54 protein-coding genes and 2 tRNA genes (1 of these 56 running past the window's edge) are annotated in these 56,150 nt (G+C 60.8%); 35 read left to right on the top strand and 21 right to left on the bottom strand.

Annotation, left to right across the window (positions count from 1 at the left end):
- The 7 genes from pntA to G5287_RS07525 all read left to right on the top strand — a co-directional run.
- Positions 1-188, top strand: partial view of a Re/Si-specific NAD(P)(+) transhydrogenase subunit alpha gene (pntA, locus tag G5287_RS07555; RefSeq protein ID WP_040070064.1) — the end only. 1,339 nt of this gene lie to the left of the window's left edge; the window shows 188 of its 1,527 coding nt (coding positions 1,340-1,527); its start codon lies off the left edge, out of view; its stop codon occupies positions 186-188.
- An 11-nt stretch (positions 189-199) separates the two neighbouring features.
- Positions 200-1,684, top strand: a complete 1,485-nt coding sequence (gene pntB / locus G5287_RS07550; RefSeq protein ID WP_069526987.1) for a Re/Si-specific NAD(P)(+) transhydrogenase subunit beta — start codon at positions 200-202, stop codon at positions 1,682-1,684.
- A gap of 98 nt (positions 1,685-1,782) precedes the next feature.
- Entirely contained in the window at positions 1,783-2,562 is a 780-nt protein-coding gene (locus tag G5287_RS07545; protein ID WP_421231110.1) for a substrate-binding periplasmic protein, read from the top strand.
- A 147-nt stretch (positions 2,563-2,709) separates the two neighbouring features.
- Positions 2,710-3,378 (top strand): helix-turn-helix transcriptional regulator, encoded by a 669-nt coding sequence (locus tag G5287_RS07540; protein WP_421231109.1) that lies wholly within the window; start codon positions 2,710-2,712, stop codon positions 3,376-3,378.
- 21 nt (positions 3,379-3,399) lie between these two features.
- A complete protein-coding gene (locus G5287_RS07535) occupies positions 3,400-4,701 on the top strand; it encodes a serine dehydratase subunit alpha family protein (protein WP_421231108.1) in 1,302 nt (433 codons plus the stop codon).
- Positions 4,702-4,834: 133 nt separating this feature from the next.
- A complete protein-coding gene (locus G5287_RS07530; protein WP_421231107.1) occupies positions 4,835-6,235 on the top strand; it encodes an L-cystine transporter in 1,401 nt (466 codons plus the stop codon).
- Positions 6,236-6,333: 98 nt separating this feature from the next.
- On the top strand, positions 6,334-7,662 hold the full coding sequence (locus G5287_RS07525) for a CoA-disulfide reductase (RefSeq protein WP_227341778.1): 1,329 nt from the start codon (positions 6,334-6,336) through the stop codon (positions 7,660-7,662).
- Positions 7,663-7,734: 72 nt separating this feature from the next.
- On the opposite strand, the gene arnF is transcribed toward G5287_RS07525, so the two are convergent.
- The 7 genes from arnF to arnB are packed head-to-tail and all read right to left on the bottom strand — an operon-like array spanning position 7,735 to position 15,161.
- The gene (gene arnF, locus G5287_RS07520; protein ID WP_216952260.1) at positions 7,735-8,142 is read right to left on the bottom strand and encodes a 4-amino-4-deoxy-L-arabinose-phosphoundecaprenol flippase subunit ArnF; all 408 of its coding nucleotides are present in this window, start codon (positions 8,140-8,142) and stop codon (positions 7,735-7,737) included.
- Positions 8,139-8,483, bottom strand: coding sequence for an EamA family transporter (locus tag G5287_RS07515; RefSeq protein WP_216952259.1), 345 nt, complete (start codon positions 8,481-8,483; stop codon positions 8,139-8,141). Before G5287_RS07515 ends, arnF begins: the two co-directional genes overlap by 4 nt.
- Positions 8,483-10,126 (bottom strand): lipid IV(A) 4-amino-4-deoxy-L-arabinosyltransferase, encoded by a 1,644-nt coding sequence (gene arnT, locus G5287_RS07510; protein ID WP_421231106.1) that lies wholly within the window; start codon positions 10,124-10,126, stop codon positions 8,483-8,485. Before arnT ends, G5287_RS07515 begins: the two co-directional genes overlap by 1 nt.
- 31 nt (positions 10,127-10,157) lie before the next feature.
- Positions 10,158-11,057, bottom strand: a complete 900-nt coding sequence (gene arnD / locus G5287_RS07505; RefSeq protein ID WP_227341780.1) for a 4-deoxy-4-formamido-L-arabinose-phosphoundecaprenol deformylase — start codon at positions 11,055-11,057, stop codon at positions 10,158-10,160.
- Positions 11,050-13,041 carry a bifunctional UDP-4-amino-4-deoxy-L-arabinose formyltransferase/UDP-glucuronic acid oxidase ArnA gene (arnA, locus tag G5287_RS07500; protein WP_421172617.1) on the bottom strand — a complete coding sequence of 664 codons (1,992 nt, stop codon included), beginning with the start codon at positions 13,039-13,041 and terminating at the stop codon, positions 11,050-11,052. Before arnA ends, arnD begins: the two co-directional genes overlap by 8 nt.
- Complete coding sequence (gene arnC, locus G5287_RS07495) at positions 13,038-14,018, bottom strand: undecaprenyl-phosphate 4-deoxy-4-formamido-L-arabinose transferase (protein WP_421172616.1); 981 nt, start codon at positions 14,016-14,018, stop codon at positions 13,038-13,040. Before arnC ends, arnA begins: the two co-directional genes overlap by 4 nt.
- A 6-nt stretch (positions 14,019-14,024) precedes the next feature.
- Positions 14,025-15,161, bottom strand: a complete 1,137-nt coding sequence (gene arnB / locus G5287_RS07490; protein WP_227341783.1) for a UDP-4-amino-4-deoxy-L-arabinose aminotransferase — start codon at positions 15,159-15,161, stop codon at positions 14,025-14,027.
- Between the two features lie 401 nt (positions 15,162-15,562).
- Between arnB and G5287_RS07485 the strand changes: the two genes are divergently transcribed.
- Complete coding sequence (locus tag G5287_RS07485; protein ID WP_227341784.1) at positions 15,563-16,930, top strand: UDP-glucose dehydrogenase family protein; 1,368 nt, start codon at positions 15,563-15,565, stop codon at positions 16,928-16,930.
- Positions 16,917-18,599, top strand: coding sequence for an ArnT family glycosyltransferase (locus tag G5287_RS07480; protein WP_421231105.1), 1,683 nt, complete (start codon positions 16,917-16,919; stop codon positions 18,597-18,599). The genes G5287_RS07485 and G5287_RS07480 overlap by 14 nt, the downstream gene beginning before the upstream one ends.
- A 290-nt stretch (positions 18,600-18,889) precedes the next feature.
- Here G5287_RS07480 and G5287_RS07475 read toward each other — a convergent pair whose 3' ends face one another.
- Entirely contained in the window at positions 18,890-19,645 is a 756-nt protein-coding gene (locus G5287_RS07475; RefSeq protein ID WP_005339769.1) for an outer membrane protein assembly factor BamD, read from the bottom strand.
- A gap of 117 nt (positions 19,646-19,762) precedes the next feature.
- On the opposite strand from G5287_RS07475, the gene rluD reads away from it, so the two are divergent.
- The 4 genes from rluD (at position 19,763) to G5287_RS07455 (ending at position 25,355) form a co-directional block, all read left to right on the top strand.
- A complete protein-coding gene (gene rluD / locus G5287_RS07470; protein ID WP_227341786.1) occupies positions 19,763-20,743 on the top strand; it encodes a 23S rRNA pseudouridine(1911/1915/1917) synthase RluD in 981 nt (326 codons plus the stop codon).
- 213 nt (positions 20,744-20,956) lie between these two features.
- A complete protein-coding gene (pgeF, locus tag G5287_RS07465) occupies positions 20,957-21,694 on the top strand; it encodes a peptidoglycan editing factor PgeF (protein WP_421231104.1) in 738 nt (245 codons plus the stop codon).
- 202 nt (positions 21,695-21,896) lie between these two features.
- Entirely contained in the window at positions 21,897-24,470 is a 2,574-nt protein-coding gene (gene clpB, locus G5287_RS07460) for an ATP-dependent chaperone ClpB (RefSeq protein ID WP_421231103.1), read from the top strand.
- A gap of 60 nt (positions 24,471-24,530) precedes the next feature.
- A complete protein-coding gene (locus tag G5287_RS07455; protein WP_421231102.1) occupies positions 24,531-25,355 on the top strand; it encodes an MBL fold metallo-hydrolase in 825 nt (274 codons plus the stop codon).
- 210 nt (positions 25,356-25,565) lie between these two features.
- Here the strand turns inward: G5287_RS07455 and asnA are convergent, their stop codons facing one another.
- A complete protein-coding gene (asnA, locus tag G5287_RS07450) occupies positions 25,566-26,558 on the bottom strand; it encodes an aspartate--ammonia ligase (protein WP_263084926.1) in 993 nt (330 codons plus the stop codon).
- 154 nt (positions 26,559-26,712) lie between these two features.
- On the opposite strand from asnA, the gene asnC reads away from it, so the two are divergent.
- Positions 26,713-27,174, top strand: a complete 462-nt coding sequence (asnC, locus tag G5287_RS07445) for a transcriptional regulator AsnC (protein WP_005339783.1) — start codon at positions 26,713-26,715, stop codon at positions 27,172-27,174.
- Between the two features lie 8 nt (positions 27,175-27,182).
- Here asnC and G5287_RS07440 read toward each other — a convergent pair whose 3' ends face one another.
- The gene (locus G5287_RS07440) at positions 27,183-27,947 is read right to left on the bottom strand and encodes a substrate-binding periplasmic protein (RefSeq protein WP_421231101.1); all 765 of its coding nucleotides are present in this window, start codon (positions 27,945-27,947) and stop codon (positions 27,183-27,185) included.
- An 87-nt stretch (positions 27,948-28,034) separates the two neighbouring features.
- Here G5287_RS07440 and G5287_RS07435 point away from each other — a divergent pair, with 87 nt between their 5' ends.
- Positions 28,035-28,571, top strand: a complete 537-nt coding sequence (locus G5287_RS07435; RefSeq protein ID WP_213388076.1) for a DUF2301 domain-containing membrane protein — start codon at positions 28,035-28,037, stop codon at positions 28,569-28,571.
- Here the strand turns inward: G5287_RS07435 and G5287_RS07430 are convergent.
- Positions 28,568-28,972 carry a CBS domain-containing protein gene (locus tag G5287_RS07430; protein ID WP_005356342.1) on the bottom strand — a complete coding sequence of 135 codons (405 nt, stop codon included), beginning with the start codon at positions 28,970-28,972 and terminating at the stop codon, positions 28,568-28,570. The genes G5287_RS07435 and G5287_RS07430 overlap by 4 nt on opposite strands.
- Before the next feature lie 162 nt (positions 28,973-29,134).
- Here G5287_RS07430 and G5287_RS07425 point away from each other — a divergent pair, with 162 nt between their 5' ends.
- Positions 29,135-29,839, top strand: coding sequence for an SDR family oxidoreductase (locus tag G5287_RS07425; RefSeq protein WP_421231100.1), 705 nt, complete (start codon positions 29,135-29,137; stop codon positions 29,837-29,839).
- Here G5287_RS07425 and G5287_RS07420 read toward each other — a convergent pair.
- A complete protein-coding gene (locus G5287_RS07420) occupies positions 29,765-30,340 on the bottom strand; it encodes a 2-amino-4-hydroxy-6-hydroxymethyldihydropteridine diphosphokinase (protein ID WP_227341793.1) in 576 nt (191 codons plus the stop codon). The two genes, G5287_RS07425 and G5287_RS07420, sit on opposite strands and share 75 nt — an antisense overlap.
- Before the next feature lie 124 nt (positions 30,341-30,464).
- Between G5287_RS07420 and G5287_RS07415 the strand changes: the two genes are divergently transcribed.
- From G5287_RS07415 to G5287_RS07400, 4 genes are all read left to right on the top strand, one after another.
- Positions 30,465-30,557: a YnhF family membrane protein gene (locus tag G5287_RS07415; RefSeq protein WP_216952243.1), complete on the top strand. Its 93-nt coding sequence runs from the start codon at positions 30,465-30,467 to the stop codon at positions 30,555-30,557.
- A gap of 103 nt (positions 30,558-30,660) precedes the next feature.
- Positions 30,661-32,070, top strand: a complete 1,410-nt coding sequence (locus G5287_RS07410; RefSeq protein ID WP_227342967.1) for a sensor histidine kinase — start codon at positions 30,661-30,663, stop codon at positions 32,068-32,070.
- Positions 32,067-32,585 carry a hypothetical protein gene (locus tag G5287_RS07405; RefSeq protein ID WP_227341794.1) on the top strand — a complete coding sequence of 173 codons (519 nt, stop codon included), beginning with the start codon at positions 32,067-32,069 and terminating at the stop codon, positions 32,583-32,585. Before G5287_RS07410 ends, G5287_RS07405 begins: the two co-directional genes overlap by 4 nt.
- The gene (locus G5287_RS07400; protein ID WP_216952241.1) at positions 32,582-33,862 is read left to right on the top strand and encodes a sigma 54-interacting transcriptional regulator; all 1,281 of its coding nucleotides are present in this window, start codon (positions 32,582-32,584) and stop codon (positions 33,860-33,862) included. Before G5287_RS07405 ends, G5287_RS07400 begins: the two co-directional genes overlap by 4 nt.
- Position 33,863: 1 nt before the next feature.
- Here G5287_RS07400 and G5287_RS07395 read toward each other — a convergent pair whose 3' ends face one another.
- Positions 33,864-34,346 (bottom strand): DUF1097 domain-containing protein, encoded by a 483-nt coding sequence (locus tag G5287_RS07395; RefSeq protein WP_201937441.1) that lies wholly within the window; start codon positions 34,344-34,346, stop codon positions 33,864-33,866.
- 368 nt (positions 34,347-34,714) lie between these two features.
- Here G5287_RS07395 and msrP point away from each other — a divergent pair, with 368 nt between their 5' ends.
- Both msrP and msrQ read left to right on the top strand, forming a co-directional pair.
- Complete coding sequence (msrP, locus tag G5287_RS07390; RefSeq protein WP_421231099.1) at positions 34,715-35,716, top strand: protein-methionine-sulfoxide reductase catalytic subunit MsrP; 1,002 nt, start codon at positions 34,715-34,717, stop codon at positions 35,714-35,716.
- Positions 35,707-36,333 (top strand): protein-methionine-sulfoxide reductase heme-binding subunit MsrQ, encoded by a 627-nt coding sequence (msrQ, locus tag G5287_RS07385; protein ID WP_227341796.1) that lies wholly within the window; start codon positions 35,707-35,709, stop codon positions 36,331-36,333. The genes msrP and msrQ overlap by 10 nt, the downstream gene beginning before the upstream one ends.
- Here the strand turns inward: msrQ and G5287_RS07380 are convergent.
- Positions 36,330-36,578, bottom strand: coding sequence for a PepSY domain-containing protein (locus G5287_RS07380; protein WP_041202391.1), 249 nt, complete (start codon positions 36,576-36,578; stop codon positions 36,330-36,332). The two genes, msrQ and G5287_RS07380, sit on opposite strands and share 4 nt — an antisense overlap.
- Before the next feature lie 63 nt (positions 36,579-36,641).
- Here G5287_RS07380 and G5287_RS07375 point away from each other — a divergent pair, with 63 nt between their 5' ends.
- The 4 genes from G5287_RS07375 to G5287_RS07360 are packed head-to-tail and all read left to right on the top strand — an operon-like array spanning position 36,642 to position 39,507.
- Complete coding sequence (locus G5287_RS07375) at positions 36,642-36,980, top strand: PepSY domain-containing protein (protein WP_227341797.1); 339 nt, start codon at positions 36,642-36,644, stop codon at positions 36,978-36,980.
- Positions 36,981-37,001: 21 nt separating this feature from the next.
- A complete protein-coding gene (locus G5287_RS07370; protein ID WP_005341873.1) occupies positions 37,002-37,658 on the top strand; it encodes a response regulator transcription factor in 657 nt (218 codons plus the stop codon).
- On the top strand, positions 37,655-39,004 hold the full coding sequence (locus G5287_RS07365; RefSeq protein WP_216952239.1) for a sensor histidine kinase: 1,350 nt from the start codon (positions 37,655-37,657) through the stop codon (positions 39,002-39,004). Before G5287_RS07370 ends, G5287_RS07365 begins: the two co-directional genes overlap by 4 nt.
- A gap of 41 nt (positions 39,005-39,045) precedes the next feature.
- Positions 39,046-39,507: a hypothetical protein gene (locus tag G5287_RS07360; protein WP_216952238.1), complete on the top strand. Its 462-nt coding sequence runs from the start codon at positions 39,046-39,048 to the stop codon at positions 39,505-39,507.
- Positions 39,508-39,592: 85 nt separating this feature from the next.
- Here G5287_RS07360 and torA read toward each other — a convergent pair whose 3' ends face one another.
- Together torA and G5287_RS07350 are read right to left on the bottom strand one after the other, a co-directional pair.
- Positions 39,593-42,073, bottom strand: coding sequence for a trimethylamine-N-oxide reductase TorA (gene torA, locus G5287_RS07355; RefSeq protein WP_421231098.1), 2,481 nt, complete (start codon positions 42,071-42,073; stop codon positions 39,593-39,595).
- Positions 42,074-42,096: 23 nt separating this feature from the next.
- Positions 42,097-43,227 (bottom strand): NapC/NirT family cytochrome c, encoded by a 1,131-nt coding sequence (locus tag G5287_RS07350; protein ID WP_005339847.1) that lies wholly within the window; start codon positions 43,225-43,227, stop codon positions 42,097-42,099.
- Between the two features lie 276 nt (positions 43,228-43,503).
- Here G5287_RS07350 and G5287_RS07345 point away from each other — a divergent pair, with 276 nt between their 5' ends.
- The 3 genes from G5287_RS07345 (at position 43,504) to G5287_RS07335 (ending at position 48,047) form a co-directional block, all read left to right on the top strand.
- Entirely contained in the window at positions 43,504-45,471 is a 1,968-nt protein-coding gene (locus G5287_RS07345) for an ATP-binding protein (RefSeq protein ID WP_421231097.1), read from the top strand.
- Positions 45,472-45,526: 55 nt separating this feature from the next.
- The gene (locus tag G5287_RS07340) at positions 45,527-46,024 is read left to right on the top strand and encodes a response regulator (protein WP_227341800.1); all 498 of its coding nucleotides are present in this window, start codon (positions 45,527-45,529) and stop codon (positions 46,022-46,024) included.
- A 67-nt stretch (positions 46,025-46,091) separates the two neighbouring features.
- On the top strand, positions 46,092-48,047 hold the full coding sequence (locus G5287_RS07335) for a DNA topoisomerase III (RefSeq protein ID WP_227341801.1): 1,956 nt from the start codon (positions 46,092-46,094) through the stop codon (positions 48,045-48,047).
- A gap of 40 nt (positions 48,048-48,087) precedes the next feature.
- Here the strand turns inward: G5287_RS07335 and G5287_RS07330 are convergent, their stop codons facing one another.
- Together G5287_RS07330 and G5287_RS07325 are read right to left on the bottom strand one after the other, a co-directional pair.
- Positions 48,088-48,528, bottom strand: coding sequence for a DUF417 family protein (locus G5287_RS07330; RefSeq protein WP_005357613.1), 441 nt, complete (start codon positions 48,526-48,528; stop codon positions 48,088-48,090).
- Between the two features lie 13 nt (positions 48,529-48,541).
- Positions 48,542-49,075 (bottom strand): carboxymuconolactone decarboxylase family protein, encoded by a 534-nt coding sequence (locus G5287_RS07325; protein WP_139412137.1) that lies wholly within the window; start codon positions 49,073-49,075, stop codon positions 48,542-48,544.
- Between the two features lie 101 nt (positions 49,076-49,176).
- Here G5287_RS07325 and G5287_RS07320 point away from each other — a divergent pair, with 101 nt between their 5' ends.
- Positions 49,177-50,007, top strand: coding sequence for an AraC family transcriptional regulator (locus tag G5287_RS07320; RefSeq protein ID WP_227341802.1), 831 nt, complete (start codon positions 49,177-49,179; stop codon positions 50,005-50,007).
- A gap of 41 nt (positions 50,008-50,048) precedes the next feature.
- Here the strand turns inward: G5287_RS07320 and G5287_RS07315 are convergent, their stop codons facing one another.
- Both G5287_RS07315 and G5287_RS07310 read right to left on the bottom strand, forming a co-directional pair.
- Positions 50,049-51,404, bottom strand: a complete 1,356-nt coding sequence (locus tag G5287_RS07315; protein WP_421231096.1) for a TrkH family potassium uptake protein — start codon at positions 51,402-51,404, stop codon at positions 50,049-50,051.
- The gene (locus tag G5287_RS07310) at positions 51,401-52,054 is read right to left on the bottom strand and encodes a potassium channel family protein (protein WP_005339863.1); all 654 of its coding nucleotides are present in this window, start codon (positions 52,052-52,054) and stop codon (positions 51,401-51,403) included. The genes G5287_RS07315 and G5287_RS07310 overlap by 4 nt, the downstream gene beginning before the upstream one ends.
- Before the next feature lie 127 nt (positions 52,055-52,181).
- Here G5287_RS07310 and murB point away from each other — a divergent pair, with 127 nt between their 5' ends.
- Positions 52,182-53,219 (top strand): UDP-N-acetylmuramate dehydrogenase, encoded by a 1,038-nt coding sequence (gene murB, locus G5287_RS07305; protein ID WP_159164501.1) that lies wholly within the window; start codon positions 52,182-52,184, stop codon positions 53,217-53,219.
- Entirely contained in the window at positions 53,216-54,181 is a 966-nt protein-coding gene (gene birA, locus G5287_RS07300) for a bifunctional biotin--[acetyl-CoA-carboxylase] ligase/biotin operon repressor BirA (RefSeq protein WP_227341803.1), read from the top strand. Before murB ends, birA begins: the two co-directional genes overlap by 4 nt.
- 81 nt (positions 54,182-54,262) lie before the next feature.
- Here the strand turns inward: birA and coaA are convergent, their stop codons facing one another.
- Positions 54,263-55,201 (bottom strand): type I pantothenate kinase, encoded by a 939-nt coding sequence (gene coaA, locus G5287_RS07295; protein WP_005339877.1) that lies wholly within the window; start codon positions 55,199-55,201, stop codon positions 54,263-54,265.
- Between the two features lie 263 nt (positions 55,202-55,464).
- On the opposite strand from coaA, the gene G5287_RS07290 reads away from it, so the two are divergent.
- The 3 genes from G5287_RS07290 to G5287_RS07280 all read left to right on the top strand — a co-directional run.
- Positions 55,465-55,549: transfer RNA gene (locus G5287_RS07290), tRNA-Tyr, on the top strand.
- Positions 55,550-55,587: 38 nt separating this feature from the next.
- Positions 55,588-55,662, top strand: a tRNA-Gly gene (locus G5287_RS07285).
- A gap of 168 nt (positions 55,663-55,830) precedes the next feature.
- Positions 55,831-56,150, top strand: a 320-nt coding sequence (locus G5287_RS07280; RefSeq protein ID WP_021139867.1) for a GTP-binding protein, incomplete at its 3' end; no start/stop codon positions are given.

Here is a 56,150-nt window from a genome sequence, read left to right as displayed (position 1 = left end):
ACACGCCGCTGATGTCGGTCACCAATGCCATCTCCGGCATTATCGTGGTCGGTGCCCTGCTGCAGATCGGGCAAGGGTCGACCCTGGTCACCGCGCTGGCGTTCATCGCCGTGCTGATTGCCAGTATCAACATCTTCGGCGGTTTCACCGTCACTCAGCGCATGCTGAAGATGTTCCGTAAGGATTAAGGGGGTTTAACGTGTCTCAAGGACTGGTAACAGCATCCTATATCGTTGCCGCCGTGCTCTTCATCCTCAGTCTCGCGGGACTGTCGAAGCAAGAAACGGCCAAGCATGGCAACCTGTTCGGTATCGCGGGTATGGCTATCGCCCTGCTCGCCACCGTATTCAACCCGGAGACCAGTGGCGTTCACTGGATCATTCTGGCCATGGTGATCGGCGGTGCCATCGGCGTGCGTCTGGCGCTCAAGGTCGAAATGACCGAGATGCCCGAGCTGGTGGCCGTGCTGCACAGCTTCGTGGGTATGGCGGCAGTGCTGGTGGGCTTCAACAGCTTCATCGATCTGCACCCCTCTGCACCTGCTGAGGTCGTCGTCTCCGTCGGTTCCAATCTGGATGCCACCCTGGCAGCCGCCCGTGCGGCGTTCGAGCAGGCCAACAGCGTTGCTCAGGTCGAGCACCTGACCGGCGCCATGCTGAACATCCATCTGGTCGAGATCTTCCTGGGCGTCTTCATCGGTGCCGTAACCTTTACCGGTTCCGTGGTTGCCTTCGGCAAACTGCGCGGTCTGATCTCCTCCAAGCCGCTGATGCTGCCGCACCGCCACAAGCTGAACCTGCTGGCCGTGGTCGCCTCTTTGGCCCTGATGGTCTACTTCGTCAACGCCGGTGGCTCCACCTTCGCTCTGCTGGTGATGACCCTGATCGCCTTCGCCTTCGGCTGGCATCTGGTTGCCTCCATCGGTGGTGCCGACATGCCGGTCGTGGTCTCCATGCTGAACTCCTACTCCGGTTGGGCAGCAGCAGCGGCGGGCTTCATGCTCTCCAATGACCTGCTGATCGTCACCGGTGCTCTGGTGGGTTCCTCCGGTGCCATCCTCTCTTACATCATGTGCAAGGCGATGAACCGCTCCTTCATCTCCGTGATCGCCGGTGGCTTCGGCTCCGATGGCGTGGCCTCCACGGCTGATCAGGAGATGGGCGAATACCGCGAAACCAGCGCCGAGGAAGTGGCTGACCTGCTGAAGAACTCCAGCTCCGTCATCATCACCCCGGGCTACGGTATGGCGGTGGCACAGGCTCAGTATCCGGTTGCCGAGATCACCCAGAAGCTGCGTGACCGCGGCGTCAAGGTGCGCTTCGGTATCCACCCGGTTGCCGGTCGTCTGCCTGGCCACATGAACGTGCTGCTGGCGGAAGCGAAAGTCCCGTATGACATCGTGCTGGAAATGGACGAGATCAACGAGGACTTCGCCGATACCGACACCGTGCTGGTGATCGGTGCCAACGACACCGTCAACCCGGCCGCGATGGAAGATCCGGGCAGCCCGATCGCCGGTATGCCGGTGCTGGAAGTGTGGAAAGCGCAGAATGTCATCGGCTTCAAGCGCTCCATGAACACTGGCTACGCCGGTGTCCAGAACCCGCTGTTCTTCAAGGAAAATACCCAGATGCTGTTTGGCGATGCCAAGGCCAGCGTCGAGGCAATCCTGAAAGCACTGTAAGTGCCATTCAGAGAGTGGATATCAAGGAGGCTTCGGCCTCCTTTTTTATTGCCCATCCCTTGTATATCCTCAATCCATACGGACCATGAGGGATCTCCATGATGTGGTGTCAGGGTTGGCGAAGGATCGGGTGGTACGGCTGGCTGCTGGCCTCCCTGTTTGGTACTGGTTCGGCCGTGGCGACGAACGAGCCGCCGACTCTGACGCTGCTGACCGAGCTGTGGCCCCCTTATGTGATGCGTGGTGACAATGGCGAGCTGGCTGGCGCCGATCTCGATCTGGCCTGTACCGTGTTGCGCCAGATGGGTTATCGCACTGAAATCAGGGTGCTGCCCTGGAAGCGGGTTCTGCAGCAGGCCCGTCTCAAGCAGGGGGATGCGGTAGTCGACGTCTTCTTTGAACCTTCCCGCCAGCACTGGCTCCACTACCCCGAAGAGCCGCTCTCTTACAGCGGTGAAGTGCTCTTCTATCCATCGGCTCGTCCGGTGGATTTCAGGCAGCTCTCCGACCTCAAGGGGCTGCGGATAGGTATTCAGGAAGATTATGCCTACAGCCCCGATTTTCTGACCGATCCCGGGGTGATCCGGATGCCGATGACGGGGGAGGGGAATGCCATCAAACAGCTGCATCTGATGATGGCCGGTCGGCTGGACGGGGTGGTGCTCAACGAGCGGGTCGGTCGCTACTTGCTGCATACCCAGGGGCTGCAGGATCAGGTGAGCTATGGCTCGCGCCTGCTGACCGACGACAACCGCAACTTCCTCGCGTTTACCCACAAGCCCGGCCACGACCAGCTGGCTATCCGCTTCTCCTCTGCCCTCAAGGCGTTCAAACAGACTCCCGCCTACAAGCAGCTGCTGGCCCGCTATCACCTCTGAGTTGCCGCCCTGCTGTGCGCCGCTTCACAATTTGTCGCACTTTGTTAAAAGGTGGGCATAATGGCGAACAAAAAGGGGATGCCGCTCAACATTAGTTGATCTTGTTGATAGTAGAATCAACTGCGGTTTACTCAAAGTTACTCATATATGTCCACAGCAGCCATCACTGACCAGATCAATTCGTTAACGGATGAAGAACGTCATCTGATCGCCAGTTTCGAGCCCGCGGTCGAGGCGCTGGCCGCGCTGTTTGGCGCAGGGTGCGAGGTGGTGTTGCATGCGTTCGATATGCTGGATGCATCGGTCATCAAGATTGCCAATGGCCATGTCACCGGTCGTCGGGAGGGGGCGCCGGTCACCGACTTTGCCCTCAACCGCTTGCAGGGGGAGGCGGGCAGCCAGTGGAGCAGCTACTTCAGCCGTACCCGCGACGGGACGCTGATGAAGTCCTCCTCCATCACTATCAGCAACCGGCAGGGCAAGCCCATCGGCATGCTCTGCGTGAACTTCAGTCTGGATACCTCCCTTGGCTGCCTGCTCGATACCTTTGCGCTGCCAGCGGCACCGGCGCCGCTCAACAACGAGACCTTTGCCAGCTCGGTGGACGATCTGGTGACCCAGGTGATTGAGAAGGTGGATCGGGACGATTCGCTCTCCTGCACGGTGCGCAACAAGGAGATAGTGACCCGGCTCTTCGACATGGGGATCTTCGAGATCAAGGAGGCGGCCCAGCTGGTTGCCCGGATGCTCGGCATCTCCCGTCATACTGTTTATCTGCATATCCGCAATCACAAGGCGGATCTGAACAAGCCATAACTGCCTGCGGGCACCCTGAACATGAGAAACACTGCGATGAAAGCACAATGGACCGACTTTATTACCCTGCTCAAGCGTGAAGTGGTGCCGGCACTGGGCTGTACCGAGCCGATGTCGGTGGCGCTGGCAGCGGCCAACTGCCGCAAGCTGCTGGGGGAGACCCCGACCCGCATCAGCGTCTGGGTCAGTGGCAATCTGTTCAAGAACGGCATGGGGGTCGGGGTGCCGGGTACCGGCATGATCGGTTTGCCGGTGGCCGCTGCGGTCGGCATCACCGGCGGCAATCCCGATGCCGGGCTGGAGGTGCTCAAGACCCTCACACCAGAACAGGTGGAAGCGGCCAAGGCATTGCTGCCGGTCATCAAGGTGGATGTGAAGGATGTGCCTGACGTGCTCTACGCCGAGGTGCTGGCCGAAGTGGAGGGCCATAGCACCCGGGTGGTGATCTGTACCGACCACACCCGCATCATCCTGATGGAGAAGGATGGCGAGGTTCTGATGGAGCAGGCCAGTGCCCCCGGCGTGCAGATCCAGCCAGCCAAATCCGCCAAACCGGCCATGACCCTGCGGGAGATCGTCGATTTTGCATTGGAAGTGCCGCTGGCGGAGATCGACTTTATCCGCGAGGCCGCCACCATGAATCAGGCGCTGGCGGACGAAGGGTTGCAGGGTTACGGCCTGAAGATCGGCAAGATCCTCACCGAGCAGGTGGAGCGCAAGCTGCTCTCCGATGACCTGATGACCCTGGCGATGCGCCTCTCCTCCGCTGCCTCCGATGCGCGGATGGATGGTGCCATGCTGCCCGCCATGTCCAACTCCGGTTCCGGCAATCAGGGCATTGCCGCCACCATGCCTGTGGTCGCGGCTGCCCGCTTCCTCAAGGCGAGCGACGAGCAGCTGACCCGGGCACTGGTGATGAGCCATCTGGTGGCCATCTACATCAAGACCTATCAGAACAAGCTGTCGGCCCTCTGTGCCGCCAGTACCGCCGCCATGGGGGCCGGTGCCGCCATCACCTGGCTGCTGGGCGGCCAGTATCAGCAGATCAGCCACTGCATCAACAACATGATTGGCGATGTCTCCGGCATCATCTGTGACGGCGCCGGCAGCGCCTGCTCCATGAAGGTCTCTACCTCCACCTCGGCGGCGGTGAAATCCTCCCTGATGGCCATCAACAATCTGCATGTGCCCCAGATCGAGGGGATCGTCTCCGACGATGTGGACCAGACCATCGCCAATCTGGGCCGCCTCTCCAAAGAGGGGATGCTGGATACCGACATCGAAATCATCAACATCATGCGAGCGAAACAGCAGAAGCAGTGAATCTGTGACAAGGGGGCGATAGACCCCCTTGTTCTTGTCACGACGGCGCAGACCGTCTGACACGGTTGCCAGGGCAAGCATGGCGCTTGCTCTTGTTTCTCGGGCGCAAGCCCGCTTTTTGGGGAGTCATACCATGACATTTAGCGTTATCGGCAATCTGGCCATCGCCGCCATCTTGCTGTTCTTTCTCTACCGGTTACAGGAAAAACATGTGAGCTTCACCCGCCGGGTATTTGCCGGTCTGGGGCTCGGTATTCTGTTCGGCGCCGCGTTGCAACTGCTTTACGGTGCAGGTTCGCCCGTCATTGTTCAGACCATCGACTATCTGGATATCGTGGGTAGCGGCTATGTGAAGCTGCTGCAGATGATCATCATCCCGCTCATCATGGTCTCCATCATCAGCGCTATCTTGAAGCTCAATGGTGGCACTGCGCTGGGCAAGATCAGCGCCATGACCATAGGCGTGCTAATCTTCACCACCGCCATCGCCGCCGGGGCGGGCATCCTGATGTCCAACCTGTTTGGCCTGACTGCTGAAGGGCTCACCTCCGGTGCCGCCGAGAGCGCCCGGGGCGCCGCGCTGCAGACCACCCTCGGCAGCGTCGAGAGCATGTCTTTCGCCAAGATGATGCTGGAGTTCATTCCCGCCAACCCCTTCCTCGACATGACCGGGGCCCGCAAGACCTCCACCATCGCCGTGGTGATCTTCTCCATCTTCATTGGCCTCTCAGCTACCGGCATCGCCCGCAAGAAGCCGGAGATCTTCGCCAGCTTCAGCCACTTCGTGGCCGTGGCTCATGCCATCGTGATGCGAATGGTGACCCTGGTGCTGCGCCTGACCCCGTTTGGTGTACTGGCGCTGATGACCAAGGTGGTCTCCGGCTCCAACTATGCTGACATCCTCAACCTGCTCAGCTTTGTGATGGCCTCTTACGGCGCTATCGCCATCATGTTTGTCGTGCACCTGCTGCTGGTGAGCATGGTCGGCATCAACCCGCTGCGCTTCCTCAAGAAGATCACGCCGGTGCTGGCGTTTGCCTTCACCTCGCGCACCAGTGCGGGCTCCATCCCGATGAACGTGCAGACCCAGACCAAGTCGCTGGGTATTCCTGAGGGGATCGCCAACTTCGCCGCCTCCTTCGGTTCCACCATCGGCCAGAACGGCTGCGCCGGTATCTATCCGGCCATGCTGGCCGTGATGATTGCGCCGACCGTCGGGGTTAACCCGATGGATCCCGGCTTTATCATGACCCTGATCGCCATCATCACAGTCAGCTCCTTCGGGGTGGCCGGGATTGGCGGTGGCGCCACCTTTGCCGCGCTGATCGTGCTCTCCGCGCTGGACTTCCCGGTGGCGCTGGCCGGTCTGCTCATCTCCATCGAGCCGCTGATCGACATGGGCCGTACCGCGCTCAACGTTTCCGGTTCCATCACCGCAGGGACGGTCACCAGCCGCCTGATGGGCGAGACCGACATGCATGTGTTCAACAGCGATAACGAAGTGAGTCTGGACGGCGAAGAGTCCACCGTCTGATTTGCTGTCGGTTGATCTGCCCGTGGAAAGGGGCGACTCTTTCCCGTCATAGACCGCAGGGAGGGCATGCCCTCCCTGCGCCATTGAGAGGAAAAACAATGAGAATTCTGATCATCGGTGGCGAAGCCGCCGGTATGAGTGCGGCCGCCAAGGCGCGCCGTCTGGCCAAAGATGCCGACATCGTGGTGTATGAGGCCTCCGAAGTGATCTCTTTCGGTGCCTGCGGCCTGCCTTACTTCGTCGGTGACGAGTTTCAGGAGCCCGGTTACATGGCCGAGTTCACCCCCGAGCAGTTCGCCGCCAAGGGGATCGAGGTCAAGATTGGCCATCGGGTGCTGAGCGTCGATGCGGCTGCCCAGACTCTGGTGGTGGAGCACAACGGCGACACCTTCACCGATCGCTACGATCGCCTGATGATTGCCACCGGTGCCCGCGAAGTGATGCCCCCCATCCCCGGTCTGCAGCAGCAAGGGGTATTCGGTCTGCGCCGGATGGCCGACGGGTTGGCGCTGAAGGCGGCGGTGCAAGACAAGAACAATCGCCGCGCCGTGGTGATTGGCTCCGGCTTTATCGGGCTGGAGGTGGTCGAGGCGCTGGTCCATCAAGGCAAAGAGGTGCGTCTTATCGAGCTGGCGGATCGGGTCATCCCCGACGCGTTTGATGGCGAGATCACCCAGCACATCGAAACCGAACTGCGCGAGCAGGGGGTCTCTCTCCATCTGGGTGATCGAGTTGAAGCGCTGCTGGGGGATGGTCGGGTGACCGGCGTGCGCACCAGCCAGGGCGAGTACGAGGCCGATATCGTGGTGGTCTGCACCGGGGTGAAGCCCAACACCGAGTTTCTGGCTAATACCGGCATCGAGCGGCTCGGCAACGGCGCCATCAAGGTGGACCGGCAGGGGCGCAGCTCGCTGGCCAATGTTTGGTCGGCCGGCGACTGTGCCAGCGTCTGGCACGCCGTGAAGCAGCAGCAGGTCTATGTGCCGCTCGCCACCATCGCCAACAAGCTGGGGCGCATGGTGGGCGAGAACCTGGCGGGTGCCGAGCAGGAATTCCCGGGCACCCTCGGCTCTGCCGCGCTCAAGGTGCTGGGGCTGGAGGCGGGCCGTACCGGCCTCTCCGAGCAGGAAGCCAGGGCGATGGGGATCGACTATCGCACCGTGGTGATCAAGGACAAGTGCCACACCAACTACTGCCCGGGTCAGTCCGACATTCACGTCAAGCTGGTCTACGAGGCGGGCAGCAAGCGGCTGCTGGGGGGCCAGATCCTCGGTCGCAAGGGGGCGGTACACCGCATCGACGCGCTGGCGGTTGCCATCACCATGGGGGTGACCACCGAGCAGCTAGGCATGCTGGACTTTGCCTACGCGCCCCCCTTCTCCCGCACCTGGGATGCCCTGAACGTGGCGGGCAACGTCGCGAAGTAACAGGCGCTGGTCAGGCGGAAAATGAGAAGAGGCGGCACAGAGTGCCGCCTCTTCTTTTTGTTTAAAGCTGCCTCAGGGATTGGCAGGGGGATCTTGCCGCTCCGGCTTGCCTGTCGCCGGTTTGCTGCCGACCAGCACGGCGCCGAAGAAGATAAGCGCAACACCTGCCGCCTTGCTTGCCACCAGCGGTTCGGCAAAGACCGGCATGCTCACCGCCAGCAGATAGACCAGCCCGTAACTGGTGCTGAGCAGTGGGTAGGCGATATTGAGCGGTGTGGAGTGCAGCGCGGCCAGCCAGCAGAGCAGCGATAGCCCGTAGCAGAGGATGCCGATGACGATGGTGAGGAGTGGCAGGGGGTGAGCCAGCATCACGGCGGGATCGGCCTGCCATGCAGGGAGGCTGATCGCTCCCCACTTCATGCAGAGCTGCGCCACCGTCACCAGCACTATGCTGCCTAACACGTAGAGATAGCCCTTCATCGCAGGCCTCCCAGCAGCAGGGCGCCGACGATGATGGTGGCAGCCCCCAGCCAGTTGTGGCTGCTCACCGGCTCGTGGAAAAAGAGGCGTGAGCCGAGCAGCACCAGCACCAGATTAATGCTGAGCATGGGGTAGGCCATGCTCAGCGGCAGTCGTTGCAACAGATAAATCCAGAGCAGCATGCCACTGCCAAGTGCTGCCACGCTGGCAACAAGCCAGGGGGAACGCAGCTTTTGCAGGTGGTTACAGGGGTTACGCTGCCAGCAGATAACGGCCTGCTTTTGCAGCATCTGGCCGCTGCTGGTCAGCAGGCACACCAGTAATAGCAGCACTATATCCATCAGCGTACTCCATGGTAGATGAGCAGGGTCAGCCGGTGGCTGATGAGGGTCTCGTCGGCAGGGGGCAGAGGGCCGGTCTCTCCGTCGTGATCGGTCTTCATCAGCAGGGCAACTTGCCCCTTCTCGCGCGCTTGTGCCAACCATCTCGGGAACTCTGCACGGGCAACATAGCGGCCCTTGGCATCCGGATAGCCCAGGCCGTAAGCTAGCTCTCCTTTGTCGTCGAACAGCATGATCTCGCCGCGCCGTGTGCTCCGGGCGAGAGCGGATGCCAGTCCCGGATCGCTGGCCAGCAGAGTCTCTGAACCCTGCAGCACGGCCTGATTGGTCTCGATGAAACGCTCTGGCAGCTTTGAGTCGATCAGTGATTGCGGCAGCGCCCAGGGCAGGCCGATGGCCAGTATCATGGGGCAGAGCGCGCTCAGGACCCAGCGGCGACTGACCGCCTGCAACTGGATGAGTCCGAGCAGGGACCAGCCGATAAAGATGGCCATGGCCACCGACAGTGCCCCGTGATCCTCTTCACCGTAGATGGCTTGGTCGCGGGATAAAGCCAGCACGGTCAGCACTACCAGTCCGATGAGGCCGAACAGGCCGTTCAGCCAGGCGTTGAGTTTGAAGGCCCGCTCTTTACCTTCCTTGATTTTGTCCACGGCGCTGGTGGCCATCAGCATGGCCAGCGGGGCGAAACAGGGCAGGATATAGGTGAGCAGCTTGCCTTTGGCAATGCTGAAGAAGAGCAGCGGCAACACCACCCAGGCCAACAGATAGAGGGTTTCCGGGCTGTTCTTGCGCGCTTGCCATCCTTGCTTCAGTGCCCCCGGCAGCAGGCCGAGCCAGGGCAGGGTGCCGAGCAGCCCCATCGGCAGGTAGTACCAGAATGGCGCCTTGTGCTGCGCATCTTCCGAGGCGAAGCGCTGGATGTGCTCAATCCAGAAGAAGTAGTGCCAGTAGTCCGGCTCGCGCAGGTGTACGGCGATGGCCCAGGGGGCGACCAGCAGAGCCGCGCTAAGGATGGCCAGCGGCCCGAAACATACCAGCTCGCGCAGGCGGCGCTGATAGATGGCGTAGGGCATGATGGCTACCACGGGTACCGCCAGTGCGATAAAGCCTTTGGTGAGAAAGCCCATGCCGCAGGCGAGGCCGAACAGCAGATAGCCTGCCACTCTGCGACCGGGCGGCCCTTCTTGCCGGATGAGGTAGAAGCTCACCATGGCGGCATTGAGCCAGAGGGTGACCATGGCATCCAGCACGCTGTAGGTGCCGATGCCGTAGACGATCAGGGTCGAGAGATAGATCAGGCTGGCGAACCACGCTGTACGCCGGCACTGCCACAGCTGCAGAGCGAACCAGAAGATCAGCAGGGCGCTCAGGCCGGTGGCTGCGGCCGAGGCGAAGCGGACCGCAAAGTTGCTCTCGCCAAACAGCAGCTGGCTGAGGCTGTTGAACCAGTAACCGGCGATGGGTTTCTCGAAGTAGCGCAGGCCAAGGAAGTGGGGCACCACCCAGTCACCCGTGGTGATCATCTCCCGGCTGATCTCGGCGTAACGGTTTTCGTCCGGGCTCCACAGCATCCGCTGGTTGAGTGGCAGCAGGTAAAAGGCGAGGAAGAAAAGGGGCAGGGCCCATCGGGTCATCTTCATGAGATTCTCTGTTGCAATCTGGCGAGCGGGTTCATGGCGTCATCTTGCAACCGAGCCACCCTTCGCGTCCTGGCAGGGAGCCGCGCAGCAGATGGCTGGTCGGCAAGAGGGCTGGGTCGGGGGGAAGCAGGTTGCCAAGGGGGATGAAGTGGATGCCGCGCGACCTGGCTTCATCGAGCAGGAGATCGAACTGCTCGGCCATGACGATCCCCTCCACCTCGGCGTGGATGGTGTAGACATGGGGGCCCGGTTGCGGTGCCGCAGTCAGCTGCTCCAGCAGGAAGTGGTTGAAGCGCTCGGCCGTCACCTGGCTGCCAATCACCTCGTCAAAGGTGGGCAGGTTGACCGGGATCTGCGGGGTGCCGGGCCGACCATCCTCCAGAATGGGACGGAACAGGCCGCAGCCGCGGCAGTCACTGTTGTAGCGAAAGCCGAACTGCTCCTTGGCCTGGGTGGTGAGGGGATCGGCTCGCCAGCCGGCGGCGGCGGAGCAATCCACTTCGCGCCCCAGGATCTCGCTCAGGGCATCGACTCCGAGCCGGGTCTGGCGGATCAGTTCGGCTTCGTCCCAGCGACCGATATTGGCCTGCCAGCCGTGGTGATCCCAGGCATGCAGCCCCACCTCATGGTGCGCCTTATCGGTGTCGCGCATCAGGGAACCCAGCTCTCTGCCGATGGACTTGCCGGGCCAGGCGGTGCCAGCCAGCAGGATATCGAGCCCATAGAGGGATGCGGCGTTGGAACGCAGCATCTTGAGCAGGAAGCGGGGTTTTAGCAGGCGCCACAGGTGGCGCCCCATGTTGTCCGGACCGACCGAGAAGAAGAAACTCCCCTTCACCTGATGCTTGTCGAGCAGTTGCAGCAGGCGGGGAACCCCGTCACGGGTTCCCCTGAAGGTATCGACGTCGATCCGCAGACCCACTTCAGTCATGCTCGACTCCCGTCGTGACCGCCCCCTGCAGGAAGAAGTCCAGCGTCTTGCCGATGGTCTCTTCCATCTCGATGGTCGGTTCCCAGTCGATCAGCTTGCGGGCATTACGGATGCTCGGGCGGCGGTGGGAGACATCCTGATAGCCGTCGCCGTAGAAGGACTTGCTCTCCACCAGATTGAAGCCGGCAAATGGCGGGAAGTGGTGGCGCAACGGGTGGGCCTCGAACTTGGCGAGCAGCACCTCGGCCATCTCGCGAATGCTCGCCTCGTTATCCGGGTTGCCGATGTTGATGATCTGGCCGTTGCAGCGATTGCCACTGTTTTCGACGATGCGGAACAGGGCTTCAATGCCATCCTCGATATCGGTGAAGCAGCGTTTCTGGGCGCCGCCATCCACCAGCTGGATCGGGGTGCCGTCCACCAGATTGAGGATCAGTTGGGTGATGGCGCGGGAACTGCCGATGCGGGCAGAGTCCAGGCTGTCGAGGCGTGGGCCCATCCAGTTGAAGGGACGGAACAGTGTGAAGTTGAGCCCCTCTTTTTTGCCGTAGGCCCAGATCACCCTATCCAGCAGCTGCTTGGAGACCGAGTAGATCCAGCGCTGTTTGTTGATGGGGCCGACGATGAGGCGGGATTCATCTTCGTCGAAGCTGTGGTCGTCGCACATCCCGTACACCTCGGAGGTGGAGGGGAAGATGATGCGCTTGTGGTACTTGACGCAGTAGCGGACGATCTTGAGGTTCTCTTCAAAGTCGAGTTCGAACACCCGCAGCGGGTTGCGGGTGTACTCGATGGGGGTGGCGATGGCCACCAGCGGCAGGATCACGTCGCACTTCTTGATGTGGTACTCGATCCACTCGGTGTGGATGCTGATGTCCCCCTCCACGAAGTGGAAGTGGGGGTGGCCGATGAAGCGTTCCACTGCGCTGGAGCCGATGTCGAGGCCATAGACCTCGTAGCCGCCATCCTTGAGCAGGCGCTCGGTGAGGTGGTTGCCGATAAAGCCGTTGACGCCGAGGATCAACACCCGGGTCAGCCGTGCCTTGCGCATGGCCTTGCTCGCCTTGTCGCCGATCTTCATCCCTTCCATCAGCCCCAGCTCGCGGGCAAGTTGGGCGCCGCGTACATAGAGCCCCCCTTCGACCTGACCGGCCAGGATCTCCAGCACCCCTTCACCACAGGCCACCCGCAGCGGGTCGTGGGAGAGAATGGTGCCCGGCTGCTGGTCGCTCTGGATCGCCAGCGGCTTTGCCTGCCAGACCGTCAGCTTGCGATCACCGGCGAAGCTGAAGGCTCCCGGGTAGGGCTGGGTAACGGCACGTACCAGGTTATAGAGATCCCTGGCGGGCTTATCCCAGTGCAGTTCGCCATCGGCCGGGGTGCGGCGACCATAGTAGCTTGCCTTGCTCTCGTCCTGCGGGGTGAAGGTGGCGTCACCGCGCTTGAGTTTGACCAGCTCCCCTTCCAGCAGGGCGCGGGCTGCCTGGCGCATCTTGCCATGCAGGGTCAGCGCGGTGTCATCGTGGGCAATGGTTACTGCCTGTTGGGCAAGGATATCGCCGGCATCGGCACGGGCTGTCATCCGGTGCAGGGTCATGCCGGTTTCGCGTTCGCCGTTGACCAGACACCAGTTGATGGGCGCCCGGCCACGATAGGCAGGCAGCAGGGATCCATGCAGATTGAAGGCCCCGACGGTCGGGATATCGAGGAGTTCCTGCTTGAGCAGGTTGCGGTAGTAGAAGGAGAAGATGGCCTCGGGCGCCAGTTCGCGGATACGCTCGACCCAGAGCGGGTGGTTCACGTCTTCGGGAGAGTAGACCGGCAGGTCATGTTCGGCGCAGAGCTGGGCCACCGAACCGAAGAAGCGGTTCTCGCCCGGATCATCGGCGTGGGTGAAGACCGCCTGGATCTGATAACCGGCCTGAAGCAGTGACTCGATACCGGTGCAGCCGATATCGTGATAGGCAAAGACGACAACGTTCATGATTGAGTTTCCTGTTGCGAAGCATCTGGTGTGGAGCGAACGATTTGGTGAATGAAGTAGCGGGGGCGGGCGCGCACATCGGTATACATGCGGCCTATGTACTCACCCAGCAGCCCCATCCCGATCAGCTGTACGCCGACAAAGGTGAAGAGAATGGCAAACAGGGTGAAGACGCCATCTGCTGCCCAGTCGGCGCCCAGTAACAGACGCAGCAGCAGCAGCAGGATCGAGAAGGTGAAGCCGATCCCCGCCACCAGGCTGCCAACGATGCTGAGCAGGCGCAGCGGGGCCGTGGTCATGCAGGTGACCAGGTCGTACATCAGGTTGATAAGGTGCATCAGGCCATATTTGGATTCGCCGTGGGCCCGCTCGGCGTGGCCCACCTCCAGCTCGGTGGTGCGGCGGGCAAAGCTGTTGGCCAGGATGGGGATGAAGGTGCTGCGCTCCTGACAGCAGAGCATGGCGTCGATGATGTGGCGGCGATAGGCACGCAGCATGCAGCCGTAGTCGCTCATCTGGACGCCGGTGGCCCGCTGTACCGACTTGTTGATAAAGCGTGAGGCTGTCTTGCGAAACCATGAATCCTGCCGGTTGCGGCGGATGGTGCCGACCACGTCATACCCTTCCATAGCGGTGGCGACCAGCCGCGGGATCTCTTCCGGCGGGTTCTGCAGATCGGCATCCAGGGTGATCACCAGATCCCCTGTTGCCGTCTCGAAGCCGGCCATGATGGCGGCATGCTGGCCATAGTTGCGGTTGAGCAGCACGGCGACCAGCTTGCTCCCTTCGCGATTGGCGGCTTCGCTGATGATGGTGGCGGATCGGTCGTTGCTGCCGTCGTCGATCAGGATCACTTCGTAATCCTGGCTCAGCTGCTCGCAGGTGTCGGTCACCCGTTGCAGCAGTTCCGGCAGGCTCGCCTCCTCGTTGTAGACGGGGATGATGACTGAGACCCGTTTGATGTCGTTATGGTTCACGTATTGTTACTCCAGTATGTCGGTCAGGGCTGCCACAACCCGATCCACGTCGGAGAGCGTCATGTCGGGGAAGAGGGGCAGGGTGCAGAGCCGTGACGAGTTCCACTCTGTGTTGGGTAGCGAAAGATCCGGATAGCGCTCCCGGTAGTACTTCTGGGTGTGGGCGGCGCGAAAATGCAGGCCACTGCCGATGCCTCGCTCCTGCAGCGCCTGCATCAGCTGATCGCGATCGAGGCCGCACTGCTCGGGGTCGACCCGCACCATGAAGAGGTGCCAGGCATGCAGATGGGGGTAGGTGGGGATGGCCAGCGGTGCCAGCGGCAGGTTGGCCAGACGTTCATGGTAGCGAGACACCAGTTCGACCCGCTTGGCATTGAGCTCGGGCAGGCGGGCCAGCTGCACCAGGGCGATGGCGGCGTTGATGTCGGCCAGGTTGTATTTGAAGCCCGGCATGATCACCTCCGCCTGCGGCTTGCGTCCCTGCGTCATGCGGTCGAAGGCATCGACTCCCAGGCCGTGAAATTTCAGCATGCGAGCCTTGTCGGCCAGCGCCTGGTCATCGGTCACCAGCATTCCTCCCTCGGCACAGGTAAGATTTTTGATGGCGTGGAAAGAGAAGATGGCGGTGCCGGTTTCCCCGACCCAGCGCGCGCGATAGCGGGTGCCGACTGCATGGGCGGCATCTTCGATGACTGGAATATCGTGCTGGCGACCCAGGGCGAGGATGGGGTCGAGGTCGACCGGTGCCCCTGCGTAGTGGACCGGGATGATGGCCCGGGTGTTGGGGGTGATGAGCGGCGCTATCTGGTCGGCGCTGACCATCAGAGTATCCTTGTCCACATCGACAAAGACCGGGGTGGCCCCCAGCAGGGTGATGATGTTGATGGTGGAGACCCAGGTCTGGGAGGGCGTGATCACCTGGTCACCCGGGCCAATCCCCAGCGCCATCAGGGTGACATGCATGCCCGCGGTCGCGGAGCAAAGCGCGACCGCATGCTGGCAGCCAAAGGTCTCGCAGAAACGCTGCTCCAGCTCATGATTTTTCGGGCCCGTGGTGATCCATCCCGATTGCAACACCTCGCTGACGGCAAGGATCTCGGCCTCGCCCATGGCAGGCTTTGAGAATGGCAGAAAGTCTTTCATACGACTCCGGTCTTAATGTCGCAAAAAATAAAATGACGATGAAAATCTGCATTGCTGATTTTCACTGGAAATATGCTTGGGGAAAGTATCGAGATTGCTCGATATATTTTGAAAGTAGCTGAATAACGAGTTTTTATTCAAGCGCACAGCAACACTTGGTAACAATTGCTGCCGTTTTGATGGCGTGGCTTAATATGGAAATATCTCGTAACAAAAAATCGCTTGGCTTTATTTTAGGTTGGTGTTTAGCCACTTTTTTGACTGTCGCCACCTAAATCATCTGCTATTGCTCAACAGGTTGGGTGTCATTCAGAATTGACATTGCTTGTTACAAATTGCCCGTAGTGCAATTGAGTAAAGGATGTAAAGTTTCCATCATTACGCATTATGGAAAAATCGTTATGAATATCACAGTGTTTGGCAGTGGCTATGTCGGACTGGTACAGGCAATTGTATTGGCAGATGTAGGGCACCAGGTTGTTTGTATCGATCTCGATGCAGATAAAATAAATAAATTATCCCATGGCGAATTACCAATATATGAGCCGGGACTGGATGTGTTATTACACCAGACATTGCAAAATGGCTCGCTGACATTCACCACGGATATTCCCATGGCGGTTACCCATGGTGACGTGCAATTTATCGCCGTCGGTACGCCCCCTGATGAGGATGGTTCGGCCGATCTGAGCGCCGTCAGGGCGGTGGCGAGATCGATTGCCCAGCATCGCGCAGATGAGGTGATCATCGTCAACAAATCCACCGTGCCGGTTGGTACGGCAGACAAGGTGTTTTACTGGGTCAGGGAGCAGCAGGCCGAACTTGGCAAGCAGTTTGAATTCGATGTGGTCTCCAATCCGGAATTTCTGAAAGAGGGGGCGGCCGTCAGGGATTGCCAGCGCCCGGATCGCATTGTTATCGGCACCAGCAAGGAGCGTTCCAGAGCCGTGATGCGCGAGTTGTATGAGCCATTTAATCGCAATCACGACCGCATTCTGTTTATGGATGTTCGCAGTGCCGAGCTGACCAAGTACGCCGCCAACTGCATGCTGGCCACCAAGATCAGCTTTATCAACGAGATGGCCGGGCTGGCCGAGCGGGTCGGTGCCGATATCGAGCTGGTGCGGCAGGGGATTGGTGCCGACCAGCGCATCGGCTACCAGTTTATCTATCCCGGTTGTGGTTATGGCGGATCCTGTTTCCCCAAGGATGTGAGGGCATTTCTGGCGACTGCAGCGGCCCTCGACTACGACACGCCGCTTATTCGTGCGGTGGAGCGGGTCAACGAGCGGCAGAAGTTCAAGCTCTTCGACACCCTGGCCTGCCACTTTCACGAGCGAGGCGAGTCGCTGGCGGGCAAGACCATCGCCATCTGGGGACTCGCCTTCAAGCCCAATACGGATGACATGCGCGAAGCGCCGAGCCGGGTGTTGATGGAGGCGCTCTGGCAGGAGGGGGCCCGGGTGCAGGCCTTCGATCCGGTGGCGATGAAGGAGGCACAGCGTATCTATGGTTGCCAGCCCGAGCTGTCGCTGATGGGGACCAGGGAGGCAGCGCTGGCGGGGGCGGATGCGTTGGTCATCTGTACCGAGTGGAACGAGTTCAAGGCGCCCGATTTTGCCCAGATCAGGAAGATGCTGGCGCACCCCCTCATCGTCGATGGTCGCAATCTCTACGATCCGCTCAAGATGAAGGGGCTGGGCTTTTCCTACTATGCCATCGGGCGTGGGGAGACCATTACAGAAGGTATGAGCCATGCAGAGTGCTGATATTTCGGAGCGCACGCTCTGCTGGATGTTGCTGCTGGTTACGCTGGTGCTGCTGTTTGGCCAGTTTGACCATCAGCTCTGGACGCCTGATGAACCTCGCGAAGCGGCTATTGCACTCGAGATGTACCGCAATGGCGATTGGGTGGTACCGACCCTTGGCGGGCACAGCTTTATCGAGAAGCCGCCGCTCTTCTATATGGCCGCTCTGCCGTTTCTTGATGGGTTTGAATCCTGGCTGGGGGTGACCAATAGCCTGCGGTTGGCGGGCGTGGTCTGGGCGGCGGGTATGCTGCTCTTTACCGGCCTGCTGGCCTATCGCCTGCTTGGCAATAGATCGGCCGCGATCTGGTCGGTGATCGCACTGGGCACCATGGAAGGATTTATCATCAACACGCACTGGATCAGAACGGACAGTGCGCTTGCCTTCTTTGTCATATTTACCCTTTGGGCATTTTCAGAATATTACCTTGTAAGCCGTCGGTGGATGGCGATACTGGCCGGAATAGGGTTGGCGGGCTGTTTTATGGCAAAAGGTCCTATTGGGCCACTGACAGTTTTTTTTGGCTGGTTCCCGCTATTCTTCTTCGCTGCAAGATGTGCCGCCATCGACAAAAAACTGCCAGGATTTATCTGGCAGCATCTGCTGATGCTGCTCTGTTTTATATTGCCAGTGGCAGCGTGGATTCGTGAATTAATTAATCATCTCGATGGCGATGCTTTATGGAATGAGTGGTTCTGGCAGAATCAGGTAGGCCGCCTGACAGGCACCTCGACCGAACTCGGCCATATCAAGAAAGGGGCCTATCTCTATTATTTATTGGGGATGGCTGAATATACCATCCCCTGGTTGCCATTCATTTTCTATTGGGGTTGGCAAACCATCAAACAGCGACGCTGGAGTCGTGAGAGGTTATTTCTGTTGTGCTGGGCAGTGGGCACCCTTTTGCTGTTAACCCTCTCATCCACCAAGCGCACCCTCTATCTTTTTCCGTTGTTGCCGGTATTTGCCATCATGCTGGGTCAGGTCAGCCTGAACTGGCCGGGATGGACGGCTCGCTATGGTCGGGGATGGCTCTGTTTCATGCTGCTGTTCTGTGTCGTGGTCATAGGGCTACCTCTGCTGGGCCCTTCACTACCGGTGGCCAGTCATGTTCCGGCAGACGTGCTACAGGTCGCCAGCAAGCTGGGGTGGCGTTATATCCCCGCCAGTATGCTTTTCGTGATTGCGCTGGCGCTGTTGTTGCGGCGCAAGGAGGTGCATGGCGCTACTCATGTTGCCAGCTCGGTGGCCATCATGTTTCTGCTCACCTTTACACTGGTTTACCCCTTGATCGATGCCGCCAAGGGAGTATCGGGAAAGATGGCCCGGTTGCTTGAGGGAATACCGCTCGAGAAGCGGGATCGCATCGCCGGCTGGCAATTGGGGGAGACGGAGCTTGGTCTGCTATCTGCCTATGAAGAGATGCGGGTAATGAATCTGGACAGGGAGAAAGTGAGGGATGTGGTTGCCTGTCGTGATGCCCGGTTTGATGCCGTGTTGGTCAATGGTACGGCCGGGGAGAGGGTCAAGCTGCTGGAGGGGATTCCCTATCAGTTGCTGGCCCAGACCGCTCTGCGCTCGGACAAAGGGCAACTACTGACTCTGGTGACAGGATTACAGTGCCATTAAGCCATCTATTCCCATTCAGGGGCACTGTATGAGGCAATATGGCCGTGTGGTGACGGTTCCGCTCTTCCCGGCCTGGCGTCGGGCTGACAGCGGGTTTGCAACCCTTGGTGATAAGCGAACTTCACGATGCGGCCATCTCGCAGGTGGCTAATGAATGGGATAGATGGGGTGTGAGGGGCCGCGACCGCTATGGGTTGCAGGAACTTCACCCAGCCGGATTGGTGGATTGCAAAGATAAAAAAACCGATGCCTTGGCATCGGTTTTTTTATTACCGGTTTATCCGTATCACTCAGCCACGGCCGAGGCGGTTCTCCGGGTAGTTCTTGGCCAGCACTTCGCGGGCATGCTTGGCCAGCTGCGGCATCTTCAGGGCGTCGTAAGACTCGACCATGATCTCCAGTGCCTTCTCGGTTTCGGCTGTGTCGGGGTAGGTTTCGACAATCAGCTTGGCCCGGTTGGCGGCTGCGACCAGTGCATCACGCTTCACGTAATACTCGGCCACGCTCAGGTCATATCGGGCCAGACGATTCTTCAGGCCAATCATGCGGGCGCGGGCATCGGCGGCATAGACACTGTTGGGGTAGTTCTGCAGCAGGGTCTTGAAGTCCTGGAATGCCTGACGGGCATAAGCAGGGTCTTTGTCGTCCCGACCGATACCGAACAGGCTCTGGAAGAAGTTGTAATCCGCCGCCATGTTGGTCAGGCCGCGCATATAGAAGACGTAATCGATATTTTTATGCGCCGGATTGAGGCGGATAAAACGGTCGATATTGGCGATCGCCTGAGCGGTATCATCCTGCTTGTAGTAGGCATAGATGAGGTCAAGCTGCACCTGGTTGGAGTAGGCACCGAACGGATAGCGAGAGTCCAAAGCCTCCAGCAATTCAGTGGCTTGCACGTAATTGCCAACGTCCAGTTTGAGGCGTGCTTTCTGGTACAGGGTCTCCGGCGGTTCGTCGGGTACCTTGGGTTTGGTGCTGGAACAGCCTGTGATCAAGGTAGCGACCAAGGCGAGCGACATCAGCAGGTGAGACTTCTTTCCCATCAACAACATCCGGTCCATTTCCACGAAATTGGCAAAGTATCCGTTATGCTTGGCTAAAAGAAAAGCTAGAATACCCGGATTATTTCGAATTGATACCCCCCGCTCAAGAGACCATACATGAGCCAGCATATTGAACTGACAGGCGAATTCCAGGATCACCAATTCGGGCAGCGACTCGACCAGGCCCTGGCCGAATTGTTTCCAGACTACTCCCGCACCCGCATCAAGGAGTGGATTTTACAGGACAGAGTGACCCTGGACGGTCAGGTTGCCAACACCCCGCGCGAGAAGATTCTGGCCGGGCAGCAGGTGCATGTGAATGTCGAGTTGGAAGATGATACTCGCTGGGATGCCCAGGATATCGAGCTCAACATCGTTTATGAAGATGAACACATTCTGGTGATCGACAAACCGGCCGGTCTGGTGGTTCACCCGGGCGCAGGTACGCCGGATGGCACCATCCTCAACGCCCTGCTGCACCGCTACCCCGGCATTGCCGAGGTGCCCCGCGCCGGTATCGTGCACCGTCTGGATAAAGACACCACAGGTTTGATGGTGGTTGCCAAAACCGTACCCGCACAGACCCATCTGGTGGAAGCGTTGCAGGCGCGCCAGATCACCCGTGAGTACGAAGCGATCGCCATCGGTCACATGACCGCCGGCGGCACCGTTGATGCGCCCATCGGCCGTCACCCGACCCAGCGTACCCACATGGCCGTGGTGCCCAATGGCCGTCCCTCCGTGACTCACTACCGGGTGCACGAGAAGTTCCGTGGCCACACCCGTCTGCGTCTGCGTCTGGAGACCGGCCGTACCCACCAGATCCGTGTCCACATGGCCCACATCAAGCACCCGCTGGTGGGGGATCCCGCCTACGGTGGCCGTCTGCGCCCGCTGCGCAACGCGACCCCCGAGCTGACCGAGGCGCTGCGCAACTTCCATCGTCAGGCGCTGCACGCCACCATGCTGCAGCTGGCTCATCCCATCACGGGTGAAGTGATGCAGTGGCACTCCCCCACGCCGCAAGACATGGTGGCGCTGATGGAGGTGCTGCGTGCCGACACCCTCGCCAATCCGGATGAATTGGTCTGGAAATAGTGGCTTGATTGAGGCACTGCACTCCTGAATAGCCCTCGCCAACCTGGACGAGCTGGTCTGGAAAGGGTGATGAATCTGGCGGTATTGCGACAACTTCTGCCGTAACCCGCCGATACAGCGCGTAGCACACAGAACCTTGAAACGGGGCGTCTTGACTGGTTGCAGCCAAGAGCCCCGTTTCCATTTGAACGATAGAGCGTGAAGGAGTGAGCAATGAAATGGATTGAACCCGACTGGCCTGCGCCAGCGCGCGTCCGGGCGCTTTCGACCACCCGTGACGGTGGCGTCAGCGAAGGGGTCTTTGCCGGTCTCAATCTGGGCGCCCATGTGGGGGATGAACCGGTGCGAGTCGAGGCCAATCGGGCCCGGCTGCAGCAGGCGGCCGCCATCCCGGGGCCCCTTAACTGGCTCAATCAGGTGCACGGCACCGTGGTTCATCCAGTCAGCAGCCATTATCAGCAGGCGCCGGATGCCGATGCCGCCTGCGCCCATGAGGCGGATCAGGCCTGCATCGTGATGACCGCCGACTGTCTGCCGGTGCTGTTCTGCGATCGGGCAGGCACAGTGGTGGCCGCCGCCCATGCTGGCTGGCGTGGACTGAAAGAGGGCGTGCTGGAGGCGAGTATCGCCGCCATGGTCTGCGAGCCGGGCGAGATCCTGGCCTGGATGGGCCCGGCCATTGGCCCCACTGCATTTGAAGTGGGGGGAGAGGTGCGCGAAGCCTTTATGGCTGAGCAGGCTGAAGCGGTCGCGGCTTTCGTGCCTTCCACCAACGACGGCAAATGGCTGGCGGATATCTACCAACTGGCTAGGCTGCGCCTCGCCCGCGCTGGCGTTACCGCCGTCTATGGCGGCGAATACTGCACCTTCAGCGACAGCGAGCAGTTCTACTCTTATCGTCGCGATGGCCAGACCGGCCGGATGGCCTCCCTCATCTGGTTGGCCCGCTAAGCAATCACCCGCCAAGTAATAGCCCGTCTCTTTCAAGAACAGATCCGTATGAGAGAGGCGGTGATCCTGTCCCCTCCCCGCTTTGCAGAAAAAATAACCAGTCACAGCCCTTGAAATAGCCCGTACGGGCCTCATCTTTCATCTCAGAAAGTTATGTTGTTTGCCGCGCAAGCGGCGTCTGCCTGTTTGAAGGGGGAGTGCAATGCGCCTCGATCGCCTTACCAGCAAATTCCAGATTGCTATTTCCGATGCCCAGTCTTTGGCACTGGGTCGTGACCACCAATTCATCGAACCCGTTCACCTGATGACCGCACTGGTCAATCAGGATGGCGGCTCTATCCGTCCGTTGCTCACCCTGACCGGGATGGATATCAATGCCCTGCGCTCCCGCCTCGGCGAGGAGCTGGATCGCCTGCCGCGCGTCAGCGGTGTGGAAGGGGATGTACAGCTTTCCAACGGCCTCGGCCGTCTGCTCAACGTCTGCGACAAGCTGGCCCAGCAGCGCAAGGATCAGTTCATCTCATCCGAACTGTTCGTGCTGGCGGCCCTCGACGACAAGGGTACGCTGGGCGAGCTGCTGCGCGCTCAGGGGCTGACCAAAGAGAAACTCGAAGCGGCCATCGACAAGGTGCGTGGTGGCAAGAAGGTGGAGGATGCCAACGCCGAGGAGAACCGCCAGGCGCTGGAGAAATACACCATCGATCTGACCGAGCGGGCCGAACTCGGCAAGCTCGACCCGGTGATCGGCCGGGATGACGAGATCCGCCGCACCATTCAGGTGCTGCAACGCCGTACCAAGAACAACCCCGTGCTGATCGGGGCACCCGGTGTCGGTAAAACCGCCATCGTCGAAGGTCTGGCCCAGCGCATCATCAACGGCGAGGTGCCGGAGGGGCTCAAGAACAAGCGGGTGCTGTCGCTGGACATGGGGGCGCTGGTGGCCGGTGCCAAATATCGCGGCGAGTTCGAGGAGCGGCTCAAGGCCGTGCTGAGCGATCTCGCCAAGGAGGAGGGCAACGTCATCCTCTTCATCGACGAGCTGCACACCATGGTCGGCGCCGGCAAGGGCGAAGGGGCCATGGATGCGGGCAACATGCTCAAGCCTGCGCTGGCACGGGGCGAGCTGCACTGCGTCGGTGCCACCACCCTGGACGAGTATCGCCAGTTTATCGAGAAGGATGCCGCGCTGGAGCGCCGTTTCCAGAAGGTGCTGGTGGAAGAGCCGACAGTCGAAGATACCATCGCCATCCTGCGCGGCCTGAAAGAGCGTTACGAGCTGCACCACCATGTGCAGATCACCGACCCCGCCATCGTGGCGGCGGCCCAGTTGTCGCACCGCTACATTGCGGATCGTCAGTTGCCGGACAAGGCCATCGACCTTATCGACGAGGCGGCAGCCAGCATCCGGTTGCAGATCGACTCCAAGCCGGAGGCGCTCGATCGCCTCGAGCGGCGCATCATCCAGCTCAAGCTGGAGCAGCAGGCGCTGATGAAGGAGGACGACGACGCCAGCCGCAAGCGTCTGGAGCTGATCAATCAGGAGATTGGCGAAAAAGATCGGGAATACAACGAGCTGGACGAAGTGTGGAAGGCCGAGAAAGCCGCCCTCGCCGGTACCCAGCATATCAAGGCTGCGCTGGAGCAGGCCCGTCAGGATCTCGACGTGGCGCGCCGCGCAGGCGACCTGGGTCGGATGTCCGAGCTGCAGTACGGCCGCATTCCGGAGCTGGAGAAACAGCTGGATCTCGCCACTCAGGCCGAGATGCAGGAGACCAGTTTGCTGCGCAACCGGGTCACTGACGTGGAGATTGCAGATGTCCTGGCCCGCTGGACCGGTATTCCGGTCGCCCGCATGCTGGAAGGGGAGCGCGACAAGCTGCTGCGGATGGAAGATCAGCTGCACAGCCGGGTGATTGGTCAGGAAGAGGCGGTCGATGCGGTCTCCAACGCCATTCGCCGCTCCCGTGCCGGGCTCTCAGATCCGAATCGCCCCATCGGCTCCTTCCTGTTCCTGGGGCCCACCGGGGTGGGCAAGACCGAGCTGTGCAAGGCGCTGGCGGAGTTCCTGTTCGATACCCAGGATGCCATGGTGCGGATCGATATGTCCGAGTTCATGGAGAAACACAGTGTGGCCCGTCTGGTGGGGGCACCTCCCGGATACGTGGGTTATGAAGAGGGCGGTTATCTGACCGAGGCGGTACGCCGTCGTCCCTACTCGGTGATCCTGCTGGACGAGGTGGAGAAGGCACATCCGGATGTGTTCAACATCCTGTTGCAGGTGCTTGATGATGGCCGCCTGACCGATGGTCAGGGTCGCACCGTCGATTTCCGCAACTCGGTGGTGATCATGACCTCCAACCTCGGGTCGGATCTGATTCAGGAGCACCACTCCGAGAAGGATTACGACGAGATGAAGGCCATGCTGATGGATGTGCTGACCCGCAGTTTCCGGCCGGAGTTTATCAACCGGATCGACGAGACCGTGGTGTTCCATCCACTCGGCGAGGAGCACATCAAGTCCATCGCCCGGATCCAGCTCAAGAGCCTGATGGGCCGTCTGGAGGCTCAGGGTTACGAGGTGGAGGTGAGCGAAGCGCTGCTCGAGAAGCTGGTGCATGCCGGGTTCGACCCCGTCTACGGGGCACGACCCCTCAAGCGGGCGATCCAGCAGAAGGTGGAGAACCCGCTGGCGCAGGCGCTGCTCTCCGGTCGCATCGTTCCCGGCAAGAAACTGCTGCTGGGAGCCGACAGCAACGGCCTCACCATGACCCAGTAATGGGATTGTCGATGAAAAACGCAGGCCTTGTGCCTGCGTTTTGTTTTCAGGGGAAGCGAGATGCTGAAGTTTTCCGTGCTGGTGGATGACGACGTTCATCTGCCAGGCTGTCTGCCCGAGCGAGGGTTGGCGCTGCTGCTGGAGTGTGACGGCCTCAGGGTGCTGTTTGATAGCGGCCGTGGCCGGGCGCTGTGCCACAACGCCGCCGTGATGGGGATCGATCTCGCCTCGCTCACCCATGTGGTGCTCTCCCACGGTCATTATGACCATGTGGGCGGGGTCGGCTCGCTGCCCGTCTATCCAAGACCCATCCCGCTCATCGCCTGTCCGGACGTGTTTTGCGAGCGGGGCTACTTCCTGTCGCTGCCCTTCTGGCGACGCAACCTCTATCGCCTGTCGGGGGCGCTGGCTCGGGAGTCGCTGCCGGCCAGAGGCTTGCTTCCCCACTGCTCAGCCGAGCCGGTGTGGCTCTCGGATCGTCTGGTGTTCCTCGGCAGCATTGTGCGGCGCGACCGGGCTGCGCCTTCGCTGCTCGGCTACATAGTGCGGGGTGGGCGGGTGGAGAAAGACCTCATCAGCGACGACTCGGCACTGGCTTTTAAGAGCTCCAAGGGCCTTATCGTCTTTATCGGCTGCGGTCACGCCGGGGTCGAAAACATCATCGAACGGGCCAAGGAGGTGTGTGGTGACGAGCGGATCCATGCCGTCATCGGTGGCCTGCACCTGAAGTTCTCCGGCCCAGAGCGGGCGGCGGCGCTCGGCACCTATCTGCAGGGAGAGGCGGTAGAGCAGTTGTTTGCCTGCCACTGTACCGGCAGCAGAAAGGCGGAGTTACCGCACCAGCGCCAGATCGGAGCCGGGTTCGAGTTCCGGTTTTCGGCGTAAAAAAAACGGCAATCCGAAGATTGCCGGGAGGAATGTAGTGAAGCGACCTGACGTGGGTTGAGCGGGTCGCAGGGGCAAGCCCCCGATTGCGAAGCGCGGCCACTGCTGGCCTCGCCTCTTACAGCCTGCCGGGGATGCGCTCGCTCAACCCCGACGGCCACCTGCCTGTTGCCATGCCGGCGGCGATGACGCCGGCATGGCTTTCATTCGTTACAGCATGCCTTGCACGGCGGCTTTCATCTCGGCTGGCCAGACGCCGACCTGCACCTGACCAATATGCTCTTTTTGCAGCAACAGCATGGCCAGACGGGATTGGCCGATGCCGCCGCCGATGGTCTGCGGCATCCGTGCGGCCAGCAGATCCTGATGCCAGTCGTACTGCAGGCGATCCTCGTCGCCGGTGATGGCCAGCTGGCGGCGCAGTGCCTCGGCATCGACCCGGATCCCCATGGAGGAGATCTCGAAGCTGTCTTGCAGCACCGGGTTCCACACCAGAATGTCGCCGTTCAGACCCGCCAGACCCAGCTCGCTGTGGCTGCTCCAGTCGTCGTAATCCGGGGCGCGCACATCGTGGCGCTCACCGTGGGAGAGCGCACCGCCGATACCGATCAGGAACACGGCGCCCAGCTCTTTGGCGATGGCACGCTCGCGACCCTTGGCATCGAGGTCCGGGTAACGGGCCAGCAGCTCTTCGCTGTGCAGGAACTGGATCTCGGTCGGCAGGAAGGGGGTCAACTCATGCTCGGCACAGACCGCGCGCTCGGTGGCCTTGATGGCGGCCCAGATGCCGCGCACGGTTTCCTGCAGATAGGCAAGATCGCGGCGCTCGCTCGGCATCACCTTCTCCCAGTCCCACTGATCCACGTAGACGGAGTGGATGGGGGTGAGCTTGTCTTCATCCGGACGCAGCGCCTTCATGTGGGTGTAGATCCCTTCGCCCGGGCCGAAACCGAAGCGACCCAGGGTCTGGCGCTTCCATTTGGCCAGTGAATGGACCACTTCGTAGCTGTGCTCCGGCAGGGTCTTCACTTTGACCTGCACTGCATTCTCGTGGCCAGAGAGGTTGTCCTGAGTACCATCACCGACCCGGCTCAGAATGGGGGCTTGCACCTCCATCAGACCCAGTTGCTGGGCGAGTTGGCGGGAGAACATCTCTTTGACGAAGCTGATCTGCTGTTGGCTGCGAATGTAGTGCTGTTTCATGCTGAATTCCTGTTTCAAACCCCGTTGGATGTGGTGATTCTTCAACGGAATGCCAACAAAATTCAATATTCGATAATATAAATAGGTTTTGTGTATTTTTTTCTTCAAAATAAGCCGGTTTTTAATGAGGTATCGTTAACGGGAGTGCAAAAAAATGCCGGAAAATTACCGGATCGATAATCTCGATCAGGCCATCCTCACCGCTCTGATGGAGAATGCGCGGATCCCTTACGCTGAGCTTGCGAAACAACTGGCGGTCAGCCCGGGCACCATCCATGTGCGGGTGGAGAAGATGAAACAGGCGGGGATCATCGAGGGGACACGGGTGCAGGTGAACCCCAAGAAGTTGGGTTACGACGTCTGCTGCTTTATCGGGATCAATCTGAAGAGTGCCAAGGATTACCCCTCGGCACTGGCCAAGCTGCAGGCGCTGGACGAAGTGGTGGAGGCCTACTACACCACGGGCCACTACAGCATCTTCATGAAGGTGATGACCCGCTCCATCGACGAGCTGCAGATAGTGCTGATCAACAAGATCCAGACCATCGACGAGATCCAGTCCACTGAAACCCTGATCTCGCTGCAGAATCCGATCCTGCGGGACGTGAAGCCCTGACCGGCTGATCAGGGTTCGATATAGGGGATGGCGTACTTGTCGTAGAGGACCTTGAGGCTGCCGTTTCGCTTCATGCGCAGCAGTTCGGCATCGTAGGCCGCCATCAGGGCGGGAGTCTGTGCATCCGCTCGTGCGCGGGCCCAGGTGTTGAAGTAGGGGCTGCTCTTGAGCGGTTTGGGCAGGTAATCGACCTTGCCCGTCAGCCCCTCCTCTTTGATCTGGGTGAAGGCGGTGACCAGTGGCATGGGCACGGTATCGATGCGTCCTGCCAGCAGTTTGCGCAGTTGCAGCTGGTTCATGGTGATCTCCTGAAACTGATAGGCCGGGTCGGTCATGGCCGCTGCCAGTTCAGGGGTATAGGAGAAATCCTTGGTCACGCCGATGCGCCAGGGTTTGAGATCGGCCAGCGTTTCGTAACGGATCTTCAGCAGGTCCGCCTTGCGCACGAAGAAGTGCCAGCTGTGGCGTAGATGGGCCTGTTGGGGATAGATGAGATAACTCTCCCGCTCTGCCTTGTAGGAGTGGGTCATCACCAGATCGCAGGCGCCGGTTTCGGCATTACGGGTGAGGCGGGCGCCGGAGTCGGCCAGCTCGACCCGAAAGGGCGTCTCCAGCTTGTCGAATATGGCGGTGACGATATCGATATCGAGTCCGCGGGGTTTCTGATCGGCATCGAGATACTTGAGCGGGGGCTCCATGGTGCCGCAGATCACCAGCTCCTTGGCGGGCAATCCGAGTGGAAACAGCAACCAAAACAGGGGGATCACACGCAAACTACGTCTCCTGAGCCCGTTTGAAGATATTCCAAGACCTGATTCCAGTATATTGGATGGCACCTGATCCGTTAGAAGCGACTGTTTATGGCAAATCCTGAAATCGAGAGCCCGCTGGACGGGATCGACAAGTTGACCGTCTCGCTCTACCGCCTTGGCTTGAGTGCGGCTGCCCTGTTGCTGCTTTGCCGCGGTGCGGCGCTGCTGAGCGGGATGGCACTGCTTCCGTCGGCACAATGGTTGATGTCGCTGGCAGTGGCAAGCGCAATCTGCGGCTTCTCGCTGCATATCTACGACAAGCGGATTCGCCTGATTCTGCAGGGATTTGGTTGGGGCGCGCTGGCCCTGGCTGCGGTAGGAGCGCCGGATGCGCTGGTGCTGGGAGCGGCCTTGGCGACCCTCTCCGGGCTGGCGTTCAAGGAGCAGTTTTGCTTCTCGATTCCCGGCATCAAGCTGGTGCCCATTTTGCTGCCGGCGTTATGGCTGCTGGAGTGGTTGCGGGTGGAGTGGGCCGCCGCACTGGTGGCGCTGGTATGCGGGGCCCTGTTGACCTTGCTGGCGCTGGCCAAGTGGCGGATGCCCCTGCACTTCGATATCGGTGACAAGGGGCGTTACCAGATCTAGGTCTGCTGGCACACCTTCATCTGCTGGTTGAGGGCCTGCATCACCTGACGGCGGCTGATGATGCCGATCACCTTGCCCTGTTGCAGCACCGGGTAGATCTTGGGCTTGGCATCGGCCATCTGGCGAGCCAGATCCAGAATGCTCTCATCCGGCCCGACCGAGAGGGGCGAGCGGTTCATCAGATCCTCCACCCTGGTGCGGGTATCGCAGTGGTAGCTGCCGGTGAGCAGGCTGGGAATGCAGTCTTGTTCGGAAAGAAAGCCGATAAGCCGTTTTTGCTCATCCAGCACCGGCAGGCCGCCAAGACCCGATTGATGCAGGCGATCCAGCGCCTCGGCCAGGCCGAGTCCGGCAGTGAGGGAGTGGGTCAGGCGACCCATGTGGTGGTGTACTTTCAGCATGGTGGTGACTCCGCAAGAGGGGGATGCCGCCACTATGACGCGGGTGGGTGGCCCGCGACCAATGGCTTGTGCCGCAGGGATTGATAGGCACAAGCCATCGGCGGTGATCCGCTGGCAGGCGGGCTTCGTTCATGCAAGACCATGAAAGGGAAAGGAGATCATATGCGTGCATTGGTAACGGGCTGTGGCCGTCGACTCGGATTTTATCTCTGTGAACAGCTGGTGGCAGCGGGTTGGCAGGTGACGGGCAGCTATCGCAGCGAGCGGCCGGAGCTGGCCACGCTGGCTGCATTGGGGGTCGAACTGGTGCAGGCGGATTTTGGCCGGGAAGAGGACGTTGGCAAGCTGATCGATGTGCTGGCTGCCCATCAGGATCTGGCGCTGGTGATCCACAACGCCTCTGCTTTCGAACCTCAGGCAACTGATCCGGCGGCGCAACTGGCCCAGTTCGAGCAGTTCTACCGGGTACACATGGCGGCCCCCTTCCAGCTTAACCGGGCGCTGGCCCCTCAGCTTGCCAGCAACCCCAACGCCAGCATCATTCACATCACCGATATCTATATCCATGCCCCGGCCCCCCGTTTTGCCAGCTATGTGGCCACCAAGGCGGGAGCCCATTCGCTGGCCATGAGCTTTGCCCGCGAGCTGGCGCCCACGGTTCGGGTCAACACCATAGAGCCAGGGCCGATCCTGTTTCTCGATGAACATGACGAGAGCTGGCGCCAGCAGGTGTTGGCGAAAACGCCGCTGGCGCGGGAGGGTGGACTTGAGCCCATCTGGCAGGCGGTGCAGCTACTGGTGGGGAACAGTTATATGACGGGTGCCAGCATCAAGGTAGATGGCGGGCGTGCTCTGGCCAACCTCTGAGGGGTTGCCGAGCACCAGCGGCCCCAGCCCGACCTGCCGGGTCAGCAAGCCCTTGCCGGGTTTGAGCTTGCCCGACTGGGCGGGGAGCGTCACTTGCAGCGCCACCTTGGGGTCATGCACCTCGCCATGGCCGTATAGCTCTGCCAGCAGCTCCGCCAGATAGGAATCGACCTCTGCCGAGGCAAAGTCACCGCTCCTGTTGCTGGCCAGAATATCGATGTCGAGTGGCCGGTCGTGCACCTTGCAGAGCGGATCGCTGCGATCACGGCCGTGAGCCACCTCGAGGGCGACAAAGTGCTGCTTGAGGCGGGCGGCATCGAGCGGGCTCTCCACCACCAGCAGGCAGTTGAGAAAGTCGTGGCTGGAGTGCATTCCCACCGGCTTGGTGCGGATCACCGAACTCAGCCGAAGGGGACCGACGTTCTCAAACAGCTCGGCCAGCGCGCGGCTGACATGGATATGCGGGTCAATATTGGAACCAATGCTACACAGATAGAACATGCTGACCTTCCCGGGGTTGGGCTCATCTGAAATGTATACGCAGCTCACGGTTATCGGATTAACTATGGCTTAACATTGTCTTATCTATTGTGATCCGGCACTGATTGGCAGAAAGGAGGTTTGCATGAGTGTGGAGCTGAAATGGGCGCTGTTGACCGCTTCGGGTGCGCTGGCGCTGATCATGATTATCTGTCTGGCCTCTGTCGCGTTGGCGTGAATCACCACAATCCAGATAATCCAAACCGGCCTGTTGGCCGGTTTTGTTTTTCTGGGCGGTGCAGCTATGCTGGCGCACCGGTGAGAACGCAAGAGAAGAGATGATGACCAAGGTTCGCCCACGCTCCCTGCTGCAGGTGGTATTGATGGGATTCGTGCTGGTATTGATGCCGCTGGGCGGCATGATCTGGCACAACAGCACCTCCCTTGCCCACCTCAGCCAACTCACCAGCGACGAGATGGAGCGGGCGGTCAAGGATACCCGCCGCGCCACCCTACTGACGGCGCAGGCCATCGATATCGAACGCACCTTGCGCCGCTTCGCGGTGCTGGGTGATCGCCGCAGCCTCACCAGCTACCAGCAGCAACTCGACGGGTATCGGGTGTTGCTGGCAGAACATCGCAGCTCTATCTCCGACGGTCAGCTCTACAGGGGGCTCGATCAGGGGCTGGCTTGGCTCGACAGCTTGCAGGATGCCGCGCTGGCCCAGGCTGCGGTGGCGGGGGACAAGCTAGAGCTGTTTAACGATGCCAACAAGCAGCTTGAGATGGTCACCCGCAGCCGGGTTGACGAACACATGGATCGGGTGCGACTCACCATCGCCGGACTGACCAGGGAGCTCTGGTGGGTGAGCGGCGCTGTAGCGGCGCTCAGCCTGCTGATGGTCTTTATCTTCACCTACCTGATCATCCATCCGGTACGACAGATTGAGTCGCGCATCTTGAGCCTGGGGGCGGGGGTCGAGCCGGATCCAAGGCCGGTAGATGGCCCCGCCGAGCTGGTGTTGCTGGGGGAGCGGATCCTCTGGCTTTACGACAAGCTCAAGGAGCTGGAGCAGCAAAAGTACCAGTTTCTGCGTCATGTTTCCCACGAGCTCAAGACCCCGCTAGCGGTGCTGCGGGAGGGGTCGGATCTGCTCTGCGAGCAGCTGGTCGGGCCGTTGACGCCGGATCAGCTGGAGATCTGCCAGATGCTGGACGAGAGCAGTCGCCGTTTGCAAACCCTGATCGAGCGGTTGCTCGACTTCAATCGACTCACCCAGCAGGAGGCATTTGAGCTGGAATCTGTCCCCCTGCTGCCCATGCTGTCAGAACTCACCATCGAGTACCGGTTGGCATTGGAGTCCAAGCAGATCCGTGTACACTTGCCGACCGGGCCGGTTACCCTGTGGGCGGAGCCCTACCGGTTGAGACTGATCCTCGATAACCTCTTCTCCAACGCTGTCAGTTACGGCGCCAGCGGGGGCAATATCTGGATCAGGGCAGGGCAGGATGAACAGACAAGCTGGCTGGAGGTAGCCAACGAGGGGCCAGAGATCCCCGCTGCCGATCAGCAACGTATTTTTGAACCCTTCGAACAAGGCAGTACAGTGCGACAAGGTGTATTGAAAGGCTCTGGTATGGGCCTCTCTATCGCACGGGAGTCTGCCCATAGTCTCGGAGGTGAGTTGGTTCTGGTAAGAGATGAACAGGCGGATGTCTGCTTCAGGTTGACGTTGAAAAGAGAACTATGAAGATACAGCGCGTATTTCCAGCCCTGATGATGGGGTTGCTCGCGGGTTGCGCCCTGCTGCCACAGCACGAACAGCAGAACTCCACCGATATCGCTTTTGCCAAGCGGATGGAGTTTGCCAACAAGGAGATGCAGGTACGTCTGCAATACTCCGACTGGTTGCTGGCCAGTCACCCCCAGCAGCGGATGCAGGAGCGTCAACGCCTGAAAGGGGCGGATGATCTGGAGAGCCGGGTCAGTCTGGCGATGGTGGATTCCCACCCGGCCGAATCGGTGGCCAATCGTACCGCCGGGCTGGCGCGCCTGAAGCAGATGCTGCCCGAGCTGGGTCTCGATGCGCAGGCATTTTTGCGCAGCTGGATTGCCCTCGGCGAACAGCTGCTGGCTCGCGACAGCCGACGCGATGATCAGAGTCAGGAGATCCAGCGGTTGCGTCGCCAGATCGAACAGCTGACCGCCATCGATGACCAGCTCAACCAGCGCAAGCTCAACGAGCATCGTGAGGTAATACCATGAGCCGGATCTTGCTGGTGGATGATGACGTCAGCCTGCTCAAACTGATGAGCATGCGGCTGCGCAGTCAGGGTTATGAGGTGGATACTGCCGACAGTGCGGAGGGAGCCCTCGACCGGCTGCGCCAGCAGCGGGCCGATCTGGTGCTGAGCGATCTGCGGATGGGGGGCATGGACGGTCTGGCGCTGTTCGAGCGGATCCAGGCCCAGTGGCTGGGGCTGCCGGTGATCATCATGACCGCCCACGGCACCATCCCGGATGCCATTCAGGCGACCCGCTCCGGCGTCTTCAGCTTTTTGACCAAGCCCATTGACAAGGATGAGCTGCTGGCCACCATAGAGCATGCTCTCAGCCTGACCCGGCCGAAACAGCAGCAGGAGTGGCAGTCACTGATCCTGACCCGCAATCCCCAGTTGGAACAGTTACTGATCCAGGCTCACAGCATCGCCACCATGGAGGTGCCGGTACTGATCATGGGGCCGTCAGGCTCCGGCAAGGGGGCGATGGCGCAGGCGCTGCACCAGGCCAGCCAGCGCCGCGACAAGCCGCTCCATACCATCAACTGCGCCGCCATTCCCTGGGCTTCCCTCGATCTGCAACTGTTTGGTGAAGATGGTCAGTCCGGGCTGTTCGAGCAGGCCAAGGGGGCGACCCTGTTTCTCGACGAAATTGGCAGCCTGTCGGAATCCTTGCAGGCCAAGCTGCTGCAGGTGATGGAGGAGTATGGCCAGGGCACGCCGGAGGTGCGTGTGCTCAGCTCCAGCCATCAGGATCTGGTCAAGGCGATGGAGGAGGGACGCTTTCGGGAAGATCTCTTCTATCGTCTCAACGTCGCCAATATCACCTTACCGTCTCTCAGTGCCCGCAGTGAAGACATTCCGCTGCTGGCCAGACAGGCGCTGGATGATTATCGCTGCCGCCACAGCGACTGCGCCGCGATGGGCTTCTCGCCGGAGGCGCTGGCGATGTTGGCCGCAGCTGCCTGGCCCGGTAACGTGCGTCAGCTCTGCAATCTGGTGGAGCAACTCGCCAGCCTCTGTTGCAGCCCGGTGATCGGGGTCTCCATGGTGGAGTCCGCCCTGAGCGGCGGCGGTGGTGGCATCCCTTCCTTCAATGAGGCTCGTGCCGAATTCGAGAAGGAATATCTGATCCGTTTGCTGCGCACTACCGAGGGCAACGTGACTCTGGCGGCCAACCTGGCGGGTAGAAACCGCACCGATTTTTACAAGTTATTGAATCGGCACGGTATCGAAGCAGCAAACTTCAAATCGAAGGGATAAATCAGGCGGGATCAACCACCGCCGGAGCGGCATCGGCTTTTTGAGTTTTATGGGAGAGCCAGAGGCCGCTCGCCTTCATCAGGTAACCGAACAAGGCGCCAATGATGAGGGAGGGCAGGATCAGCCGCCACTCGCCAGCCGCCCCGAAGGTGGCACAGCAACCGGCAAAGGTGCCGGGAATGTAGCCGAGCCACTGCTGCTTGGCCTGTACGCACATCAGGGTGGCGACCACCCCCGTCATCACATAACCCGCCACACCCGCTCCCCACAGACTGTCGCCATGGATCAGCAGCAGTGCCCACAGCATGCCGCTGGTGTTGCAGAAGATGGTCTGCAGCAGCGCCTTGTAGCCGCCGCTTGACGCGAAATAGCTGGTGCAGCCGAGAAAGCCGACCCAGGAGATAAGGCCGAACGCGACGGCAACCCAGCCCCAGACGGCGGAGAGAATTCCAGTAGTGATGGCGATGGCGATCAGTGGGCTCATGGGGCGACTCTTCAGTTGGCTTCGCAAAATGGGCAGCCTACCCCCGGCAATCGGGGCGGCAAGCGGGGGCAGAATTGTGTGTGATCTTCATCACCCTTTTCAACTCAGGAATACGCTTGCGCTCGCGAAAAAAATTCATTGGTGACCGGCCTGACAGTCGGCCATAGTTAGAGGCCCTGTCCTGCTCATGGAGTGAGTCTGATGGCGCCAAATGTGATCGTTCCCCTGCTGGTGTTCGTAGTCCTGTTTCTGGTCGGCACCATGGCCAAGGCACTGCCCCTGCACCACATGATGTAAATTTGTGTGAAATAAAAATCTGCCGGGGCGGGTCTTATCCGTAGTGCCTCACTCAGCCCCGGGAGTTTTTCATGTTGATCAAGCGTCGTACCGCCCACCCCCTCACCGAACAGGATGTCACCCCGGAAGCTGTTTATCAGGACCGCCGCCTTATTCTCAAGGGGCTGGGTCTGGGCGCGGCCACCCTGGCGTTTCCCACTCAGGCCGGAGTGCTCGACCTGCTGCGCGGCAAAGAGGATGCTCCCCTGTTAGCCAGCAGGCCGCTCAACAGCAAGCCTGCCGAGCGCCCGGCCAATATGGTGCTGACACCGGAAGAGAAGGCAACCAGTTACAACAACTTCTATGAGCTCGGCACCGACAAGTCCGACCCGGCTCGCAACGGCCATTACCTCAAGCCCGAACCCTGGACCCTCAAGGTGGAGGGGGAGGTGGCCAAGCCCTTTACCCTCGATGTGTGGGACCTCATCAACAAGAGCGAGTTGGAGGAGCGGATCTACCGACTGCGCTGTGTCGAAGCCTGGTCCATGGTACTGCCCTGGAACGGCATCTCGCTGGCGGAGATTATCCGCCGTGCCGAGCCCACCAGTCGCGCCAAGTTTGTTGCCTTCGAAACCCTGTTTGATCCGAAACAGCTGCCGGGGCAGGCCTCCAGGTTGGGGGGCGGCATCGAGTATCCCTACGTCGAAGGGCTGCGTATCGACGAGGCGATGCACCCTCTCTCTTTCCTTGCGATGGGGCTCTACGGCAAGACCCTGCCCGCCCAGAATGGCGCGCCGATCCGCTTGGTAGTGCCGTGGAAGTACGGCTTCAAGAGCATCAAGAGCATCGTCTCGATCCGGCTGGTGGAGGAGATGCCGCCGACCACCTGGAATCTGCTGGCTCCCAACGAATATGGCTTCTACGCCAACGTCAATCCGCAGGTGGATCATCCGCGCTGGAGTCAGGCCAGCGAGCGCTTTGTCGGCGAGGGCGGGGTGTTTGGCGCCAAGCGTCAGCCGACCCTGATGTTCAACGGCTATGGTGACGAAGTCGCCTCGCTCTATCAGGGGATGGATCTGCGCCAATGGTACTGAGATTGAAACCGGCCCATATCAACGGCTTGCGGGCACTGGTGCATCTGGGCGCTCTCGGCTTCCTGCTCTGGCTGTGGTTTGCCATTCCGGCAGGTCTGCTGGGGGGCGATCCGGTGCCAGAGCTTATCCACTACCTCGGCAAGGGGGCGCTCAACCTGCTGCTGCTCACCCTGCTGGTGTCGCCGCTGGCCAAGCGCTGGCGGCAGGGGCAGCTCATCAAGCTGCGCCGCCCCCTCGGGCTCTGGTGTTTTGCCTGGGCGCTGCTCCACTTCATGGCGTGGCTGGGGCTGGATCTGCAGTTTGACTGGGGGCTGATTGGCGGCGAGCTGGTCAAGCGCAGCTACATAGTGGTGGGGATGGTGGCCCTGCTGCTGCTGGCCGCCCTCAGCATCACTTCGCTGCCCGCATTGCAGCGCAGCATGGGCGCTGCATGGCAGAAGCTGCACAACTGGGTCTATGCCATCGCCCTGCTGGTGCCGGTGCACTACTGGTGGTCGCTCAAGAGCGGTTGGGGGGAGCCTCTCATCTACCTGCTGCTGGCCTGCGCCCTGCTCTGGCCGAGACGGGAGAAGCTGCTGCGCCCCATGCGGGGACGCTGGAATGCAAAAGAGGCCTAATCGGCCTCTCGTTGTTTGATCTCGCCGGTGTAGGCATCGACGATGAGATGCACCTTCTGATCCTGGCGATTGAGGGTTTTGACCTCGAATTTGTCCCCTTCCAGCTCCACTTCCCGAATGTCGTGATACCCTTGCGCCAGCAACAGTTTGACCAGACCGGCCATGTCGAGACGGCTCTGGGCCGCCCAGCTTGTGGCACTCAACAGGCAAAGGATAAGCAGGAAACTGCGCGGGATCATATTCATTCCGGATTCATGGCTGGCAGACTATAAACGCCATTATGTTAGGTTTTTGGAGATGAATCATCCATGAATAGAGCGCTCCCTCTGCTCGGGTTATTGCTGCCGGTGCTGGCACAGGCGGTCATGCCTGATGAAGCCCAGCTGCAGCAAGCTGTCCATGAGGGACGGGTTCGGCCCTTCCATGAAATGATGGAGGTGGCGGCCAGATTGCCGGTGCGGGTGTTGCGGGTGGATCTGGGGGAAGAGGATGGTATCTGGCTCTATGAACTGCGAGTCATCGATCGGGAAAACAGCGTGATCAAGGTAGCCTATCGGGCCGACAACCTTGAGCTGGTGTGGGCCAAGGGCCACCATCTGGAGCGGCTGTTCGAGCCGCCAAAGCCCCCGGTCGAGGATGATGAATAACCCCTGTGTGGAAGCCTGTTCATGCGAATTCTGATTGTTGAAGACGAAAAAATTCTGGCTGGCCAGCTGGCTGAACAGCTGCGCCTCTCCGGCTTTGTCACCGACCTCTGCCATGATGGCAACGAGGCCGGTTTTCTCGGAGAGACCGAACCTTACGATGCCATCATTCTCGACCTCGGCTTGCCTGGGCGCGATGGCCTGAGCGTGTTGAAGGAGTGGCGCAGCAAGGGAATCGATACCCCGGTGCTGGTACTGACCGCCCGTGGCCAACTGCACGAGAAGATCGAGGGGCTCAATGCCGGTGCCGATGACTACCTCACCAAGCCGTTCCAGGTGGCCGAGCTGGTGGCGCGGGTGCATGCGCTGGTGCGCCGGGCGGCAGGCAACGCCAGCTCCGTTCTGGAGATTGGCGGGGTACGGCTCGATATGGCGGCTTCCCAGGTGTGGTACGAAGGGACCCCCATCAAGCTGACCGCCCACGAGTTCCGGGTGCTGGGTTACCTGATGCAGCATCGGGGCAAGGTGGTGTCGCGCAGCGAGCTGATCGATCACATCTACGCTCAGGATTTCGACCGTGACTCCAACACAGTAGAGGTGTTCATCGGCCGGATCCGCAAGAAGACCCATCCCGACTTGATTGAGACAGTGCGTGGTCTCGGATACCGGATCAACGAATGAGGCTGGTCCGAACCCTGCGGGGGCGGCTGCTTGCCATTGCGCTGGTGTGGTGCGGGCTGTTCCTGTTCGCCACCGGCTTCAGCCTGCAGACCATGATGCGCAACTACTGGCAGGAGGCAGAGGCTGACGGCTTGCGCCTGCAACTCTACGATCTGCTCTCCCGGCTGGAGGTGGAGAAGAGTGGTCTGCCTGTGGTGATCGAACCGATGGCCGATCCCCGTTTCAGCCAACCTTACTCCGGCTACTACTGGCAGTTGGAACTGGGGGAAAATGTGGTGGGCCGCTCCCGATCCCTGTGGGACACCCATCTGGTGAGCCGTGGCCTCAAGTCTGCCTTTGGCGATCCTGACCTCTTTTTTGGCAAGGGCCCCAACAAGGAGCCGCTGCTGATCATGACCCGCACCGTGCTGTTGCCCGGTTCGGATCGGGTCTTTACCCTGGTGATGGCCAAGGACAGCAGCACCCTGATCCAGACCCTGAAGAAAACTCGCATCAGCCTGTTCCTCGGTCTCGGCTTTGCCGCCGCCGGTCTGGTGCTCGGCTTCATGTTCCAGATCGTCTATGGTTTGCGGCCGCTGCATCTGCTGCGCCGTGAACTGGGGCGGGTTCACGAGGGTCATCAGGAGGGATTCCGGCTGCGCTATCCGCTGGAGATCCAGCCGCTGGTTGAGGATATCAACCGGCTGCTGCACCACTACGGCGAGCTGCTGCAGCGTGCCCGTGCCCACACCGGCAATCTGGCTCACGCCCTCAAGACGCCGCTCAGCATCATGCGCAATCAGGTTGCCCAGTTGCCGCCGGAGGATCAGGCCGCCATCGGCGAGCAGCTCGACCAGATCCAGCGCCATATCGACTATCACCTCGGTAAGGCGCGGGTGACCGGCGCCGCCAAGATCCTCGGGGTGTCGACCCCGGTGCGGGCGCGGGTGGAGTATATCTGCCGCGCCTTCTCCCGCCTCTATCCGGGCAAGACGGTGGATCTGCAAGTGCCCGCCAATCTGGCGGTCGGGGTGGAGGAGCAGGACTTCGACGAGATGGTGGGCAATTTGCTGGAGAACGCCTTCAAATGGTCCGCCAGCGAGCTGCGTATCTCCAGCGCCGAGCTGGGGGGCTGGATCACCCTGCGTATCGAGGATGACGGCCCCGGCATGAGCGAGGATCAGATCGCCAAGGCGGTGCTGCGCGGGGTGCGGCTCGACGAGAAGGTGCCGGGTTCCGGTCTCGGTCTCAACATCGTCTCCGATCTGGCGGAAGCCTATCGCGGCAGCTTTATTATGGGCCGCGCCGAACTGGGCGGGCTGGCCGCCTCCCTCTCGTTGCCCAAGGTGGCAAGGGTCGAGAGCTAGGCATAAGATATGGCATTTGTTTTAGCCTGAGGAAGAGAACCATGACCGACGATCCGTGGGCCCTGTGCCATCTTGACGATTCATTCGATGCCTCTGTACTGGGGGTCAAGGGCGCCCAGATCCAGTGGTTTGAAGATCGGGATGGCCTGATTGCCTATCTGCTGGAAGATTTTGTCGACTTGCTGGCCGATGTGGGCGAGCTGGACGAGGAGCAGACCGAGCAGGCGCGCGAGCGCTTCACCCTGCTGGTGGAGCAGAGCTTCGACGATCGCACCCTGATGGATGCCATCAACGATCTCGCCTCCGGCCTGCGCCGCATCGCCTGGTTGGGGCCGCTCTCGGAGCTGGCCGAGATCAGCGACGAGTTTGCCTCCGGCCTGCGCCGCTATTTCTGGAGCCAGTACGACGGGGATGAAGATGACCCGGACGCCTGGGTGCCGGAAGAGCTGTGGCCGCAGCTGGTGGAGTGCGCGCAGGAGTATATGGAAGAGGGGGATTTTTAAATCCGTCCGGACTATGTGTGCTCTTTGGCAGACAGATAAAGAAACGGCGCCTTGATGGCGCCGTTTTTATTGGGTGGCAATCGCCTTAGCCGTTGGCCGGTACCGCGTGGGCGGTGTTGGCCAGCACCGGGCCTGTGTACTTCTCGATCTGCAGCTGGGCCATGTGGCCGCAGTTGCCCTGCGCCAGACTGGACGAGCCTTCGTCGAAGGTGAGGCAGTTGACGTTGCCGTTCTTGCAGATGCTGCCCGCTTCGCCCGGCTTGGCCGGGTCATACCAGGCCCCTTCGCAGATCCGCACCACGCCTTGGCGCACATCCTCGGATAGCAGGGCGCCCACCAGGATCTGGCCGCGCTCGTTGAAGGCACGCACCAGATCCCCCTGGGCGATGCCACGAGCCTTGGCATCCAGCGGATGGATCATGATCGCCTCGCGGTCGGCGATGGCGAACTTGTCTCGCAGCGGGGTGTTGTCGAGTTGGGAGTGCAGCCGCTGGGTCGGGTGGGAGGTGTTGAGCGACAGCGGATAGCGCGCCGCCACTTCACTCTTCACCCACTCCCTGGGCTCATACCACTTGGGATGGCCGGCGCAGTCGGCGTAACCCATCCCCGCCACCGTGTTGGAGAAGATCTCGATCTTGCCGGACGGGGTACCGAGCGGGTTGAGCAGCGGGTTCTCGCGAAAATCGGCGTGACGGATCCACTGGCGGTTGGCCTCCGGGATCGGGAAGCGGATGTAGTTGTTGGATTCCCAGAACATATTGAACGGCGGCAGCGCCACGCGGGCGCCGCGGGCCTGTGCCGCCATGCCGTCGTACATCTGCTTGAGCCACAGCATCTCGTCCTTCCCTTCGGTGTACTGCTCCTGCACGCCCAGCTTGGCGGCGATGGCGCTGAAGATGTCGAAGTCGTTGCGGGCTTCAAACTGGGGCGGTACGCACTGGTGCATCGGGAACACATAGCGCTGGGAGTAGTCGCCACCCATCTCCAGATCATTGCGCTCGTAGCTGGTGGTGACCGGCAGCACGATATCGGCGTGCTTGGCGGTGGCAGTCCAGTAAGGCTCGTGGACGATCACGGTCTGCGGCTTGCGCCACGCCTGCAGCAGGTTGTTGGTGTCCTGATGGTGGTGGAAGGGGTTGCCGCCCGCCACGTAGACCAGCTTGATGTCCGGATAGGTCACCTTGCGGCCGTTGAAGTCGATGGTCTTGCCCGGGTTGGCGAGACAGTCGGCAATGCGGGCCACCGGGATCGGGGCCGGGCTGTTCTTCGGTGCGTTGCCGGCGGAGATGCCCGCCAGAATGCCGCCTTTGGCGGTGGGGCTGCCACCGGAGGAGTAGTGGTAGCTGAAGCCGTAGCCGCCGCCCGGCAGGCCGATCTGGCCCAACATGGAGGCCAGAGTGACCAGCATCCAGTTCGGCTGTTCACCGTGCTGCTGACGCTGCATACCCCAACCGGCCATGATCATGGTGCGCTTGGCGGCCATATCGAGGGCCAGCTGGCGGATCACCTTGGCATCGACGCCGCAGACAGTGCTCGCCCACTCGGCGCTCTTCGGCTGACCGTCATCCTTGCCGAGCAGGTAGTTCAGGAACTTGTCGAAGCCGACGGTGTAGCGATCGAGGAAGGCCTGATCGTGCTTCTTCTCGCTATAGAGGGTGTGAGCCACCCCCAGCATCATGGCCACATCGGTGTAGGCGTTCGGGGCAATCCACTCGGCGCCGACCAGCTTGGCGGTCTCGTTGTAGACCGGATCGATGCTGATGACGCGGGTGCCTTTCTCTTTCAGCGCCTTGAAGCCGGCCTGACCTTCATGATCCGGCATGTTCCAGCTGTTCTTCAGGGTGACCTGAGCATTGACCCCCCACAGCACCACCAGTTCGGCGTTCTCCACCACGTTGGGCCAGGCGGTCTGCTGTTCGTACACCTCGATGGAGCCCATCACGTGGGACATGATCACCTGAGCCGCGCCGGTGGAGTAGTCACCGGCATAACCGGTGAAGCCGCCGGAGAGGTTCATCAGGCGGTGCAGCAGGGTGCGGCTGTTGTGGAACATGCCGACACTCTTCCAGCCGTAGGAACCGGCGTGGATCGCCTGCGGGCCGAAGTCACTCTGAACCCGCTGGATCTCGCCGGCCACCAGTTCGATCGCCTTGTCCCAGCTCACTCGTACCCATTCGTCGGCACCGCGCAGCTCGGGTTTGGCGCCCGGGCCATGCTCCAGCCAGCTTTTGCGCACCATGGGGTATTTGATGCGGTTCTTGGCGTGCACCTGGAACGGCGCCATGTCGATAAGGTCGTTCGGCGCCGGATCATCGGCCACCGGCTGGACGCGCACCATGCGGCCATCCTCGACTATCGCCTCGAAGGCACCCCAGTGGGCGCCGGTTAGAATGCCCTTCTGGGCGGGCACCAGGGTCGGGAACTGACTCAATGCGGTGCTGATGGCTTGCGCCAGCGCACTCTTGGGAAAAATGCCGCCGAGCAGGGGCAGGGCTGCGCAGGCGCCGAGCCCCTTGAGCAGGTTGCGGCGGGACAGATTGGTCTTCTTGTCATTGAAAAAAGTCATAACGGTTTTCCTCTGTGCCAGCCTTAGTGGGCCGCGCTCATGTCACTGGCGTGTTTCTGGACATACTGGGTCAACATGCGAGCCTGTTCCGGGGTCAGGGAGGTGCGAGATTCCATCCCCTTGATGACGCCGATCCACTGGTTGGCATTGAAGTGATCCAGCGCGGTGAGGCCGTGGCAGCCGGTACAGTTGTTGGACATCAGGGTGGAGGCGTATTGCCACAGCTTACCCTGATCGCCGATAAGCTGACTCTGGTCGACCCAGGCGGTCAGCTTGACCTGATGCCAGGTGAGGTTGGTGGCGCTGTCGGTTTCACTCTGGCCGGTGACCAGCGCTTTCTTGGCGGCATCGCCGACCAGTACGCTGAGGATCCGCTTGCCCGGTGCGGCGTAGAACACTTCGCTCACACCATCCTGTTGCCAGCCTTCGATCTGCACCTTGGCGCGGCCGTTTTCGTTGGCCAGCACTTCCACCTTGGTGGAGGGCATCAGGGTACCTTCGTCGGTCTTGGCTGCAGCATCAAGGAACAGCGGGGTGGTGGCGATGGCGTAACGGGTGGTGACGTTGGCTGGGGTCTGGGCCGCAGCCTGCGCCAGCTCGCTGGCACCGGCGGCAGCCAGGCCGCTCATGTCAGGCATGATGTGGGCGACACCGCGGTGGCAGTCGATACAGGTCTGACCCTCCTTGATGGCGACCGGGTGCTCGGCACGGGCATTGGGGCGCTGGGCCAGAATGTCCATCGCCTCGTAGCTGTGGCAGCTGCGGCAGGTGGCGGAGTCGTTGGCTTTCAGCTCGTCCCAGACGGATTGGGCCATCCGCAGCTTGTGGGCTTCATACTTTTCCGGGGTATCCAGCGTGCCGATCGCCTCGTGATAGATATCCTTCACGGCGCGGATCTTGGTCCACAGGTAGGAGGTGGGGTCGCCCGGGATGTGGCAGTCGGCGCACTCGGCGCGGATCCCCTTGGTGTTCTGGAAGTGGACACTGCCCTGATACTCGGCGAGCGGAGTCTGCATGGAGTGGCAGGAGACGCAGAATTCGGTGGAGCTGGTCTTGTGCAGCACGGTCACGGTGACACCCAGTGCCGCGACACCCAGCAGGGCCCCGAGCAGCAGGAGCCAGAACCAGGTTTTTCTTATCAGTTTTCCAATCATGGCGGCGTTTTCCTACGGTCAATAATTACCTACATAGTACTAGTCCAATAGTAGTAGTAATGATAGGGATAAGGCGTTGACCTTCATCATGGTTTATATTTTTGATTGTTGTCACATTTTGCCTTTTATTTCGCCATTGACACATTTATCGAATTAAATTCAGTTGTTTTCTGTTTTATCTATTTGTGCACTTTCCGCGACAGCTGTTAGCCCCCTCGCAAAACCCCACAAGATTCGCTGATATAGTGAGCAGTGAGCCTCAACGGAGTGTCGCTGATGAGCCCTTTCTCACTGCTGTGTGTCGCCGCCAACGTGCAACTGCTGGCCGAATTCGAACAGGAGTTGGCTCCGCTGCTCGGCCATTTCGCGCTGGTGGTGGTAGTCGGTCAGGGGTCGGCTGAGCTGGCCTTGGACGAGCTGGATCGCAAGGGGCAGCCACCCGCCGTAGTGGTGTGTGACAGCGAGCTGGGGGATGGGCGAGGGGCCGATTTTCTGATCCGCCTCGGCAGCCGTCATGAGGCGTGCCGCAAGATCCTGCTGGGCAGCCAGCCCGAGATGAAATCGATCATCGAGGCGGTGAACCTCGGTCGTCTCGACTACTACCTGCAACGCCCCTGGCGCGATGGCAGCCTGCGCCGGGCGGTGATCGAGCAGGCGAGCCACTTTGTATTGCAGCGTCCCGAGGCGGATCTGCTGAGCTATGCCGCCGTGCTCGACAACCAGAAGCTGCTGCGAGCCCACGTCGATCGCCAGTTGGCAGCCTATCGGCAGGGCTTTATGGATTACACCCACTGCAGCGATGAAGAACTCTCCCGGGTGGTGATCGACGGCCTCTACCAGTTTTTCGAGGGCAATGACGAGGAGCGGGTCTGCCGCCACTACAGCCCGGGCCATGTGCTGACCCGCGAGGGGGAGCCCAACAGCTTCCTCTGGTTTATCGCCAAGGGGGAGGTGGTGCTGCGCAAGCGGGACGAGCAGGGGATCGATCAGGAGGTGGTGCACTACCGTACCGGCTCGCTGGTGGGGGGCATGTCCTTCGTCACCGGCGAACCCGCCTTCACCACCGGCGTGACCCTGACCGGTGCCGAGGTGATCAAGCTCGACAAGCTGCAATTCTCCCGGGTGATGCAGGCGCGCAGCGAACTGCTCCCCTCCTTTACCAACCTGCTGCTGCGCCACTTCAACCGCCGTCTGCAAAACAGCATCCGTACCGAGATGCGGTTGCAACAGACCCTCAACTCCCTCGATGCCGCCTACGCCCAGCTGGTGGAGAGCGAAAAGATGGCGATGCTAGGCCAGCTGGTGGCTGGTGTTGCCCACGAGCTGAACAACCCGGTGGCGGCCATTATTCGTGGCAGCGAGACTCTGCGGGCCGCCATCCCCGATCTGGTCAATCTCGAGCTGCCAGCACCCATCAAGGGGCTGGGCAACCAGACCCTCTGTCAGGCGCTCTCCTCCCAGCCGGTCTCGACCAGCGAGATCCGTGACAAGACCCGGCAGGCTGAAGGGCGCTTTGGCGATCGCCAGCAGGCGCGGCTGGCGGTGCAGATGAATCTGGATGACGAGCTGAACTGGCAACGCTGGTTTGCCAGCCGCACTGCCGACGAGCGGGAGGCGCTGCTCTCCCGGCTGGAGCTGTTCCAGCAGACCGGCAGCTTCCTGCGCAATATCGAGGTGTGCGCCCGTCGCATCGGCGATCTGGTCAAGAGCCTCAAGCAGTATGCCCGGCAGGACAGGGATGAACCCTCGCTGGTGGACCTGCACGAGGGGCTGGAAGATACCTTGATGATTTTCGAAAACCGCCTCAAGCATCATGATCTCTGCAAGGAGTACCAGCCGCTGCCGCTGGTGCGCTGTCACCCCATCGCCCTGCAGCAGGTGTGGACCAACCTGATCGCCAACAGTCTGGATGCCATGAGCGGCCCGGGGCGACTCACCATTCGCACCGGGTTGCTGGATCCCGAGTGGGTCATGGTGGAGATAGAGGATAGTGGTTGCGGCATCGAGCCCGAGCTGTGGCAGCGGATCTTCGATCTCAACTTCACCACCAAGCGGGAGGGCCACTTCGGCCTCGGGATTGGTCTGAGTGTCTCGTTGCAGATAGTTCAGCAGCACCACGGCCGGATCGAGGTGGCCTCCGAACCGGGCCGTTACACCCGGATGCGGGTCTGTCTACCGCTGGACGGCATGGGGCAGGCCGGTTACGGGGGCGAACCTCATCACAACAAGGAGCATGCGGCCTGAGCCGTCGCCAGCATCAATCGCGCGGCGTGCCAAACCATGTCGCCAAGGAGGAGCAATGAACAAACACTATCTGATCCTGTGTGTGGACGATGAGCGGGAGGTGCTGGATGCGGTGATCCACGATCTCGCCCCGTTCCGCTCCCACTTCGAACTGGAAGCCGCCGAGAGCGTCGATGAGGCGCGAGCGGTGGTGGAGGAGTGGGAGCACGACGGCAACAAGCTGGCGCTGATCCTCTGTGACCACATCATGCCGGGAACCCTGGGAGTCGATTTTCTGGTGGAGCTGAACCGGCGAGCCTCCACCCGGGCCAGCCGCAAATTGCTGCTGACCGGACAAGCGGGGCTGGAGGCCACCGTCGATGCGGTCAACCGCGGCGGTTTGCACTACTACCTTGCCAAACCGTGGAAGCTGGAGACCCTGCAAGAGGCGGTGCGCGAACAGCTGACCGACTACCTGCTGGCGGAAGATGGCGAAAATGCCTTCCACTATGCGCCGCTGCTCAATCAGGCGCGGCTGTTTGCCGCCATCCACGATCACCCGTTCGACGAGTAGGGGCAGTTGGGCTTTCGCGGTGGCAGTTGTATACTGTCTGCATATACAGTATTGCAGGTAGCCACCGATGCGACTCTTTATCGCCGAGAAGCCCACGCTGGGCCGTGCCATTGCCGATGCCCTGCCCAAGCCCCACAAGAAGGGCGACGGTTTTATCGAAACCGCCCAGGGTGATGTGGTCACCTGGTGTATCGGCCATCTGCTGGAGCAGGCCGAGCCCGATGCCTATGACGCCGCCTTCAAGCAGTGGCGGATGGAGCATCTCCCCATCATCCCCGCCCAGTGGCAGCTGGTGGCCAAGCCCAAGACCAAAGCCCAGCTCACCGTCATCAAGCGACTGATCAAGCAGGCGGACTGCGTGGTTAATGCCGGTGACCCGGACCGGGAAGGGCAGTTGCTGGTGGACGAGGTGATCGACTTTCTCGGCTACCCGAAAACCAAGCCGGTGCAGCGTTGCCTCATCAGCGATCTCAACCCGCCAGCGGTGCGCCGCGCTCTCGAGAAGCTGAGGGACAACAAGGAATTCGTACCGCTGGCGGTCTCGGCGCTGGCCCGCAGTCGGGCCGACTGGCTCTACGGCATCAACATGACCCGCGCCTATACCCTGCTCGGCCGCAAGGCCGGTTGTAGCGAGCTGCTCTCGGTCGGTCGGGTGCAGACCCCGCTGCTGGGGCTGGTGGTGCGGCGGGATCTCGAGATCGAGGCCTTCGTCCCCAAACCCTTCTACGAGGTGCTGGCCCATCTGCTGACCGATAGCAACGAGCGCTTCACCGCCAAGTGGCTGCCATCGGAAGCCTGCCTGCCGTGGCAAGATGAGGAGGGGCGGGTGCTCAACCGGGCGCTGGCCGACAAGGTGGTGAGTCGGATTAACGGCCAACCGGCACAGGTCGAATCGGTGGAGGAGCATGCCCGCAAGCAGGCGGCGCCGCTGCCCTACAACCTCTCCAGCCTGCAGATCGATGCCGCCAAACGGTTCGGTATGGATGCCAAGCGGGTGCTCGATATCTGCCAGAGCCTCTACGAGCGTCACAAGCTCATCACCTATCCGCGTTCCGACAGCCGCTATCTGCCGACCGACCACTTCAAGCGGGCCGAGCAGGTGCGCGGTGCCATCGCCGCTACAGCGCCTGCACTGGCCAAGGCGGTGAGCGAGGCTGATGGCAAGATCCGCAGTAAGGCGTGGAACGATAGCAAGGTGGATGCCCACCACGCCATCATCCCCACCGAGAAGCAGGGCAACCCCGCCACACTGGGGGCCGACGAGGCGAAGCTCTATGGCCTGATTGCCCGCCAGTATCTGCTACAGTTCTATCCCCCGTTCGAATACAACGACAGCAAGGTGCTGCTGCGCATCGCCGGTGGCCTGTTTCAGGCCAAGGCGCGGCGAATCCTCAAGGCGGGCTGGAAGGCGCTGCTCGGAGTGGAGGAGGATGACGACGAAGAGAAGGCGGGCACGCTGCCTGCCCTGAAAGAGGGAGAGCAACTGCTGTGCGAGCGGGGCGAACTGCAGGAGAAGATGACCCAGCCGCCCAAGTCGTTCACCGATGCCACCCTGCTGGCGGCTATGACCGGCATCGCTCGTTATGTGCAGGATCCCGAGATCCGCAAGACCCTGCGCGACACCGATGGCCTCGGCACAGAAGCGACCCGGGCGGGTATCATCGACCTGCTGTTCAAGCGTCGCTTTCTGGTGCGTCAGGGCAAGAGCATCAAGGCGACCCCGACCGGGCGGGCGCTGGTACAGGCGCTGCCTGCGACGGCCACCACGCCGGATATGACGGCGCTGTGGGAGCAGAGCCTCGGCCAGATCGCCGAGCGCCACGGCAGCTATCAGCAGTTTATGGGGCCGCTCACCGAGCAGCTCAACGGTCTGATCGAGGGGGCGCGGCAGGACTCCGGCGCCAGCTTCAGCGCCCTGCCCAAGGAGGCACCGAGGGCCGGCAAGCGGCGTTTTACCAAGCGCAAGACTGGCGGGCCCCGACCGCGCAAGACGACCAGCAAGCGCCAGACCAGTGCTGCATAACGAAAAAAGGCGCCCATCCTGGGCGCCAAAGGCATTGTTGTCAGGCTGCCTGAGTGGACAAGCTGGCACGGATCCTGTGCTGGTAGTGCAGAACCACACCGAGAAACACCAGGTCCTTGAACAGGAAGAACTCGGTGACTGGCACGCCGTCAACCATCTTCCAGACACCTGTCAGAGTCAGCAGGAAGCTCAGCGTCGCCAGGAAGGTGACGATAGCCCCCATGCTGCACCAGTAACCGATGCGAGGTTGCCACAGACCCACGACCAGCCCGATGGCGATCACTATCTCGACCACCCCGATCAGGTTCGATACGCTCTGTTCCGACAGGGGGCCATAGAGCCAGCTCATCAAGGGGTGGCTGGCTACCAGTGGTTTGATGGCGGCTGCCTCTGTCGGGGTAAACTTGAAGACGCCGATCCAGAGCAGGGTCAATACCACGCCCGCCAGAGCGACCAGAAAGCCTTTGTCATGTTGCTGCATGTGGGCTCCTTGTTTAAGGGGTCAGAGTGACGGGCGGGAAGTCGATCTCGGTCGCCGCCAGGTGGTTGCCATAGTTGGTCAGGGTATTGACCACCACCTGGCCGAGCACCTCCAGCAGCAGCTCGTCATCTACGCCTGCGGCACGGGCGCTAGCAAGCTGCTCGTCACTGATCACCCCGCGCTGACTGACCAGCGCTGTTGCCAGTTGCAGCAGGGCGTGATCAAGGGGAGCCGAGGCCTGGCCGAGCCGGGCAGCCCGGATCTCCTGGGCCGAGAATCCGGCCTTGCCCGCGAGCAGTGTGTGGGCAGACAAACAGTATTGGCAGGCGTTGGCTTGACCTATGGCCAGTGCCAGCAACTCCCGTTGTGGGGCAGTGAGACGCCCCTTGCCAAGCGCCTCGGCAAAGGCCAGGAAGCCATTGAGCAGGGCTGGCGAGTGGGCCAGGGTAGCGTAGAGGTTGGGCACCATACCCAGATTGCGTTGCAGGGTGGCCAGGGTCTGGGCAGCTGCGGGTTGCGGTTGGGATACGGGTTGGATACGGCTCATGATCTTCTCCTGTGGTAGTGAAGGTACGGGAGACAGTGTGCCGTCATTCGTGATACGGTTTATCACTCATCGTCTGCAAATAAATACTATTAGTCTCAAATATGGATCCGCTCTCTGCCCTGTTGGTTCATGCCTCCCCCGAAGCCAAGATCTTCTTCGCCGGCAACCTGTGCCAGAACTCCTCCAGTGATGATTACCCGAGTGGCGGACATCTTCATCTGCTGCGCAGCGGTGCCGTCATGCTGCGTGAAGAGGGGGGAGCCAGCTTGCTGCTCGAGGAGCCGACTCTGATCCTGTTCCCTCGGGGACGTCCTCACAAGCTTGAACCCAGAACTCTGGGGGGTTGTGATTTGGTGTGCGCCAATGTCGTATTCGGCAAGGGGGGATCATCGCCGTTGCAACTGGCATTACCGGGCTCGCTGGTGCTGCCGCTACGTGAGTTGCCTGTCCTGACGCCGGTGCTGAGTCAGCTGTTTGACGAGGCGTTTCACCCCCGCTACGGGCAGGATCCGCTGATCTCCCGCTTGCTGGAGGTACTGTTGATCCTGCTGCTGCGTCATCTGGTCGAGCAAGGGGTGTGTCAGCAGGGGATGCTGGCAGGTATTTCCGATCCCCAGTTGGCCAAGGCGATCTCGGTGATGCATCAGCGTGGGGATGAACCCTGGACGGTGGCCACGCTGGCGCGGGAGGCCGGCATGTCGCGGGCCCGCTTTGCCGCGAGGTTTCAGGAGCGGGTCGGTCAAGCGCCGCTTGGTTATCTGACCCGCTGGCGCATGGCGTGCGCCTGCCAGCAACTGCTGGCGGGGGAGCCCATGGTGCAGGTGGCGCTGGGTGCGGGATACAGCAGCAGTGTTGCCTTTGGTCGGGCATTCGAGCGGGAGCTGGGGGTGAGCCCGGGGCGCTGGCTCAAGGCGCAGCAACAAGCCGAATAAAAAAACGGGGCAGCCAGTGGCTGCCCCGTGTTCATGGCTGGTCAGCCGGTATAGACGTTCTCTTCCGGATAACGGATGCGGGTCTCGACCGGGCGGGCCAGCATAAAGGCCAGGGTCAGGGGGCCGAGACGGCCGCAGATCATCACCAGCACCAGGATCAGCTTGCCCGGCTCGCTCAGGGAGGCGGTGATGCCGGTGGAGAGGCCGACGGTGGCAAATGCCGAGATGGTCTCGAACATGATTTTGTCGAACGGCAGATCCTCGGTCACCATCAGCAGGAACATCGCCAGCATCAGCACCATGGTGCTGACGATGATGATGGCCAGCGAGCGGGTCACGATCTGGGGCGACAGGGTGCGGCCAAAAGCGGTGGCATGGGGCCGCTTGGTCAGAAACGCCTTGGTCGCCAGCAGCACGACCGCGAAGGTGGTGACTTTGATACCGCCACCGGTGGAGGTGGCACCGGCACCGATAAACATCAGCATCATCAGGAACAGCAACGCCGCCGGGGTCATCAGCCCGATATCTATGGTATTGAAACCGGCGGTACGGGCGCTGGCAGACTGGAAGAAGGCAGCCAGCAGCTGGCCACCGATACCGGCCTTGCCGAGGGTGCCCGGGTTGTTGTGTTCCAGCATCCAGAACATCAGGGTACCGGCCAGCAGCAGCGCCGGGGTCATCAGCAGCATCAGCTTGCTGTGCAGCTTCAGCTTGCGCCAGCGGCGGTTGCGCACCAGATCGACGATGACGGTAAAGCCGATCCCCCCCAGGATCAGCAGACCGGCGATGGTCAGGCTGATGATGGGGTCGTCCCTATAGTCCATCAGGTTGTTGGCAAACAGCGAAAACCCGGCGTTGTTGAAGGCCGATACTGCGTGGAAGAAGCTGACATAGAGGCCGTGCACCCAACCCATCTCGGGCACCCAGCGGATCGCCATGATGCCGGTACCGATCAATTGGGCGATAAAGGCGAACAGCACGATCCGTTTGACCAGCTGAATGATGTTGACCGAGCCTTCCTGTCCCAGCGCCTCCTTGGCCAGTACCTGCTGGCGTAGGCCGACCCGTTTGCTGAAGATGGCGATCAGCAGCAGGGTCATGGTCATCTGGCCCAGACCGCCGATCTCCATCAGCATCAGCAGGAAAATCTGCCCCTGCAGGGTAAAGGCGGTGCCGGTATCCACCACGCCAAGACCTGTCACGCTGATGGCCGAGGTGGCGGTAAACAGGGCGTTGACGAAGGTGACCTCGCCATTGTGGCTGGAGGGTTGCACCAGAAAGATGGTGCCAATCAGCAGAATGATCAGAAAGCTGCCGAGGATCAGCCGGGCTTCGCTCCAGCGAGAGTCCTGCTCCCGATGGAGGGCGAAGGCGTAGCTGCTGCGCCAGTTGATCATAGGGTTTCGAGCCAGTGGTCGATGGCGTGCTTGTTGCCCGCCAGGATCAGGATGTCGCCCAGTTGCAGCTCCATCTTGCCGGTCAGCACGTTGTGCAGCACATCACCACGCTTGATGGCGAGCAGCTGGAAATCGCTCTGTTGCAGCAGATGGAAGTCGCCTAGTTCCCGGCCGTTCTGTTGTAGGCCAATCACGAACTCGGTCAGCACCATGTCGTGGCCCAGCTCCAGATAGTCGAACAGCCGGTTGTCCAGCATGCTCTGGGCGACCCGGCGGCCCATGTCCCACTCCGGGTTGATCACCTTGTCGGCGCCCACTTTCTGCAGGATCTTGGCGTGGAACTTGTCGCGCGCCTTGACCCACACCTTCTTCACGCCCGCCTCTTTCAAGACGAGGGTGGTGAGGATGCTGGTCTCCAGGTTGTCACCGATGGCAACGAAGACGATATCGAAATTGGCCAGTCCCAGCTCGGCCACGGTGGCCTCATCGGTGGCGTCGGCCACGATAACGTGATTGCAGAGGGCGGCGATTTGCCGGGTCTTGCTCTCGTCGATATCGATGGCCAGTACTTCGGCATCTTGCCGTTGCAGCTCTTCGCACAGCGCGCTGCCAAACAGGCCCAGGCCGATGACGGCAAACTGGTTGTTCATGAGTTATTCCTCAGCAGTTGAAGTCGCCTACTCTAAACCACTGCTATTCCCCCGAAAAGGGCTCGGGTTTTTCGTCATGGGGCAACTTGAGGTAGACTGCGCCCTTGCACCAAGCCGGGATAGACCGATGAAACTGAATGCCAACGCCTCCTTGTTGAAGCTCAACACCCTTGCCCTCGATGCGTATTGCCTCTGGCTGGCCGAGGTGGAGCAGGTTGCCGATCTGGCGACCCTGCGTGCCGATCCGCAGTTCAACCAGCTGCCGCGCCTCAATCTGGGCGGCGGCAGCAACATGCTCTTCACCACCGATTTTCTCGGTCTGGTGGTGCTCAACCGGCTCAAGGGGATTACCGCTGAAGATGGTGGCGATCACTGGTTGCTCCATGTTGCGGCCGGTGAAGATTGGCATCAGCTGGTGCGCCATACCTTGCAACAGGGCTGGTTCGGGCTGGAGAATCTGGCGCTCATTCCCGGCACAGTCGGTGCAGCGCCGGTGCAGAATATCGGTGCCTATGGCGTTGAGCTGGCCGACTTCTGCGCCTATGTCGAGGCGTTCAACTGGCAGAGTGGCGAGATAGAACGGATCGCGGCGGCAGAGTGCCGCTTCGGTTATCGCGACAGTATCTTCAAACACGAGTATCAGGATTCCCACCTGATCACTGCCGTCGGGCTCAAACTGCCCAAGGGGTGGCAACCGGTGCTGGGCTATGGCCCACTGGCGGCGCTCGGTGACGCGCCTTCGGCGCAGGTCATCTTCGATACCGTCTGTGCCACCCGCATGGCCAAACTGCCGGATCCCGCCGTGCTCGGCAATGCCGGTAGCTTCTTCAAAAATCCGGTGGTGCCTGCCGCGCTGGCGGAGTCGCTCAAGGTGCGCTACCCGCAGATGCCCTGCTATCCGGCCGGAGAAGGGCAGGCCAAGCTGGCTGCGGGCTGGCTCATCGATCAGTGCGGTCTGAAAGGTTTCGCCATCGGCCGCGCCGCCGTCCATCAGGAGCAGGCGCTGGTACTGGTCAATCTAGGGGGCGCCAGTGCCATGGAGCTGATCGCGCTGGCGGCTCATGTCCGCGACAGCGTGGAGCAGACGTTTGGCGTGGTGTTGGAGCACGAGGTGCGCTTTATGGGGGCGCATGGTGAAACCTGGCTCGACGAGGTGCTCTCATGACGTTGACTCCCATCAGACAGACCCTGATCACCCTGCTTAGCGACGGCCAGTTTCACTCCGGCGAACAGCTGGGTGAGCAGCTCGGCATCAGCCGGGCGGCGGTGAGCAAACACATGGCGGCGCTCAAGGAGCTGGGGTTGGATCTCTTTAGCCTGACCGGCAAGGGCTACCGGTTGGCGGTGCCGATGGCGCTCTATGATCAGGCTACCTTGCAGGCACTGGCCCCGATGGCACCGGTGCACTGTTTTCCGGTCATTGGCTCGACCAATCAACACCTGCTGGATCGGGTCAATGAGCTGCGCTCTGGCGAGAGCTGTCTGGCCGAGTGTCAGACAGCCGGGCGCGGTCGTCGTGGCAAACCCTGGATTTCGCCGTTTGGTTGCCAGCTGATCCTCAGCATGTACTGGCGACTCGAACAAGGCATGGCGGCGGCCATGGGGCTGAGTCTGGCGGTCGGCGTGGCAGTGGTTGAAGCGCTGGAGTCCCTTGGCTATCAAGGCGTCGAGCTCAAGTGGCCGAACGACCTCTACTATCAGGGCCGCAAGCTGGCGGGAATACTGGTGGAGATGAGCGGTAGCGCCGGGGCCAGTTGTCATCTGGTGATCGGCATTGGTCTCAATCTGGCGATGCCTGCCCGCGAAGGTGAGAAGATTGATCAGGCCTGGGCTGAGCTGCGTCACATCAATCCGGAACTGGTGGATCGCAATCAGTTGGCGGCCCGGATGATCGTCCATCTGCAGCGGGCGCTGCACACCTTTGAGCAGCAGGGGCTGGCAAGCTTTGTCGATGAGTGGAACCGGCTCGATCACTTTGCCGGTCGCCCTGTGCGCCTGCTGATGGGGGATCAGGAGATCCGCGGCATCGCTCGTGGCATCGACGATCGCGGCGCCCTGCGACTGGAGACAGGTGAAGGGATCAAATACTATCTGGGGGGCGAGCTCTCCCTGCGCCGGGGCGACTGAGGGTCAGCAAGGCCGCTCATGATGCCAAACAAGAAGAGGGGGCCCGCGGGCCCCCTCTTCGTTATCCGGCAACCGCCGTCATCATTTGCGCAGTTTGATCTGCTCGATGGCGTGCTCATGGCCCTTGGTCATGATCAGGTTGGCTCGCTCACGCGTTGGCAAGATATTTTCTTGCAAATTCAGATAGTTGATATCTTGCCAGATGTTGCTGGCGATCTGGGTCGCCTCACTCTCCGCCAGCTTGGCGTAGTTATGGAAGTAGGAGTCGGGATCCGAGAAGGCGCCGCTGCGGAATTTCAGGAAGCGTTCGATATACCAGGTGCGCAGCAGTTCGGCATCGGCATCCACATAGATGGAGAAGTCGACGAAGTCCGACACGAAGACCCGATGGGGCTCCTGAGGGTAATCCATGCCGCTTTGCAGCACATTGAGCCCTTCCAGGATCAGGATGTCCGGCTGCTCCACCACCTTCTTCTCATCGGGAATGATGTCGTAGATAAGGTGGGAGTAAACCGGCGCTTCGACCTTCTCGTGACCAGCGCGGATGTTGGCGACAAACTCCACCAGATGGCGGATGTCGTAGGATTCCGGGAACCCCTTGCGGCGCATCAGGCCGCGCTCTTCCAGTACCTTGTTGGGATAGAGGAAGCCGTCGGTGGTGACCAGCTCCACCCGTGGATGTTCCGGCCAGCGCTCCAACAGGGCCTGCAGAATACGGGCCGTGGTGCTTTTGCCCCCCGCCACGCTGCCGGCAATGCTGATAATATAAGTGCCCTTGCCGCGGGACTGGCCGAGAAACTGCTCCAGCACCCGGCTGCGACGCTGTTTGGCTTTGACATAGAGATTGAGCAGGCGGGAGAGAGGCAGATAGATCTCTTCCACTTCCCGCAATGACACCTTCTCGTTGATCCCGCGCAGGGTCTGCAGATCGTGTTCGGTCAGGGTCAGGGGGACCGAATCGCGCAATAACGCCCATTGTTCGCGGGTGAATTGCAGATAGGGGTTATGCTCTGTCGTCATGGTGTCATCACTGTTTCTTGGGCACGGCGACCATACACCAAGGGTGGGGGAGCGACAAGGGACGCAGCAGGATTGGCTTGTTTGCCCCCGCTTTTTTGCAAACTTCCCAGCAATAAAGCATATTTTGCCGGGTTCAATGGTTGCATCCCCCAAAACCTTACAATAAAATGCGCGACGCTTGACTGTCTGTCGTCTATTTGCGGTGCAAAAGCGATAAACACAACGGGTGCAAGCAGAATTACCGTTGTGACAATCTGGCGTCTGGAGGGGTTCCCGAGCGGCCAAAGGGATCAGACTGTAAATCTGACGGCTCTGCCTTCGAAGGTTCGAATCCTTCTCCCTCCACCATATTTCTCTGCGGTTTGAGTTCTTTGGGTTAGAGAAATGCGGGCATCGTATAATGGCTATTACCTCAGCCTTCCAAGCTGATGATGCGGGTTCGATTCCCGCTGCCCGCTCCAAGATGCTGATATGGCTCAGGCGTTAGCAGAGCCGCACCCTAGGGTGAGTTCGGCAAGCGAACCAGCCATCAGTACCTCTCTCTTTCCCACCAGATTCAAATCCATCATATAAACTGTTCTGTGGTTAGCTTGCCACCGCGTACTCAGCGTTAGTTTAGAGGGACGATCATGTCTAAAGAAAAATTTGAGCGTAATAAACCGCACGTTAACGTGGGTACCATCGGCCACGTTGACCACGGTAAAACCACCCTGACTGCAGCTATCACCAACGTGCTGGCCAAGCACTTCGGTGGTAAAGCTTTCGCCTTCGACCAGATCGACAAGGCACCGGAAGAGCGTGAGCGTGGTATCACCATCAACACCTCCCACGTAGAATACGACACCGCTACCCGTCACTACGCCCACGTAGATTGCCCGGGTCACGCCGACTACGTTAAAAACATGATCACCGGTGCTGCCCAGATGGACGGCGCGATCCTGGTAGTAGC

This window comes from Aeromonas sp. 603079 (genome assembly GCF_049172135.1).
Classification (GTDB): domain Bacteria; phylum Pseudomonadota; class Gammaproteobacteria; order Enterobacterales; family Aeromonadaceae; genus Aeromonas; species Aeromonas veronii.
This window is presented reverse-complemented; position numbering and strand designations above follow the sequence as displayed.

Bases quoted from the DNA above. Each gene is read 5' to 3' on its own strand.
- G5287_RS07545 (WP_421231110.1), top strand. From the start codon at position 1,783: ATGATGTGGTGTCAGGGTTGGCGAAGGATCGGGTGGTACGGCTGGCTG.
- G5287_RS07540 (WP_421231109.1), top strand. From the start codon at position 2,710: ATGTCCACAGCAGCCATCACTGACCAGATCAATTCGTTAACGGATGAA.
- G5287_RS07535 (WP_421231108.1), top strand. From the start codon at position 3,400: ATGAGAAACACTGCGATGAAAGCACAATGGACCGACTTTATTACCCTG.
- G5287_RS07530 (WP_421231107.1), top strand. From the start codon at position 4,835: ATGACATTTAGCGTTATCGGCAATCTGGCCATCGCCGCCATCTTGCTG.
- G5287_RS07525 (WP_227341778.1), top strand. From the start codon at position 6,334: ATGAGAATTCTGATCATCGGTGGCGAAGCCGCCGGTATGAGTGCGGCC.
- arnF (WP_216952260.1), bottom strand. From the start codon at position 8,142: ATGAAGGGCTATCTCTACGTGTTAGGCAGCATAGTGCTGGTGACGGTG.
- G5287_RS07515 (WP_216952259.1), bottom strand. From the start codon at position 8,483: ATGGATATAGTGCTGCTATTACTGGTGTGCCTGCTGACCAGCAGCGGC.
- arnT (WP_421231106.1), bottom strand. From the start codon at position 10,126: ATGAAGATGACCCGATGGGCCCTGCCCCTTTTCTTCCTCGCCTTTTAC.
- arnD (WP_227341780.1), bottom strand. From the start codon at position 11,057: ATGACTGAAGTGGGTCTGCGGATCGACGTCGATACCTTCAGGGGAACC.
- arnA (WP_421172617.1), bottom strand. From the start codon at position 13,041: ATGAACGTTGTCGTCTTTGCCTATCACGATATCGGCTGCACCGGTATC.
- arnB (WP_227341783.1), bottom strand. From the start codon at position 15,161: ATGAAAGACTTTCTGCCATTCTCAAAGCCTGCCATGGGCGAGGCCGAG.
- G5287_RS07485 (WP_227341784.1), top strand. From the start codon at position 15,563: ATGAATATCACAGTGTTTGGCAGTGGCTATGTCGGACTGGTACAGGCA.
- G5287_RS07480 (WP_421231105.1), top strand. From the start codon at position 16,917: ATGCAGAGTGCTGATATTTCGGAGCGCACGCTCTGCTGGATGTTGCTG.
- G5287_RS07475 (WP_005339769.1), bottom strand. From the start codon at position 19,645: ATGGGAAAGAAGTCTCACCTGCTGATGTCGCTCGCCTTGGTCGCTACC.
- rluD (WP_227341786.1), top strand. From the start codon at position 19,763: ATGAGCCAGCATATTGAACTGACAGGCGAATTCCAGGATCACCAATTC.
- pgeF (WP_421231104.1), top strand. From the start codon at position 20,957: ATGAAATGGATTGAACCCGACTGGCCTGCGCCAGCGCGCGTCCGGGCG.
- clpB (WP_421231103.1), top strand. From the start codon at position 21,897: ATGCGCCTCGATCGCCTTACCAGCAAATTCCAGATTGCTATTTCCGAT.
- G5287_RS07455 (WP_421231102.1), top strand. From the start codon at position 24,531: ATGCTGAAGTTTTCCGTGCTGGTGGATGACGACGTTCATCTGCCAGGC.
- asnA (WP_263084926.1), bottom strand. From the start codon at position 26,558: ATGAAACAGCACTACATTCGCAGCCAACAGCAGATCAGCTTCGTCAAA.
- asnC (WP_005339783.1), top strand. From the start codon at position 26,713: ATGCCGGAAAATTACCGGATCGATAATCTCGATCAGGCCATCCTCACC.
- G5287_RS07435 (WP_213388076.1), top strand. From the start codon at position 28,035: ATGGCAAATCCTGAAATCGAGAGCCCGCTGGACGGGATCGACAAGTTG.
- G5287_RS07430 (WP_005356342.1), bottom strand. From the start codon at position 28,972: ATGCTGAAAGTACACCACCACATGGGTCGCCTGACCCACTCCCTCACT.
- G5287_RS07425 (WP_421231100.1), top strand. From the start codon at position 29,135: ATGCGTGCATTGGTAACGGGCTGTGGCCGTCGACTCGGATTTTATCTC.
- G5287_RS07420 (WP_227341793.1), bottom strand. From the start codon at position 30,340: ATGTTCTATCTGTGTAGCATTGGTTCCAATATTGACCCGCATATCCAT.
- G5287_RS07415 (WP_216952243.1), top strand. From the start codon at position 30,465: ATGAGTGTGGAGCTGAAATGGGCGCTGTTGACCGCTTCGGGTGCGCTG.
- G5287_RS07410 (WP_227342967.1), top strand. From the start codon at position 30,661: ATGACCAAGGTTCGCCCACGCTCCCTGCTGCAGGTGGTATTGATGGGA.
- G5287_RS07405 (WP_227341794.1), top strand. From the start codon at position 32,067: ATGAAGATACAGCGCGTATTTCCAGCCCTGATGATGGGGTTGCTCGCG.
- G5287_RS07400 (WP_216952241.1), top strand. From the start codon at position 32,582: ATGAGCCGGATCTTGCTGGTGGATGATGACGTCAGCCTGCTCAAACTG.
- G5287_RS07395 (WP_201937441.1), bottom strand. From the start codon at position 34,346: ATGAGCCCACTGATCGCCATCGCCATCACTACTGGAATTCTCTCCGCC.
- msrP (WP_421231099.1), top strand. From the start codon at position 34,715: ATGTTGATCAAGCGTCGTACCGCCCACCCCCTCACCGAACAGGATGTC.
- msrQ (WP_227341796.1), top strand. From the start codon at position 35,707: ATGGTACTGAGATTGAAACCGGCCCATATCAACGGCTTGCGGGCACTG.
- G5287_RS07380 (WP_041202391.1), bottom strand. From the start codon at position 36,578: ATGAATATGATCCCGCGCAGTTTCCTGCTTATCCTTTGCCTGTTGAGT.
- G5287_RS07375 (WP_227341797.1), top strand. From the start codon at position 36,642: ATGAATAGAGCGCTCCCTCTGCTCGGGTTATTGCTGCCGGTGCTGGCA.
- G5287_RS07370 (WP_005341873.1), top strand. From the start codon at position 37,002: ATGCGAATTCTGATTGTTGAAGACGAAAAAATTCTGGCTGGCCAGCTG.
- G5287_RS07365 (WP_216952239.1), top strand. From the start codon at position 37,655: ATGAGGCTGGTCCGAACCCTGCGGGGGCGGCTGCTTGCCATTGCGCTG.
- G5287_RS07360 (WP_216952238.1), top strand. From the start codon at position 39,046: ATGACCGACGATCCGTGGGCCCTGTGCCATCTTGACGATTCATTCGAT.
- torA (WP_421231098.1), bottom strand. From the start codon at position 42,073: ATGACTTTTTTCAATGACAAGAAGACCAATCTGTCCCGCCGCAACCTG.
- G5287_RS07350 (WP_005339847.1), bottom strand. From the start codon at position 43,227: ATGATTGGAAAACTGATAAGAAAAACCTGGTTCTGGCTCCTGCTGCTC.
- G5287_RS07345 (WP_421231097.1), top strand. From the start codon at position 43,504: ATGAGCCCTTTCTCACTGCTGTGTGTCGCCGCCAACGTGCAACTGCTG.
- G5287_RS07340 (WP_227341800.1), top strand. From the start codon at position 45,527: ATGAACAAACACTATCTGATCCTGTGTGTGGACGATGAGCGGGAGGTG.
- G5287_RS07335 (WP_227341801.1), top strand. From the start codon at position 46,092: ATGCGACTCTTTATCGCCGAGAAGCCCACGCTGGGCCGTGCCATTGCC.
- G5287_RS07330 (WP_005357613.1), bottom strand. From the start codon at position 48,528: ATGCAGCAACATGACAAAGGCTTTCTGGTCGCTCTGGCGGGCGTGGTA.
- G5287_RS07325 (WP_139412137.1), bottom strand. From the start codon at position 49,075: ATGAGCCGTATCCAACCCGTATCCCAACCGCAACCCGCAGCTGCCCAG.
- G5287_RS07320 (WP_227341802.1), top strand. From the start codon at position 49,177: ATGGATCCGCTCTCTGCCCTGTTGGTTCATGCCTCCCCCGAAGCCAAG.
- G5287_RS07315 (WP_421231096.1), bottom strand. From the start codon at position 51,404: ATGATCAACTGGCGCAGCAGCTACGCCTTCGCCCTCCATCGGGAGCAG.
- G5287_RS07310 (WP_005339863.1), bottom strand. From the start codon at position 52,054: ATGAACAACCAGTTTGCCGTCATCGGCCTGGGCCTGTTTGGCAGCGCG.
- murB (WP_159164501.1), top strand. From the start codon at position 52,182: ATGAAACTGAATGCCAACGCCTCCTTGTTGAAGCTCAACACCCTTGCC.
- birA (WP_227341803.1), top strand. From the start codon at position 53,216: ATGACGTTGACTCCCATCAGACAGACCCTGATCACCCTGCTTAGCGAC.
- coaA (WP_005339877.1), bottom strand. From the start codon at position 55,201: ATGACGACAGAGCATAACCCCTATCTGCAATTCACCCGCGAACAATGG.